Consider the following 57,671-nt stretch of genomic DNA (forward strand, 5'->3'; position numbering starts at 1 on the left):
GCGATGTCGGGTGGGGTTGACTCGGCGGTGGCGGCGGCGCGAGCGGTGGCTGCCGGGTACGACGTGACAGGCGTGCACCTGGCGCTGGCCCGCAACCCACAGACCTATCGGACCGGCGCGCGCGGTTGCTGCACCCTGGAGGATTCCCGGGACGCCCGGCGGGCGGCCGACGTGATCGGCATCCCGTTCTACGTGTGGGACATGGCCGACCGCTTCCACGAGGACGTGGTCGACGACTTCGTCGCCGAGTACGCCGCCGGTCGTACGCCGAACCCCTGCCTGCGCTGCAACGAGAAGATCAAGTTCGCGGCGGTGCTGGACCGGGCGGTGGCCCTGGGCTTCGACGCGGTGGTGACCGGGCACCACGCCCGCCTCGGCGCGGACGGGCTGCTGCGGCGCAGTGTCGACCTGGCCAAGGACCAGTCGTACGTGCTCGCCGTGCTCACCCGTGAGCAGCTCGACCGGTCGATCTTCCCGCTCGGTGACTCGACCAAGGCGCAGGTCCGCGCCGAGGCCGCCGAGCGTGGCCTGGCCGTGGCCGACAAGCCGGACTCACACGACATCTGCTTCATCGCCGACGGCGACACCCGCGGCTTCCTGGCCGGCCGGCTCGGTGAGGCGCCCGGCGAGGTGGTGGACGCCTCCACCGGCGCGGTGGTCGGCAGTCACAGCGGCGCGTACGCGTACACGGTGGGGCAGCGCCGCGGGCTGCACCTGGACCGGCCCGCCCCGGACGGCCGGCCACGCTACGTGCTCTCCATCACGCCGAAGACCAACACGGTGACTGTAGGCCCGGCCGAGGCCCTGGACGTGTCCGACGTGCACGCCGTACGTCCGGTCTGGACCGGCGGCGCCCGTCCGGACGCCCCGGTCGAGTGCGAGGTGCAGTTGCGCGCGCACGGCGACGTGGTGCCGGCGACAGTTGCCCTCGACGGTGACCGGCTGCACGCCGAGCTGCGCCGACCGGTACGCGGCGTCGCCGCCGGTCAGGCCGTGGTGGCGTACCGACCGGACCCGGCCGGCGACGTGGTCCTCGGCTCCGCGACCATCACCGGCTGACCGCACGGCCCGGGTGTTCGCGGGATAGCCTTCGCCCGTGACAGATCAGGCGTGGCCCTGGCCGGCCGGCGCGGCAACCGGAATTGGTTCGCTGCCCGGCACCGACATCGGCGAGGCTCAGCGGGTGGTCCTCGGTGAGCTTCCCGAGCTGCCCCACCTGCCCGAGTTGCCGGCCCGTGGCCCCGGAGCGGACATGATCGGCCGGTCCGCCGGGCTGCTCGTCGAGGTGCCCGTCGAGGTGTACGCGGGGCGGTGGCGGGTCGCCCCACGCCCGGGCCGCGACCTGCGCCGGGCCCGTGACCTGATGGAACGCGACCTGGACCAGCTCGCCGAGCAGGCCGAGGGGTACGCCGGGCCGATCAAGGTGCAGGCCGCCGGCCCGCTCACGCTGGCTGCCTCCCTGGAGTTGCCGATCGGTGGCCGAATGCTGCGCGATCCCGGCGCGGTCCGCGACCTGACCGGCTCCCTGGCCGAAGGGCTGCGCGCGCACGTCGCGGCGGTCGCCCGCCGACTGCCCCAGGCATCGGTGCTGCTGCAACTGGACGAGCCGTCACTGCCGACAGTGCTGGCCGGGCGGGTGCCGACCGAGAGCGGTCTGGGCGCGTACCGGGCGGTCGACTCGGTGGACGCCGCCGCGCTGCTGCGCACTGTCGTCGAGGCGGTCGGCGTGCCGACCCTGGTGCACTGCTGCGCCCCGGAGGTGCCGCTGGAGCTGATCCGCTCCACCGGCGCTGTCGCTGTCGCCCTCGACCTGGACCTGGTCACCAAGCTCGACCCGCTGGGCGAGGCGATCGACGCCGGCCTCGGGTTGCTGGCCGGGGTCGCGCCGACCCGGCCGCCGTCGGCCGGTGGCGCGCCGACCTCCGCGCAGATCGCCGATCGGGTACGCCAGGTCTGGGACCGCCTCGGCTTCCCTCGTCGCCAACTCGCCGAGCAGGTGGTGGTCACCCCGGCCTGCGGCCTCGCCGGCGCCACCCCGGAGTACGCGCGGGCGGTGCTCGCCGCGTGCCGGGACGCCGGCCGGCGCCTCGCCGAGGACTGAGGTTTCCTGTCGTACCCGGTGGGCAGGATGACGGTCATGATTGGACAGCTGCGTTCAGTGGTGATCGACTGCCCGGATCCGCGGGCGTTGGCGGCGTTCTACGCCGAGCTGCTCGGCGTGCCGCTCGCCGAGGGCGACTCCGATGACGACTGGGTGGTGCTGGGCGGCCCGCCCGGTCACCAGCCACGCCTCGCCTTTCAACAGGCGCTCAACCTGCGCCCACCGGCCTGGCCGGATCCTGAGCGCCCACAGCAGTTCCACCTCGACGTGACGGTGGACGACATCGAGGCCGCCGAGAAGGCGGCGCTCGCGCTGGGTGCACGGCGGCTGCCAGGTGAGGGTGAGGGCTTCCGGGTCTACGCCGATCCGGCCGGCCACCCGTTCTGCCTCTGCTGGGACTGACCCGGCCGTGGGTTGCGGCGGCCAGGCATCATGGCCGCCGTGATCCACACCTCTGCGCTTCGCGCCTCCGGTTCGCTCTTCGGCCTCGCCTACGGTGACGCGTTGGGCAAGCCGACCGAGTTCCTGACCGTCGCCGAGATCGAGCGCCGGTACGGCCCGACCGGTCCACGGGAGCTGTCCGGCGAGCCGGCACTGGTCACCGACGACACCCAGATGGCACTGGCGGTGGGTTGGGCGCTGCACGAGGCGCCGTCGTTCACGCCGGAGGCGGTGGAGCCACTGCTGCGGCGACGCCTCCTGGCCTGGGCGGTCAGCCCGGACAACAACCGCGCCCCGGGCATGACCTGCCTGCGCGCCTGCGCCGAGCTGAGCCGTGGGGTGCGCTGGCAGGAGGCGACGGTGGTCGGCTCGAAGGGCTGTGGGGCGAACATGCGGGTCACCCCGGTCGGGTTGCTCGACGTGGACCTCGACACGCTCGCCGGGTTGGCCCAGTTGCAGGCCGGGCTGACCCACGGCCACCCGACCGGGCTGGCCGCCAGCGAACTCACCGCGTACGCGGTCTTCGTGCTGCGTGCGGGCGTTCCGCTGCCCGACCTTCCCGCGGTGCTCACCGAGCGGGCCCTGTCCCAGCGCCGGGTCTACTCCGAGCGGTGGCTGGGTGACCTCTGGCAGCGCGCCGGTTCCGGTTCTCCGCAGGAGTTCATCGTCCAGGGCTGGGACGAGTGCCTGGCGGTGCTGGGCCGACTGACCAGAACCCTGGCGCAACCCGACGACGGTGGTGACCCGTGTCGGGCCACCGGGGAGGGCTGGGTGGCCGAGGAGGCGCTGGCCACCGCGCTGCTCTGCGCCGTACGGCACGCCGACGACCCGGTCGCGGCGCTGGCCCGGGGCGCGACCACCGCCGGCGACTCCGACTCGATCGCCGCCCTGGCCGGCGCGTTCGTGGGCGCGGCCGTCGGCATGACCGCCTGGCCGCGCGAATGGGCCAACCGCATCGAGTACGCGGACCAGTTGGCCACGCTCGGCGCGATCTGGGACTGATCCGGCCCGGCTCGGCTCGGGTTTCTGTAGACCGGGGCATCCGGGAGCTCAGGACACCGCGACTTTCAGGAACCCGAGTGGATCATGACCGATGAGCGGCCACGAGGGGTGGTCAGGAGGTGGGGAGGTGGCGCAGGCTGCGGACCTTCCGCCACAGGTCGGCGTCGCAGCGGCCGGCGTGGTCGGCGAAGGCGCCCGAGCTGAGTCGGATCGGCTCGGTGAGGCTGAGGTAACTGTCGTGCTCCGCGCCCGGGTCCCAGTCCCGGGTGGGAATCCGCACGTGGTCGTCCCGGTCGCTCTTGTCCTGGCTGGTGATCTTCAGGACGTCGGCGCCCCGGGAGTCGGCGCGCAGCACCAGACACGGACGCACCTTCGACCCGCTGCCGTCGGCGTACGGCACGTCGGCCCACCAGATCTCGCCGGGCGCCGGGGCGTCGCCGTGCCGGTCGGTGTCGCGCGAGCGGGGTTTGGTGGACGGCCGTTCGGCGCCACGGGGACGCGGCGGGGTGGAACGACGGCCACCGGTGCCGCCCCGACCCGGCCTGGTGCCCGGACGCCGGTTGGCCACCCGGTGCCGCCAACTGTTCCACGCCCAGCCGGCGGCCACGGCCAGCAGGATCGCCACCGCCCAGAGCAGTGCCTCGGGCATCAGTACCTCCGCGTCCCGGCGACCCGCCGGTCGCGCCGTCCGGCGATCCTTGCACGCCGCCGCCGGTGCCGCTCGCCAACCACACCGCAGCCGCCTCGCCGCCCCGAGCCACCCCACCGTCACCCTCGATCACTTGATGCTGAGTAGCACCGTTGGGTCGGCGGCCCGGTTGGTGGCCGAAGGACCCGCCGCGCCGATCTTGCACTTTCGGTCGCCGTTATGCGCGTAATTCCACCTAATGTCGCGACAGGAAACGCAAGATCGCGGAGGAGGGCGGTCCGGCTTCGTCGATCATGGACTTGTGGTGCCTGTTTTGGCGCGATCGAGGCGCTTTGTCGCCCAGCACTACTCCATGATCGGCGGGGCAGGGCGGGGTTGACGAAGAGTCACTCTGTCTGACGCGCCGGTGTCGAGCTACCCAGCATCAAGTGATCAAGGCAGGCGGGTGAGGGCGGGGTCGCTTCGGGCGCGGGCGGGCGGCGGATTGTCCCACCGGCCCGATACGGTGCCGGAGTAGCGTGATCAGGGAGGTCGCAGGCGTGTCCGAAGGTGGCGGTGTGTCCGAGGAACAGATCGGTCAGCAGGTCAGCCCGGCGCAGGAGGCGGCGGCCGGGGCTGAGCCGACGCCGCAGGCCCGGGAACGGCATGCCGTGCTCAGTCAGGAGTTGACCGAACACCAGTACCGCTACTACGTGCTGGACGCGCCGACCATCCCCGACGCCGATTTCGACAGGCAGTTGCGCGAGCTGGAGGCACTGGAGGAGGAGTTTCCGGCGCTGCGCACGCCCGACTCGCCGACCCAGCGGGTGGGTGGCACGTTCTCCACCGACTTCACAGCGGTCACCCACGCCGAACGGATGTTCTCGCTCGACAACGCCTTCGCCGACGAGGAATTGGCGGCCTGGGCCGAGCGGGTCGAACGGGACGCGGGCGGCCCGGTGCCCTACCTGTGCGAGCTGAAGGTCGACGGGCTGGCGATCAACCTGACCTACGAGAACGGCCGGCTGGTCCGGGCCGCCACCCGAGGCGACGGGCGTACCGGTGAGGACGTCACGGCGAACGTGCGCAGCATCCGGGACGTGCCCAGCCAGCTCGTCCCGTCCGCCGAATTCCCGGACGTTCCCGAGTTGGTGGAGGTCCGAGGCGAGATCTACTTCCCGATCGCCGCGTTCGCCGATCTCAACGCGGGTCTGGTCGAGCAGGGCAAGGCTCCCTTCGCCAACCCCCGCAACGCAGCCGCCGGCAGCCTGCGACAGAAGGATCCACGGGTCACCGCCACCCGGCCGCTGCGCCTGGTGGTGCACGGCATCGGCGCCCGCCGTGGGTTCCAGCCCACGGCGCAGTCCGAGTCGTACGCCGCACTGAAGTCGTGGGGGTTGCCGACCAGCGACCGGTGGCGGGTCGTCCCGGACCTGGCCGGCGTGGCGGAGTTCATCGCCTACTACGCCGAGCACCGGCACGACGTCGAGCATGAGATCGACGGCGTGGTGGTCAAGGTCGATCCGGTCTCCATCCAGGGCCGGCTCGGGTCGACCAGTCGTGCCCCGCGCTGGGCGATCGCCTTCAAGTACCCGCCGGAGGAGGTCACCACGAAGCTGCTCGACATCGAGGTCGGTGTCGGACGCACCGGGAGGGTCACCCCGTTCGCGGTGCTGGAGCCGGTGCACGTGGCGGGCTCGACGGTCGCCCAGGCCACTCTGCACAACGCCCGCGAGGTGAAACGCAAGGGCGTGTTGATCGGCGACACGGTGGTGTTGCGCAAAGCGGGCGATGTGATCCCCGAGGTGCTCGGCCCGGTGGTCGACCTGCGTCCCGCTGACGCGCGCCCGTTCGTGATGCCCACCACCTGTCCGTCCTGCGGCACGCCACTCGCCCCTGCCAAGGAGAGCGATGTCGACATCCGCTGCCCCAACGCGCGGACCTGCCCGGGGCAGATCCGCGAGCGGGTCTTCTACCTGGCGAGCCGCAAGGTGCTCGACATTGAGGCGCTCGGTATGAAGAGTGCCGCCGCGCTGCTGGACGGGCAGATCATCACCAACGAGGGCGACCTCTTCCAACTCGACGCCGAGCAGTTGTCCCGGTCGCCCTTCTTCGTCAACAAGGACGGCAGCCTGGGCAGCAACGCCACCAAGTTGCTGGACAATCTCGCGGTCGCCCGGGAACGGGACCTGTGGCGGGTGCTGGTGGCGCTCTCCATCCGGCACGTCGGCCCGACCGCGGCCCAGGCGCTCGCCCGGCACTTCCGCTCGATGGACGCCATCGACGCGGCCACCGAGGAGGAGCTGTCCTCCGTCGACGGGGTCGGGCCGACCATCGCTGCCAGCATCCGGGAGTGGTTCGCTGTGGACTGGCACCGCGAGGTGGTCCGCAAGTGGGCCGAGGCCGGCGTACGGATGGCCGAGGAGGCGGTCGACGAGGGGCCTCGCCCGTTGGAGGGGTTGACGGTGGTGGTGACCGGCACCCTTGCCGGCTATTCGCGTGACCAGGCCGCCGAGGCCGTGCAGAGCCGGGGCGGCAAGGTCAGCGGGTCGGTCTCCAAGAAGACGAGCTTCGTGGTGGTGGGGGACAACCCCGGGTCGAAGGCCGACAAGGCCGCCAGTCTCAAGGTGCCGGTGCTCGACGAGGACGGGTTCCGGCTCCTGCTGGACGCGGGCCCGGACGCCGCCCGGGAGGTCGCTCAGCTCGGCGGTTGACCCCGCCGACAGCTTCCGCGGCGACTGGCCGCGTATACCAACTTAATTACGACTACGACCGATTCGTGACTGTCATACCGGGAAACTGGGGGCCGAGGGCGTTTCATTGGGTCACGGCGCGCGCACCGGCACGCCGATGGTCGGTCGGGAGGTGTGGTGGAGGTCGCCGACCCACGCAACTCGCTGCCTGCGGGACGGGTCGCACCGTTCGCCGCCTTCGTCGCCGGCATCCTGGCGGTCGCCGCGCTGACCGCCGCCGTTCCACTCGCGACGCTCCCCGGCGAGTTGTCCGAGTTGCCGGTGGCGTTCTGGACGATGGCCGCGCTCGCCGTGGTCTGCGACGCGCGCCCGTTCGTGCCACCGGGGCGCCGGCAGACGTCGGCGGTCTTCCCGTCCACCTGCTTCACCTTCGCGATCCTGCTCGGCTGGGGTCTCGGCCCGGCTGTGGTGGTGCAGGCGGTGGGTGTCGTCGTCTCGGGTTGGCGGATGCGGCACGCCGCGTGGCGCACGGCGTTCAACGTCGGCCAGTACGCGTGCGCCCTCGCCGCCGCGTACGGGGTGATCCAGCTCGGGTCGGGCACCATCTTCTCCGGTGGGCGGTTGCACTGGACCGACGTGGCCGCCGTCGGCGGTGCCGCGCTGGCCTGGTTCGTCGTCAACTACGGGCTGGTCAGCTGGGCGGTGCGGCTGCGGTTCGGGGACCGTTGGTGGCCCACCGTCCGCCAGGGCCTCGGCTTCGAGTTGCTCTCCACCGGCTCACTGCTGCTGCTCGCCCCGGTGCTGGTCGCGGCGGCGCGGGTCAGCGCCGCACTGATCCCGCTGGTGCTGGTGCCGCTCTTCGCCGTCTACCGGATGGCACGGTTGACAAACGAACAGCAGCACCTTGCCGCCGCCGACCCGCTGACCGGGCTGCCCAACCGCAAGGCCCTGCTGGCCGAGGTGGCCGAACAGGTGCACCTGCATGCCGAGCGGACCGCCCGTGGTGAACCCGACGGGCAGCTCGCGCTCCTGCTGATCGACCTGGACCGTTTCAAGAACGTCAACGACGCCCTCGGGCACGCCGTGGGCGACCGGCTGCTGGTCGAGGTCAGCGCCCGGCTCACCGACATGCAGCCCCGGCCACAGATGATCGCCCGGCTGGGCGGTGACGAGTTCGCCATCGTCATGACCGGGCTGACCGACGTCGGTCAGGCGCGGGAGTTGGCCGACCGGGTGGTCCAGGCGCTGGCCGAGCCGGTGCCGCTCGACGGGCTGCCGTTGGACGTGGGCGGGTCGATCGGGATCGCCCTCTTCCCGGAGCACGGCGAGGACTTCGCCACTCTGATGCGCCACGCCGACGTCGCGATGTACGACGCCAAACACCGCAACGACACGGTGGCCGTGTACGCCCCGGAGTCCGACCACAACTCCGCCGAGCGACTCGGTCTCCTCGCCGACCTGCGCCGCGTACTGGAGGCCAGCCCCTCGACCGAGGGGCCGTTCGAGGCCGACGCCGACGCCGAGTCGGCAGTGCAGGGCCAGGGCGAGGGTGCGGCGCCGGACGGGAACGGCCGGCACGGCGTGCCGAGCGACGCCGAGCGGACGGCCGACGTACCCCTTGTCGCGTCGGGGGAGGTGCGCGGCGGTGACGGGGCGGCGCTGCCCACCGGCGCCCCGGCTGAGAGCGCGCTGCCCACCGCGGCGTCGGACCGGTCCGCAGCAGCGGCGGGCCCGGCGTCGGCGGTCGCCACACGGCCGGGAGCTGCCCGGTGGTGGGCACGCCGTCGGCGCGCCGACGCCGAGCTGGTGCACTCCGATGAGCTGATCAACCGGATCGCCACCGGAGCCGACCCGATCCGGGGCCGCAACACCCGTGCCACTGTCGCCGGCACCCGTTCCGGCCCGGTCCGGGAGCGGCGCGCCGGCGGCGGGATCGGTCGGCGGACCCCGAACGGGAGCGCGGTGGGCAAGGGGCGCAGCGGGGCTCGGCGGGACGTCGGGCCGGGTACGCCTGGGCAGCCACTCGAACCGACCGGGTGGGCCCATGCGGACGACGAGCCGGCCGACGACGCCGGGGAAATCACCATGTACTACCAGCCGCAGATCGCCATCGCGACCGGCGAGGTGGTCGGCGTGGAGGCACTGCTGCGGTGGCGGCACCCCCGGCGGGGCATGGTCGACCCGGAGGAACTCATCCGGGTCGCCGAGCAGAGCGCCGTGATGCGACTGCTCACCCGTCGTGTCGTCGACGACGTGGTGGAGCAGCTCGCCAGGTGGTCGGCGGCCGGCATCGGCCTGCGTGCCGCGCTGAACGTGAGCGTGCGTGACCTGCACACCGGCGAGATCGCCGACCAGATCGCCGACCGGCTGGCCCGCCACGGGGTACCGGCCGAGCGGCTTCAGGTCGAGATCACCGAGGGCGCGTTGATGGCCGATCCGCGTCGGGTGCTGGCCACCATCTCCCGGCTGCACCGGATCGGGGTGGCCATCGCGTTGGACGACTTCGGCACCGGCTACTCCTCGCTCCAGCACCTACGCCGACTGCCGCTGGCGGAGGTGAAGGTGGACCGGTCGTTCGTCCTCGGCATGGCCGACGACGCCGACGACGCGGCGATCGTCCGGTCGATGATCGAGCTGGCCGGCGCGCTGGGGCTGCGGGTGGTGGCCGAGGGTGTCGAGGACGAGCGGACCTGGCGGATGCTGCACGCCGCCGGCTGCGACGCCGCTCAGGGCTGGTTCTACGCCCGGCCGATGCCGGCCGAGGAGTTGGTCACCTGGCTGGCCCGGTACCGGCCGGTCCGCCCGACCGGCGGGCACCCGCAGCCGGATGTCGCTCGCCGTCCCACCCGCTGACCCGGCACGAGGGTCGCTGGAGGGGGAGTCGGGGACGCGGCACCGGAGCGGAACAATAGACTCGCTCCGGTCACCGCGTGTCACGCTCCACCTGTCGCGCGGCCGGCACACCGCCCGACCAGCAGGAATTCAGAAGGGGGCACGGATGGCCGCCATCTCCCGCGAGGAGGTCGCGCACCTGGCGCGCCTGTCGCGGCTCGCCGTCACCGAGGAGGAGCTGGACACGTTCGCCGGCCAGCTCGACGTGATCCTCCAGGCGGTCGCCCAGGTCGGCGAGGTCGCCGCCGCGGACATCCCGCCGACCTCGCACTCGGTGCCGCTGACCAACATCTTCCGCGAGGACGTCGTCACGCCGTGCCTGACCCCGGAGGAAGCGCTGTCGGGCGCGCCCGACGCCGAGGACCAGCGGTTCCGCGTACCGCGGATCCTGACCGAGGATGTGGCCTCATGAGCGAGCTGACCGGCAAGAGCGATCTGACCAGAATGACCGCGACGGAGATCGCGAGCCTGGTCGCCGGAGGCGAGACCTCCGCCGTCGAGGTGACCCAGGCGCACCTGGATCGGATCGCCGCGGTCGACGACCGGGTGCACGCCTTCCTGCACGTCGACACCGAGGGCGCGCTCGCCGCGGCCCGCGCGGTGGACGAGCGCCGGGCCGCCGGCGAGGAGCTGGGCCCGCTCGCGGGTGTGCCGGTCGCGGTCAAGGACGTGCTCGCCACCCGGGGTGTACCGACCACCGTGGGGTCGAAGATCCTGGAGGGCTGGCGCCCGCCGTACGACGCGACGATCGTGCAGCGGCTGCGGGAGGCCGGCACCGTGATGCTCGGCAAGACCAACATGGACGAGTTCGCGATGGGCTCCTCCACCGAATACTCGGCGTACGGCCCGACGCACAACCCGTGGGACCTGAGCCGGATCCCGGGTGGTTCGGGTGGTGGCAGCGCCGCCGCGCTGGCCGCGTACGAGGCGCCGCTGGCGATCGGCTCGGACACCGGCGGCTCGATCCGCCAGCCCGGCGCGGTCACCGGCACCGTGGGCGCCAAGCCCACCTACGGCGGCACCTCCCGTTACGGGCTGGTGGCCTTCTCCTCGTCGCTCGACACCCCCGGCCCGTGTGCCCGTACGGTGCTCGACGCGGCCCTGCTGCACCAGGTGATCGGCGGGCACGACCCGCGCGACTCCACCTCGATCCCGCAGCCGGTGCCGGACGTGGTGGCGGCGGCGAAGCTCGGCGCTACCGGTGACCTGACCGGTGTGCGGCTCGGCATCGTGAGCGAGTTCGTGGGCGAGGGCGCCGAGCCGGGTGTGATGGCCGCGTTCCGTGAGTCGGTGGACGCGCTGACCAAGATGGGTGCCGAGGTCGTCGAGGTGTCCTGCCCGACGTTCGCGTACGCCCTGCCGGCGTACTACCTGATCGCCCCGAGCGAGTGCTCCTCCAACCTGGCCCGGTTCGACGGTGTCCGGTTCGGCCTGCGGGTCGGCGACGACGGCAACCGGTCGTTGGAGGAGGTCATGTCGCTGACCCGGGAGGCCGGCTTCGGCCCTGAGGTCAAGCGCCGCATCATGATCGGCACGTACGCGCTGTCGTCGGGTTACTACGACGCGTACTACGGGCAGGCGCAGAAGGTGCGGACGCTCATCACCCGGGACTTCACCGCCGCGTTCGAGCGGGTCGACGCGCTGATCTCGCCGACCACCCCGTCGGTGGCGTTCCCGATGGGCGCGCGGACCGCCGACCCGTACCAGATGTACCTGGCCGACCTGTACACGATTCCGACAAACCTGTACGGCGGGCCGGGCATCTCGGTGCCCTGTGGGCTCTCCGAAGGGCTGCCGGTCGGTCTGCAGGTGATGGCCCCGACGATGGCCGACGACCGGATGTACCGGGTCGCCGCCGCGTTGGAGTCCGCAGTCGGCACGTTCACCCCGCCGGCGCTCTGAGGGCGGGCGGGATGCTGACGCGGATCGAGATTGACGGGTTCAAGTCTTTCCGTGATTTCTCGTTGGACATCCCGCCCTTCCTTGTGATCATCGGCCGGAATGCGGCAGGCAAGTCGAACTTGTTCGACGCCATTCAGTTCCTCGGTCGGCTGGCCGGCGACCCGGTTCTTGAGGCCGCCCAACACATGCGTGGCGACATCGTGGATCTGTTTCACAAGCACACCGACGGATCCTCGGTCGAGGTGATGTCGTTTGCCGTGGAAGTGCTGCTCGACAGATCGGTTACCGATGCGTTTGGTGACACGGCCGAGGTCAACCACTCGCGGCTTCGCTATGAGCTGACGCTTGAACTCAGGTCGACCGGCCACAGCGGGACGCAGCGGCCGTATGTCGTCCGTGAGGCGGTTCGGAGAATCCGCCGGGCGGACGACACCTGGGTCGCCCGGTTCGACGCCGAGCAGCGTAAGCGGTTGGCGGCCTACCGCACCGGTGCCGATCCGTTGGAGACGGAGCAGGACGAGCAGAACAGGCCGGTCTTCAGCATCAGGCAGCAGGGCAATCAGGGGCGCAAGCGTCGGCTTCCTGCGACGGCTGCCACCGCCACAGTCTTGTCCAGCCTGACCACGGCCACCGACTTCCCCCTGCTGTACGCGCTCAAGCGGGAGATGCAGTCGTGGCGTCTGCTGCACCTGGATCCCAGCGCGCTCCGTGCCCCTGATTCCTACGACGACCCCGATGGCCTCGCGGCTAACGGAGGTCACCTGGCCAACACGCTGCGGCGGTTGGCGGATGAGACCGGCAGTGACGACAGGCCGGAAGGGGCGCTGAACGACCTGTCCGCTGACTTGGCCGCCGTCATCCCGGGTGTCATCCGGGTTCGCCTTGCTGAGGACGAGGCCCGCCGACAGCGGCAGGTGGAAGTGCTGACTCGGGAGGAAGCGCCGTTCTCCGCCAGGGTGGCCTCGGACGGAACCCTCCGGGCGATCGCCCTGCTGGCGGCACTTTACGATCCCAGGGGTGCCGGTCTTATCTGCTTCGAAGAGCCTGAGAACGGCATCTTCCCGCAACGGCTCGCGCAGTTCGTCAGGTACCTCCGGAACCTCGTCGATAGGGCCATCGACGCTAGAGCCGAGGGCACCGCTCTCACTCAGCTCATACTGAGCAGTCACTCGCCGGCGATCCTGCGGGCGTTGGAACCCGCCCACGCCCGGCTGCGGACCGACGCGGTCTTCATGGACGTCGTCAGTCGCGTGCAACGCGGCCAGGCCCGCAGCCGGGTCAGTCGGTGGAGGGCGATTGCGGGGGCACGGCAGCTCACGATCGAGGACGCGTTGGATGTCGGGAGTGTGGTGAGCCCGAGAGAAATCGCTGAGTTCGAGGTCATGGCGGAGTTGGACAACTGATGCGTTACCTGACCTCCGCGTTGGTCTCCGAGGGCGTCACCGATGACCAGTTTCTTCCCAGGCTGCTTGCCAGGGCGTTGACCGAGATCTGCTTGACGGAATTCGAGGACGCGGTCGAGGTCGCTGACGTTCAGCCGTTACGCGATCGAAGAGGGCCGTGCTCGATTGCTAATGTCATCGGACTCGTCGAGCAGAATCCGGCAAGCTTCTCCCTCGTACCCCACCGTCGGTGACGCCACGCACGCCGGAAGAAACCCGGCCGAGGATTGATCGGGCAACCCCATTAGGCTGGACAGGTTCTGTCCCGGATCGCGCCTGGAGCGTCTCATGACCACGACACTGCCCGCGTACGACGAGGTCGTTGCGCGCTTCGAACCGGTGATCGGCCTGGAGACCCACGTCGAGCTGGGCACGAACACCAAGATGTTCTGCGGTTGCCCGACCGACTTCGGCGGCGAGCCGAACACCCGGGTCTGCCCGGTGTGCCTGGGTCTGCCCGGTTCGCTGCCGGTGGCCAACAAGGCGGCCATCGAGGCGATCATCCGGATCGGCCTGGCGTTGAACTGCTCGATCGCCGAGTGGTGCCGGTTCGCCCGGAAGAACTACTTCTACCCGGACATGCCGAAGAACTTCCAGATCAGCCAGTACGACGAGCCGATCTGCGTCGACGGTTACCTGGACGTCGAGGTCAACGGCGAGACGGTACGGATCGAGATCGAGCGGGTGCACCTCGAGGAGGACACCGGCAAGACGCTGCACGTCGGCGGTGCCACCGGCCGCATCCACGGCGCGACGGAGTCGCTCGTCGACTACAACCGGGCCGGCATCCCGCTGGTCGAGATCGTCACCAAGCCGATCACGGGCACCGGTGCGCTCGCCCCCGACGTGGCCAAGGCGTACGTCGCCGAGCTGCGCGACGTGATCCGCACCCTCGGCGTCTCCGACGTGCGGATGGAGGAGGGTTCGCTGCGCTGCGACGTGAACACCTCGCTCAACCTGCCGGGCGCGGAGTGGGGCACCCGTACCGAGACGAAGAACGTCAACTCGCTGCGGTCGGTGGAGCGGGCGGTCCGCTCGGAGATGCTGCGGCAGGCGTCGGTGCTCGACGCGGGCGGCCGGATCACCCAGGAGACGCGGCACTTCCACGAGGACACCGGTGACACCACCCCGGGTCGCTCGAAGGAGACGGCCACCGACTACCGGTACTTCCCCGAGCCGGATCTGGTGCCGATCGCCCCGGACCCGGCCTGGGTCGCCGAGCTGAAGGCCGCACTGCCGGAGCTGCCCCGGGTGCACCGGCGTCGACTCCAGGAGCAGTGGGGCCTCTCCGACCTGGACATGCAGTCGGTGCTGAACGCCGGCGCGGTCGAGCTGATCGAGGCCACCGTGGCCGCCGGCACCACCCCGGCGGCGGCCCGCAAGTGGTGGCTGGGTGAGCTGTCCCGCCGGGCCAACGAGAGCGGCGTGGAGCTGGCCGAGATCGGTGCCACCCCCGCGCAGGTCGCCGAGCTTCAGGGGCTGGTCGACGCCGGCAAGCTCAACGACAAGATGGCCCGCACGGTGTTGGAGGGCGTGGTCGACGGTGAGGGATCGCCCACCGAGATCATGACCAACCGGGGCCTGGAGGTCGTGTCGGACACCGGCGCGCTCACCGCCGCCGTGGACGAGGCGATCGCCGCGAACCCCGGCATCGCCGACAAGATCCGCAGCGGCAAGGTCGCGGCGGTCGGCGCGCTGGTCGGCGCGGTCATGAAGACCACCCGTGGTCAGGCCGACGCGAAGACCCTGCGTGAGCTGATCCTGGAGCGACTCGGCGTCCAGGGCTGAGAGACCCACCCGCAGCAGGCCGCCGCCGCGACCCGGCGGCGGCCTTCCGCAACCCCCCTGTCGACTACGCGGCCACCCCGCACCCCTCGCGAGGGCGTCAACGGCGACGCCTGGATGGAGCCACCGTGACCGAGCACGACCTCGATGTCCTCGACGAGATCCAGCGGCGGGTGCTCTGGCTCGCCACCCGGATCGTGGACGCCGCCAACCATGACCGGGCCACCGGCGACGGTGTGAAGGTCGGCGGCCACCAGGCGTCCAGCGCCTCCCTGGTCACGGCGATGACAGCGCTCTGGTTCGCGCACCTGGACGCCGAGGACCGGGTCGCCGTGAAGCCGCACGCGTCGCCGGTGTTCCACGCCATCCAGTACCTGCTCGGCAACCTGGACCGCTCCTACCTGCCCCGGCTGCGGGCCCGTGGCGGCCTCCAGTCGTACCCGTCGCGCACGAAGGACCCGGACGAGGTGGACTTCTCCACCGGTTCGGTCGGCCTGGGCGCGGCGGCGCCGCTCTTCGCCGCCGCCACCCGGCGGTACGTCGACGCGCACTTCGGGGCCCGCCCGCACTCCCGGTTCGTGGCGTTGATCGGCGACGCCGAGCTGGACGAGGGCAACATCTGGGAGGCGGTGGCCGACCCGGCGACCACCGGGCTGGGCAACGTCATGTGGCTCGTCGACTTCAACCGCCAGTCGCTGGACCGGGTGGTCCCCGGCATCCGGATCAACCAGTGGCGGGGCCAGTTCGAGGCGGCCGGCTGGCACGTCGTGGAGGTCAAGTACGGCCGCCGGCTCGCCGAGGCGTACGCCCGGCCGGGCGGCGAGGCGCTGCGCGACTGGATCGACGCGATGCCCAACGAGCAGTACCAGTCGCTGTTCGGGTTGGCCGGGCCGGCGCTGCGCAAGCAGTTCCTGGACGGCGCCCCGGCCGGCATCGCCGAGCTGATCGCCGACGTCTCCGACGAGGAGCTCGGCCCGCTCGTCACCGACCTGGGCGGGCACGACCTTCAGGCGATGCTGGACGCGTACGCCCAGTGCGACGCGGTCACCGACCGGCCCAGCGTCGTCTTCGCGTACACCGTGAAGGGTTGGGGGTTGCCCATCGCCGGCAATCCGCGCAACCATTCCGCGCTGCTCAGCTCGGAGCAGGTCGACACGCTACGCGCCGCGCAGGGGTTGACCGCCGAGACCGAGTGGGACCGCCTCGACCCGGCGTCACCCGCCGGGATCCGGGCCGGCGCCCGCCGGGAGGCGCTGTCCCGCGCGCCGCGCGAGCGTGCGCTGGGGGTCACCGTCCCGGAAAGCACTGGAGTACGCGCCAACAAGCCGATCTCCACGCAGGAGGTCTTCGGTCGGGTGCTGGTGGACCTGGCGCGGGACCGGGAGGTGGGCCGCTACCTGGTCACCACCGCCCCGGACGTGGCCACCTCCACCAACCTCGCCGGGTTCATCAACAAGACCGGGGTGTTCGCCCCCACCGAGCAGCGTTCCTGGACCGAGGACCGCATGCTGCGCTGGACGGAGAGCCCCGCTGGACAGCACATCGAGCTGGGCATCTCGGAGATGAACCTGTTCCTGCTGCTCGGCCAGCTCGGGCTGTCCTGGGACCTGTCCGGGCAGCCGCTGCTGCCGGTGGGCACTGTCTACGACCCGTTCGTGCTGCGCGGCCTCGACGCGTTCCTGTACGGCACCTACTCCGGCTCCCGGTTCGTGGTGGCCGGCACCCCGTCCGGCATCACCCTCGCCCCCGAGGGCGGCGCCCACCAGTCCACTATCACCGCGTCGGTCGGCCTGGAGCTGCCCGGGGTGACCTTCATCGAGCCGGCGTACGCGGCCACCCTCGACTGGCTGCTCTGCGACGCGCTCGGTCAGATCGCCGGTGGGTCGGTCCCGGCCGCGACCGCCGCACCCGCCGAGGACGGCGCGTACTACTTCCGGTTGAGCACCCGACCGCTGGACCAGGCGCCGTTCGAGGCGGCCCGGGCCCGGCTCGGCGACGCGGTGCTGCGCCGGCAGGTCGTCGCCGGGGCGTACCGGCTGGTCGACGCGCACCAGGCGTACCCGCACCTGGTCGACGCCCCGGTGGTGCAGTTGGCCGCCTCCGGTGCGGTGCTGCCCGAGGTGCTGGCCGCCGCGGCGGAGCTGGCCGACGAGGGCATCGCCGCGCACGTGGTGGACGTGACCTCGCTGGACCGGCTCTACCGGGCCTGGCAGCGCACCCTGCGCCAGGGCGTACGGACGGCCACCGTGCCCAGCGTGCCGGGCGCGCTGCGGTCCGCGTTCGCCGATCGGGTGCCGGTGGTGAGCGTGCACGACGCGGCGTCGCACGCGATGGCCTGGCTCGGTTCGGCGGTCGGCGCGCCGGCGGTGCCGCTCGGCGTGGACGAGTTCGGCCAGTCCGGCAGCGTCGCCGAGCTGTACGAACTGCACGACCTGCTGCCGGGCAGCATCGTCAACGCCGCACTGGCCGCCATCGCCCTGCGCTGACCCGTCGACCGTCGACCGCCCGCCGGTCCGCCGGCGGGCGTCGACGTCGGCTCAGCCGGTCGGCGTGGGCGTGGGCGTGCCGGGGACACCGCCGCTCGGCGTGGGTGTGGGTGTGGGTGGGGCGGCCGGGTTCTCCACCAGACGTCGTTCCAGGTTGACCTGGGCCTGCCCGGTGCCGCCGACGGTGATGGTGTCGTACGCCTGGAGCATCTTCTGCTGGTCGAAGTAGAGCACGCTCATCGACAGCGGGGTGGGCTTCTCGCCCTCCAGGCCGCGCAGCCCGGCGCCGCCGGTGGAGCCCTCCACCATCAGCGTGGTGGGCTGCTGCCCGGGTGGCTGTGGCAGCTTGGAGACCTGCCGGGCGTGCGTGTGCCCGGCCAGCACCAGCGGGCAGGTGCCGGCGAGCGGCCCGGCCGACGCCGGGTCGTGCACGAGCGCGATGTTGACAGGTCGCGGTGAGCTGCGGACCGTCGCGGCAAGCTGGTTGCCGACCCCGATCACCTGGTCGGCCACCTGCTGGGTCAACCCGCTGCCGGCCGGGGAGGTGTTCTTGTCCGGGGTGAAGCGCGGGTCGCCGATGCCGGCGATGGTCAGCCCGGCGACCGTCGTGGTGGTGTTGTTCAGCACGATCGCGTTCGGCTGACGGGCCACCGCGGCGGCGGTCTTGCCGGAGTCGTGGTTGCCCCGGATGAAGACGTACGGCTTCTTCAGCAGGCCGATCGAGGCGACGAAGGAGGCTTCCGGTTCGCTGCCCCAGTCGGTGATGTCCCCGGTGTCGATCACCACGTCGATGCCGAACTGCTCCACGACCGTCCGGATCAGCTGCCACCCGGTGGGGTTGAGGTGCATGTCGGAGACGTGCAGCACCCGGGTGGTGCCCGGGGTCGGCTCCAACAGCGGAAGCGCCGAGACGGTGGTATAGAGCTGGCTGACGTTGCCGACCAGGCGCTGCAACTGCTCCGCGTACTTGGTGTAGTCGTTGGCGATCCGGCGGGCGTCACCGACGATGGCCGGCGCGTTGACCAGCAGCCCCTCGTAGCGTGGTTCCTCGATGGCCTGCGGACGAAGGGTCGCCGCCGCCGTGCCGAGGCTGCTGGCGGTGACCAGCAGCGCCAACCCTCCCGCCCAGGCGGTGCGCCGGACGTCCCGGAAGATCAGCCCGGCCAGGATCAACGTGACCAGCACCGACGCGCCGAGGGTACGCAGGCCGAGGCGCATCACCCCGGAGCGGACGTCCTCCACGGCGCTCTGACTGGCCCGGCTGATGCTGGCCGGGTCGTCGATCAGTGCCTCGGTGCGCCCCTGGTCGAGGGCGCCCAGCCGAACGGTGAGATGGGTCGGCCCGTCGTGGCTGTCGAGCAGCAGCGCGCCGAGCGGCGGGATGTCGACTGTGGTGCCGCCGTCCCGAGCGGGGGAGATGCTGAGACTGGCCCGGAACGGGCCGATGTCGGTGCTCACCTGGCCGCCGGCCAGCACCCCGAGCACCGCCCCGGCCAGGGCCACGGCGAGGACGGCGACGATCAGCCCGAGGCGGCGCAGCGGGCCGGCCGCGCCGACCCACCAACCCGCCGGGCGTGGTCGATCGTCACCGGTCACCGGGTCGTCCCGGTCATCGGCGTCGTCGTGCCGCTCGTCGCGTTGCCCGTCCATGCTGAAAGTCTGACCTGCCCGTCGGAAGATCTTGGCAAACCTGAACGGATGGTGACGCAATCAGCTGCGTCCGCCGTCACCACCCGCGAAGACCACCCGCAGGAGCCGGTCGTCGTCGCCCGCCGGGTCACCCCGGCCGTCGTGGTTGGAGGTGCTCACCCAGAGCGACCCGTCCGGTGCCGCGGCCACCGCACGCAGCCGACCGTACCGGTTGGTGAGCAGCTCACTGGGCTGACCGAGCAGGGTGCCGGTGTCGGTCAACTCCATCACCCAGAGGCGTTTGCCGCGCAGACAGCCGGTGACCAGCAGCCGGTCCGTGGCGGCCAGACCGGAGCAGGACGCGTCCGACGTCGCCCACTGCGCGATCGGGTCGGTGAACCGCCTGTCGCCGGCCCGACCCTCGACCTCCGGCCACCCGTAGTTGCCGCCCTTGGTGATCTGGTTGATCTCGTCCCAGGTGTTCTGGCCGAACTCGACGGCGTACATCCGCTTCGCGGCGTCCCAGGCGAGACCCTGGACGTTGCGGTGCCCCATCGACCAGACCGGGGAGTTGGGGTACGGGTTGCCGGCGGCGGGCCTGCCGTCCGGGGTGATCCGGAGGATCTTGCCGCCGAGGCTCTTCACGTCCTGGGAGAGGGGGCGCTGACCAGCGTCACCCGTGCTGACGTAGAGCTGCTTGTCGGGGCCGAAGCCCAGCCCACCGCCGTTGTGCACATTGGCTTTGGGGATGCCGGTGAGGATCGGGGTGGGCTGCCCGCCGAGTTGCAGCCGGGCGACCCGGTTGTCCCGCTCGGCGGTGTAGTAGACGAACACCGTCCGGTCCCGGGCGTAGTCGGGGGACACGGCGATGCCGAGCAGGCCACCCTCACCCGCCGCCGCCACGTCGGTGATCGTCTGCACCGGGCGGACCCGCAGCCCGTCCGGCCCGGACTCGGGCCCGACCTGGAGGATCCGGCCGTTGTCCCGCTCGGTGACCAGCGCGCCGCCGTCCGGCAGGAAGGCGATCGCCCACGGCACCCGCAGGCCCTTGGCGAGTACTGTCGCCACCGCCTGCTGGCCGGCGCCGCCGGGGCTCGCCGACGTGGACGGGGTCGGCAGGTTGGGCGGTTCGCCGGCCGGGTCGGGCTCCGGCTCACCGAAGCTGCAACCGGCGGTGAACAGCAGCGCCGCGCAGGACGCCGCGAGGGCCACCCGGAGGCGGCGGATGCGAGGGTACGGGGGACGGGCGTTCACCCGGCCCAGGGTAGCCCGCCGCGCGACCCGGCCGGGCCCGTCGAGGTGCAACGGGTGCCGATGGACCCGCCCGATGATCCCCGGTGGACCACTCACCGAGCCCGTACGGCCAGCAACGCGGTGTCGTCCTCACGGTGCCGGATCGAGGCGAGCAGCAGGTCGCACAGGCCGTCGAGGGGCAGCGTGTCGGTGCCGGTCAGCAGGCCCACCAGCTCGGCCAACCCCTCATCGATGGAGCGGTCCCGCCGTTCGATCAGCCCATCGGTGTAGAGCAGCAGGGTGTCGCCGGTGGCCAGGACGGTCGACTGGCTGCTCCGGGGCGACGGGCGGGCCAGGCCGAGCAGCGGCTCCGGCGTCGCCTCCAGGGCCTCCACCGCCCCGCCGACCCGGACCACCAGGGCCGGTGGGTGCCCGGCGTTGGACCAGGTCACCTCGTGCACACCGGCGCGTTGCGGACAGATCCGCACCAGCGTCGCGGTGGCGGCGATCGGCAGCCGCAGGCCACGGATGGCGCCATCCAGGTTGCTCATCAGTGACCCGACCGCGTCCGGCCGGCCGAAGGCATTGCCCCGCACCAGGTTGCGTAGCTGGCCCATGGTCGCCGCCGCCTCGATGTCGTGCCCGGCCACGTCCCCGATCGCCACGATCACGTCGCCGTCGGGCTGCACGAAGGCGTCGTACCAGTCACCGCCCACCTCCACCCGGTCGGCCGCCGGCTGGTAGCGGGCTGCCAACTCCAGCTCCGCCACCACCGGCAGTCGGGGCAGCATGCTGTGTTGCAGAACCTCGGCGACGTGCCGTTGCTCGCCGTACATCGAGCTGTTGCCGACGGCCTGGCCGGCCCGGCGGCCGATGTCGACAGCGGTGAGCAGGTCCCGGTCGTCGAACTGCTGACGTTGGCCACCGTTGACGAGCGTGATCGCCCCCAGCACCGTGCCGCCGACACCCCGCACCGGCACGCTCAGGTAGGAGGCGATGCCCAGCCGACTGGCGATGGAGGCCATCTCCGGGTGGGTGGTGCCCCTCGTGATGTCGGCCAGGGACGCCGCGCTGCCCAGCCGGGGCTGGCCGGTCCGGAGCACCGCCCGGATGACCGACTCGGGGCTCAGCCCGGTGCGCAGCAGATCGCCGAAGCGGTCGACGTCCGCGGCGCGGGCCGGATCCCGGTGCACCGAGACCACCTCGCGGGGCAGGCCGGTCGGCCCGATCAGGGTGAGCAGGCACCAGTCGGCGAGCAGCGGCACCATGGTGGCGGCGAGCCGGCGCAACGCGGTGCCCACGTCCAGGGTGCCCGCGAGGGTCTCGCTCACCCCGGCGACAAGCTCCAGCCGATCGTGCGCCTGCACGACCCGCCGCCGGGCCTCCTGGGCGCCGTCGAGCGCGATCCGCAGCCGCAGCTCGGACGAGCAGGCGGCGGCCAGGTCGGCCAGGGTCCGCAGCTGCGCCGCCGTCCAGGCGCGAGGTTTGCTGTCGATGGCGCACAGCGAGCCGAGCACCCGGCCGGAGAGGTCGGTCAGCGGCATCCCGGCGTACGCGACCACGCCGAGGTCGTCGATGGCCAGGTTGTCCCGGACGCGGGGGTAGAGCCGGGCGTCCGGCAGCACCATCGGCACCTCGATGTCCACCACGTGCTGACAGAACGAGTGGCTCAGCGGGGTCTGCCGCCGCCGCGACCAGGGCTCCGGCAACCCGACCGCGCCGGGGAAGAACTGCCGGTCGGCGGAGACCAGGGAGACCAGCGCGACCGGCACGTCCAGCAGGTCACTGACCAGCCGGGCGAAGCGGTCGAACGCCTCGTCCGGGGCGGCGTCCAGCCCGGTGTCGGCGAGCGCGCGCAGCCGCTCCGGGTCGCCGAGCAGCGAAGGAGGCGCGATCGAACGCCGGGCGGGGCCGGGGGAGCCGTCGGTCATCGAGCACCTGTCTGCCGGGGCGGAGGCCGACCGGCCCTCCGACCCTTCGTTATACCTCGTCGGGGTCGGAGTCGAACATCGGTGTGCTGAGTCTCGCCCGCCGTGACCCCGCGCGCCATCCCCCGGGACGCCGGTTCGCCGCCGTGCCTCCACCGGCTGCGGCGTCGGGGACTATCGTCGGCGGACGTGAAGGTATGGATTCCGCACCAGGCCGGCCTGAACCTCCTGGGCGAGCTGCCCGCGGACGTGACGGTGGAGGTCTTCGAGCACACCGATCGGATGCCGTCGGAGGCGGCCGACGTCCGCTTCTGGGTGCCGCCGTTCCCGGGTGGCTCGGACGCGACGGCGGTGTTGCGGGAGCTGCCCGACCTGGCGGTGGTGCAGTTGCTCTCCGCCGGGGCGGACGCCTGGGCGGGCCGGACACCGCCGGCTGTCACGCTCTGCGATGCCCGGGGCGTGCACGACCCTTCCACCGCCGAGTGGGTCGTCACCGCGATCCTCACCCAGCTGCGGGCGTTCCCGGCGTTCGTCCGCGCGCAGGCCGAGCGGCGCTGGACGTACGCGGAGAACACCCCGACCGACGAGCTGACCGGTAAGCGGGTGCTCATCATCGGCGCCGGCTCGATCGGGGCCGCGGTGCGTGACCGGCTCGCCCCGTTCGACGTGAGTTTCACCCTGGTCGCCAGGACGGCCCGCCCGGAGCAGGGGGTGCACGCCGTCGAGGAGCTGCCCCGGCTGCTGCCCGACGCGGACGTGGTGGTGGTGCTGGTGCCGCTCACCGACCAGACCCGTGGCCTGATCGACAAGGCGTTCCTGGCCGCGATGCCGGACGGGTCGCTGCTGGTCAACGCCGCCCGGGGCCCGGTGGCGCACACCGAGGCGCTCGTCGCCGAGCTGGGCACCGGTCGGATCTCGGCGGCGTTGGACGTCACCGACCCGGAGCCGCTGCCCGCCGACTCCCCGCTGTGGGTCATGCCGAACGTGCTGCTCACCCCGCACGTCGGCGGGTCGGTGCGCGGGCTGTTGCCGCGGGCCTACCGACTGGTGGGCGATCAGGTCCGCCGGTTCGCCGCCGGGCAACCGCTGATCAACACGGTGGTCGACGGCTACTGACCGGGGGTCTCCGCCGGAGCGTCCGGCAGCGGCTGGCCGGTCACCGCGACCAGTCGGGGCAGATCCGCCCCACGGACGGCCGGCAGAGTGACCTGGTGGCCGTCGTCGAGCCGGGCCACAGCGCGCCCGCGCTGGTCGGTGGTCAGCTCGAGGACCTGGTCCCAGTCGATCCGACGCTGCCCGACCAGCGCCCGGATGCGCAGCTCCCGCGCGTCGGCGTCGGTGCCGGCCCGCCAGGCCCACACCGCGACGGCGAGCGGGACGAGCAGCACCGGCAGCAGGTAGTCCCGGGCGTTGGCCAGCGGCAGGGCGCCGACGAAGGCGATGATCGCGGCCACCAGGATGGCTTGGTTGTACCGGAAGCGGACAGTGTCGGGCTTACTCACCCTCCGATGATCCCACTTCGGGTTGTTTCGGCTCGCGGCGGGCGGTGCCGGCAGCGTGCGGTACGCCGTACAGTGACACAGGTCGTTGTCTCCCCTGAGTGACCGGCAAGTAACCAATTCGGCCGTCCGTCGTTGCCAATCGTGGGTAGCGGACTCGCAACGTCCGATGTCCCGCACCGCCGCACCGCCCCCGTGCCCCCTCACGAAGGCGACCGCCGTGCTCCTCGCGTACCCGTTCCGCGTTCTCGTTCCCCGCCGTGCGGCACCGGAGGCCGCCACGTCCGTGGCGGTGGCGCTGCTCCTCCTCGCCGGTTCCGTCGACCTGGTTCCGCCCTCGGTGGTGATCGCGTTGGCCGCCGGTGCCGGCGCCACGCTCGCCGGGCTGCGACTGTCCCGGCTGGCCTCCCGACGCGGCACCGATCCGACACCGCGTGCGGCGGGGGTGCTCCTCGACGCGGCGGTGGTGGCGGCGGGTCTCACCGCCGTCGTGTTGCCCCTGGCCGGCATCGGGCACACCCTCGCCGTGCTGATCGGGTCGGTGGTCGTGGCGGCCCTCTCGGCGGCCGGTCTGTACCGGCTCCCCGGCCGGTCCCGGGCGGCGGCCTCGGCCCGGTTGCGGTGGCTGGTCGAGTCGACCGGCCCGGCCGTCGGTCTGGCCCTCGCCGGCTGGTTGCTGCTGCCCCCCGACGGCCTGCCGGTCCCGGTTCGGCTGGTCGCCGCGTTGACACTCGGCGGGTTGGGCATGGCCGCGTTGAACGCGTTCGCGGGGCCACGGCGGCGCTCGGGTGCGGCGCTCTGCCGGGGCGGCGTCCTGCTCACAGTGGGCGGGCTGGTGCTGCTGGCCACGTTGCCGTCCGCGCCGGCCGGCCGGGCCGCCCTGCTGGCCGTACCCCCGTTGGTGTTCGGGATGTTGCTCGTCGCGGTCGGCGCCGCGGATGCGGCGGACGACTCCGAGTCGGTGGAGCCGGTCGCCGCGGCCTGGCCCCGGTCGGTGCTTCCCGCGGCGGTGCTGCTGCTGGCGGCGGGTCTGCACCTGGGCGCCGGCCGCGCACCGGACCGGACGAGCGTGCTGTTGGCCCTCGCGGCGGTGCCGCCCCTGGTGCTGCGCGAGCTGCTGCGCGCCGGTGACGCGTCCGCCTCCGTTCGGCGGGCCGCTCATCGGCGGCCGGCCGGCCGTTCGCTGCGGCACCGCCGTGCGGCCCCGGCCCGCTGGCCGGGCACACCGGAGCCGCCGCCCGAGCGAGCCCTCGACGTCGCGGAGGGCGCGGCGACCGCGACGGGTGCCGGCTCGACCTGGTCGCCTGACCACAGTTCCGCGTGGTCGGGGCTCGACCGGCGACCCGCGGCGGCGAGCGGCACCCCCGGCGACCGGGCTGCCCTGCTGGACGCCCTGGCCGCGATCGGCGACGTTCCGGCGCCGGCCGGCGCGCTGCTGCTGGTGGACCTGCACGGCACCGAGGGTTTCGGCCCGACGGCCCGGGAGGACGTGCTGGCCGAGGCGGTGCACCGGGCCCGCGCGGTCATCGCCCCCGACGATCTGGTCACCGGGTGCACGGGTACCGGCTTCGCGGTGGTCACCGCCGCCGGGCCGGTGCTGGCGTACGCGCTGGGCACCCGACTGTTGAGCGCGCTCGGCCCGCCCTACCGGCTGGCCGGCGCGATGCTGCGCGTGCAGACGAGCATCGGGTTGGCCGAGGTGAGCGGTGCCGGGCCGGCGGACGTGCTCCGGCAGGCCGAGCTGGCCCGACGACGGGCCGTGCAGCTGGGCCGGGACCGGGTGGAGTGGTACGACGCGTTCCTGGAGGAGCAGCTGGTGCGCCGGCTCGACCTGGAGCGCGAGCTGCCCGGTGCGGTGGCGCGCGGCGAGCTGGACCTCGTCTACCAGCCGGTGGTCGACCTGGCCGACGGGCAGCCGGTCGGCGCGGAGGCGCTGTTGCGGTGGCGCAGCCCGGTGCTCGGCACTGTGCTTCCGGCCGAGTTGCTGCCGGTCGCCGAGGACCTGGACCTGGTCGGCGAGTTGGAGTGGTGGGTGCTGGACCGGGCCTGCCGGCAGTTGTCCAACTGGTCGGTGGGCGTCCGGGAGCTGTGGATGGCGGTCAACGTCACGACCCGGGAGCTGACCACCCCCGACTTCGTCCAGCGGCTCGCGGCAGTGCTGGCCGCGTACGGGGTGCCGCCGGAGCGGCTGGTGGTGGAGGTGAGCGAGCCGAGAGTCGCCGGTGATCTGCCGACTGTGGTGGCTCGGCTGGCCGGGCTGCGGTCGATTGGCGTCCGCACCGCGTTGGACGACTTCCGGGCCGAGCACGCCTCGCTGGCCCAGCTTCGCCGCCTGCCGATCGACCTGCTCAAGGTGGGCCCGGAGTTGGTGGGGGCACGGCCGGACGGGCAACCGCCGCTGATCGACGTGGTGGTCAACGTGGGCGAGCGGTTGGGCGTCGAGATCGTCGCCGAGGAGTTGGAGTCGTCGACCCAGGTCGAGGGGGCGCGCCGGGGTGGTTGCCGGTACGGGCAGGGGTTCGCGCTGGCCCGTCCGGCGACGGCCGAGCGGGTCGAGGCGTACTTCGAGGAGTTTCCCTCAGCGTCTCGCTGAACCGGTTCATCTCCTCCGGGGTGGTGCGGTGCTGCCGCGCGGCGTGAGGTGGGGTGTCTCGTCCTGCACCCGCCCGGCCGGTTGCCCGGCGACGACGGCGAGCAGTTGCCGGGCGGCGTGCGCGCCGTACGCCGGGATGTCCCGGCCGAGCGCGGTCAGCGGCGGGTGCACCAGCCGGCACAGCGGCGAGTCGTCCCAGGCCACGATGGACAGATCGCCGGGCACTGTCAGGCCCATCTCCTGGGCGACGGAGAGCCCGGCGATGGCCATCACGTCGTTGTCGTAGATGACCGCTGTGGGCCGGTCGGCCGAGCTGAGCAACCGGCGGGTGGCCCGACCGCCCTCCTCGCCGGTGTAGTCGGACCAGACGGTGACCGCGTCGACCAGGCCGAGCCGCCGGCAGATCGCCGCGAAGGCGTCGGTGCGGATCTCGGTGTGCCGCAGGTCGGGCAGGCCGGCGACCCGGGCGATGCGCCGGTGCCCGAGCGCGACCAGGTACTCCACCGTCTCGGTCAGCGCTGCGGCGTCGTCGGACCAGAGACTCGCCAGCTCACCGGTGCCGCCGGGGCCGCCGATCACCACCGCCGGCAGTTGCAGCCGTTCGAGTGCGGGGATGCGACGATCGTCGGTGCGCAGGTCGCAGACGAGCACCCCGTCCACCCGTCGTTCGCCCCACCAGCGCCGGTAGACGGCGATCTCGGCGTCCGGGTCGGCCACCACCTGGAGGGTCAGCGCGTACGAGCGGGCGGAGAGTTCGGCCTCGACGCCACTGATCAGCGCCATGAAGAACGGCTCGACGCCGAGGGTCCGCGCCGGTCGGCACAGGGCCAGGCCGATCGCGCCGGCGGTGGCGGCCGAGAGGGCGCGGGCGGCGCTGCTGCGGCTGAAACCGATCTCCGTGGCGATGGCGAGGATTCGCTGCCGGGTGGCCTCGGAGACGCCGGGTTGCCCGTTCAGCGCGTACGACACGGCGCCCTTGGACACCCCGGCGCGTTGGGCGACGTCGGCGATGGTCGGCCGCTTCACCGGCGTGCTCCTTCGCTCTCTGGCCGTTGACAGCCCGGATTCCGGACCGTACGGTTTCTCAGCTTATCCGGTTCAGTTGGCATCTTTCGATGCGGGAAGGTGCGGTGAAATCGTGAGCCGACAGGCACTCTACGACGGTTGGACAGTGCGGGCGGCCCCCGGAGCACAGGTGCCCGAGGAGGTCGCCGGCCGGTCCGTGCCGGCGACAGTGCCGGGCTGTGTGCACACCGACCTGCTCGGCGCCGGGCTGATCCCCGACCCGTACCTCGACGACAACGAACGGGCGGTGGCCTGGATCGGGCGCACCGACTGGGTCTACCAGACCACATTCGTCCACCGGGCGGGCGACGACGAGCGCGTCGACCTGGTCTGCGCCGGCCTGGACACCGTCGCCACGCTCACCCTCAACGGTGTGGAGGTCGGCCGCACCGCGAACATGCACCGCGGCTACCGGTTCGACGTCCGACCGCTGTTGCGCGACGGGAACAACGACCTGGTGGTCAGGTTCGACTCCGCGTACCGCTACGCCGAGGCGCAGCAGGAGCGACTCGGCGACCGGCCGAACGCCTACCCGGAGCCGTTCCACTTCATCCGCAAGATGGCCTGCAACTTCGGCTGGGACTGGGGGCCGACACTGGTCACCGCCGGCATCTGGCAGGAGATCAGCCTGCACGCCTGGTCGACCGCGCGACTGGCCACCGTCCGTCCACTGGTCACCATGGACGGTCGCGACGGCCGGGTCGAGGTGCACGTCGAGGTCGAGCGGGTCGCTGACGTCCCGCTGACCGTCCGCGCCGCAGTGGCCGGCGTCCGCGCCGAGGTGGTCGTCCCGGCCGGGCAGCGCACTGCCGTGCTGACCCTCACCGTCCGCGAGCCCGCGCTGTGGTGGCCCCGGGGGTACGGCGAGCAGGCCCGCCACCCGATCGAGGTGACACTGCACGGACCGGACGGCGACACCCTGGACAACTGGTCGCACCGCATCGGCTTCCGCTCGGTACGGCTGGACACCACACCCGACGAGCACGGCACCCCGTTCGCGCTGTCGGTGAACGACGTCCCGGTCTTCGTCCGCGGGGTCAACTGGATCCCGGACGACACGTTCCCCACCCGGATCACCCGGGCCCGGCTGGCCGAGCGCTTCGACCAGGCCCTCGCGGCCAACGTCAACCTGCTCCGGGTCTGGGGCGGCGGCCGGTACGAGTCGGCGGACTTCTACGACCTCGCCGACGAGCGCGGCCTCCTCGTCCAGCAGGACTTCCTCTTCGCCTGCGCCGCGTACCCGGAGGAGGAGCCGTTCGGCACCGAGGTGGCCGCCGAGGCCGCCGAGCAGGTGACGCGGCTCGCGCCGTACCCGTCCCTGGTGCTGTGGACCGGCAACAACGAGAACATCTGGGGCTGGCACGACTGGGACTGGCAGCAGGCCCTCGCCGGGCGCACCTGGGGGCGCGGCTACTACCTCGACGTGCTGCCCCGGATCGTCGGCGAGCTGGACCCGACCCGCCCGTACTGGCCGGGCAGCCCCTGGTCGGGCACCGAGGCGATCCACCCCAACGACCCGGCACACGGCACCACCCACATCTGGGACGTGTGGAACACCGACGACTACACCAAGTACCGGGAGTACGTCCCGCGCTTCGTTGCCGAGTTCGGCTACCAGGCCCCACCGGCGTACGCCACCCTGCGCCGGACGATCAGCGACGAACCGCTGGCGCACGACTCACCGGGCATGGCGCACCACCAGAAGGCGGCCGGCGGTGACGCCAAGCTCCAGCGGGGCCTCGACGCGCACCTGCCCGCCCCGGCGGACTTCGACGACTGGCACTACCTGACGCAGCTCAACCAGGCCCGGGCGATCCAGCTCGGGGTGGAGCACTTCCGCTCCCACCGGGACGTCTGCGCGGGCACCATCGTCTGGCAGCTCAACGACTGCTGGCCGGTGACCTCCTGGTCGGCCGTCGACGGCGACGGCCGACGCAAACCCCTGTGGTACGCGCTGCGCCGCGCCTACGCCGACCGGCTGCTCACCGTGCAACCGCGCGACGGCGGCCTGGCCCTGGTGGCTGTCAACGAGACCGCCGAGGCATGGACCGCGACGGCCGCTGTCACCCGGTTCACGCTCACCGGGGAGCCGAGGGCGAAGACCTCGGTCGACCTCGACGTCCCGGCGTACTCCTCGGTGGTGCTGGTGCTGCCGGCGGACCTGGCGCGGTCGGAGGACGCCCGGCGCGAGTTGCTGGTCGCGGAGGCCGGTGGCACCGCGCAGCGCGCCCTGTGGTTCTTCGCCGAGGACCGGGAGGTGGACTGGCCGACGGCGGCCTGGGACGCGACGGTCGAGCCTGTCGACGGCGGGCGGCGGGTCCGGGTCACGGCCCGCACGGTGCTGCGCGACCTGACGCTCTTCCCGGACCGCCTGGACCCGACGGCATCCGTGGACAAGGCCCTGATCACCCTGCTTCCGGGCGAGTCGGCCACGTTCACCGTGCGCGCGGCCGGGGCGCTGGACCCTGCCGCCCTCACGGCCCGCCCGGTGCTGCGCTGCGTCAACGACCTCGCCTGACGTCCAAGATCGTGCTCGATCCATGGAGTAGTGGCCTTTCACGGCTGCGGAGGCCACTACTTCCTGATGTCCGTTGCGTGACCGCTGGGTGTCTCTGTTGGCGTGTGCCTGAGGTGGCCGGGGGGTGAGGGGCGGTCGGTTGTCCTTTGCTCTGCACCCGCGGGCGCGACGGCTACGGTCTGCGACTGGTGCTTATTGGGGTGCAGAGCAAAGGGGGTGGGGGTGGCCTGTGCCCCCTCACCACGACGAGGGCAGCTGCTGATCAAGGTCTTGCCTAACCGGCCGCCGCGCTAACGCACTGGCGTTGCCTGGGACCCGCGTCGTGGCCTCGAGTTGAAGACTTGTTCAAGTGCTAAAGTCTTCGTATCGATCGGGAGGGTGCTCATGTCGGTGCCGCTGTACCAGGCCAAGGCGGAACTGTTCCGCACCCTCGGGCACCCGGTGCGCATCCGGGTCCTCGAACTGCTCCAGGACGGTCCGAAGCCGGTCCGCGACCTGCTCGCCGCCATCGAGGTCGAAGCCTCCAACCTCTCCCAGCAACTCGCCGTGCTGCGCCGCGCCGGAATGGTCACCTCACACCGCGACGGCCCCCTCGTCATGTACGCCCTCAGCACCCCGGACGTGGCCGACCTGCTGGCCGCCGGGCGGCGGATCCTGGGCGCGGTCCTCACCGACCGGGACGGCCTGCTCGGGGAGTTGCGCGCCACCGGCGCGGACAGGTGAGCGGCGCCATCCAGGTGGCCCGAGAGCGGCTCCTCGGGCTGCTGCCCGGCCGGGCCGACTGGGCCGCGGTCCACCGCTCACCGCGCCGGGACCTGCTGGCCGGGCTCACCGTGGCGGTGGTGGCGCTGCCGTTGGCCCTGGCGTTCGGTGTCACCTCCGGGCTGGGCGCCCAGGCCGGGTTGATCACCGCCGTGATCGCCGGTGCGGTGGCCGCTGTCTTCGGGGGCTCCAACCTCCAGGTCTCCGGGCCGACCGGGGCGATGACAGTGGTGCTGGTGCCGGTGGTGCAGCAGTTCGGAGCCACCGGCGTGCTGATGGTCGGGGCGATGGCTGGCCTGGTGCTGATCGCGCTCGCCGTGGCACGCCTTGGCCGCTACGTCCGCTACCTGCCCACCCCGGTGCTGGAGGGCTTCACCGCCGGCATCGCCGTGGTCATCGCGCTGCAACAGGTGCCCGCCGCACTCGGCGTCAGCGACGCGCACGGGGAAAAGGTCTGGGCCGTCGCCTTCGACGCGGTCGCCCGTTTCGTCGTACACCCGCGGCCGGCCGCGCTCGCGGTGGCCCTCGCCGTCGCGGCGCTGATGCTGCTGGGTGCCCGGTGGCGACCCGGCCTGCCGTTCTCGCTGCTCGGTGTGGGGGCCGCCACCGTCCTCGCCGAGGTCATCCCGATCGATCTGATCCGGATCGGCGCGTTGCCGCAGGGCCTGCCCGCGCCCTCGCTCAGCTTCCTCGACCTCGGCGCACTGGGCGTGCTGCTTCCCAGCGCTCTCGCCGTCGCCGCGCTCGCCGCCCTGGAGAGTCTGCTCTCCGCCACCGTTGCCGATGGCATGACCGTCGGCGAGCGGCACGACCCGGACCGGGAACTCTTCGGTCAGGGGATGGCCAACCTCGCCGCCCCCCTCTTCGGCGGTATCCCGGCGACCGCCGCCATCGCCCGGACGGCTGTCAACGTCCGCGCCGGGGCGGCCTCGAAGCTGGCGGCCCTCACCCACGCCGTCGCCCTCGCCGCCATCGTGCTGGCCGCCGCGCCGTTGGTCGGCCGGATCCCGCTCGCCGCCCTGGCCGGGGTGCTGCTGGCCACCACCGTCCGGATGGTGGAGGCTGGGTCGCTGTGGGCGCTGGCCCGGGCCACCCGGGGTGACGCGGTGGTGCTGGTGCTCACCTTCGCCGTCACGGTGATCTGGGACCTCGTCACCGCCGTCGCGGTCGGCGTCGGCGTCGCCGTGGTGCTCGCCCTGCGCGCGGTGGCCCGCAGCGCCCGGCTGGAACAGGTGCCCCTCGACCCAGGGGAACACAGCGCCGAGGAGTACGCGCTGCTCACCGAACACATCGTCGCGTACCGGCTGGACGGGCCGCTCTTCTTCGCTGCGGCCCACACCTTCCTCCTCGAACTCTCCGAGGTCACCGACGTCCGTGTCGTCATCCTGCGAATGTCCCGGGTGACCACAATGGACGGCACCGGCGCGCACGTCCTCGGCGATGCGATCCGGCGGCTACGCGGACGCGGGATCATCGTCCTGCTCTCCGGTATCAACCCCGCACACGACGAGGTGCTGGCCACCCTGGGGGTGGCTGACGACCTGCGCCGCGAGGAGTTGCTCTTCCCGGACACGCCCGCCGCCATCCGGTACGCCCGCACCGTCGCGCTCCCCGCAGCGGGCCACCCGATCGTGCTCGATCCATGAAGTAGTGGCCTCCTCAGGTGGGGAGGCCACTACTTCCATGTTCGCGCACGATCACGCCCGGGGGCGCGATCCGACGGTCAGGCGCGGGCGGCGGCGAGCACCTGGCCGACCAGGGCGCCGGAGGTGCCGGAGCGCTCGTACTCGGGCCGGTTCAGGCTGCCACCCATCAGCGGCGCCGGGTTGCGGTGCACGGCCGGGCTGTCCGAGCTGACCAGGGCCGCGAAGTGGTACTCGTCGGCGCCGGTCGCCTCGACGATCCGGGCGATGTTGCGTGGCGTGATGCCACCGCCCGGCATGATGACGATCCGGCCGGCGGCCCGGCGCACCAGGTCGGCGATGAGCGGAGCACCCTCCAGCACGCTGACCTCCTGACCCGAGGTGAGCACCCGGTGCACGCCCAGCTCGATCAGCTGCTCCAGCGCCGCGTGCGGGTCGCGGGTCATGTCGAACGCCCGGTGGAAGGTGATGCTGGCGTCGCCCGCGGCGGCGATCAGCCGGCGGGTGGTCGGCACGTCGACGTCACCCTCGGCGGTCAACGCGCCGATCACGATGCCGTGCGCACCGGCCGCCACCGCGGCCCGGACGTCCCGCTCCATGGCCTCGATCTCGAACGGCGAGTAGATGAAGTCGCCGGCCCGAGGACGGACGATCACGTGTACCCGGATCCGGCTGACCGCGCGCACTGTCGTCTCGATGCTGCCCAGGCTGGGGGTCAGCCCGCCGTCGAAGAGCGCGGAGCACAACTCCACCCGGTCGGCGCCGGCCTCCTCGGCGGCGACCGCTCCCTCGACGCTGTCGATGCAGATCTCGAATGTGTTCATGATTCTTCCTCTTCCGTGCGAGACGTACGAGACGATGCCGTGGTCCAGTCGATGACGGCCGTGACGGCACCAACGGGTACGCCGCCGCCGAGCACCGGCACCTGGCGCAGCGCGTCGGCCCCACCCACCGGTACGCCCACGGCGTCGAGGGCGGCGAGGGCGATGGCGGTGGTGGCTCGGGGCGAACCGTCGATCGCCTTCACCGCCACCGCGTGACCGTCCGGTGCGGCCACCGCGAGAACGCCTTCGGCCCCGCCCTTGGCGAGGACGCCGGGCAGCGCCCGCATCAGGTCGGTGTTCGGGTGCCCGTTCCAGCCGCCGACGTACTCCGGGTGTTGGCGCATGGCCTGCGCGACCAGCGCCTCGTCGCTGCCGGCCGGCGCGGTGACCAACGCCTGGAAGGTGCGGGCCAGGCCGGTCAGCGACAGGCCGAACAGCGGTGCCCCGCAGCCGTCGACAGCGTGGTGCGCGATCGGCGTGCCGGCCAGCCTGGCGACGGCGGCGGCGGTTTCCCGCTGGAGCGGGTGGTCGGGGTCGAGGTAGTCGTGGGTGCTCCAGGACCGGGCGACGCAGGCGACGAGCATCGCGGCGTGCTTGCCGGAGCAGTTCATCCGGACCCGGTCGCGCTGCCCGTCGGCGCGGATCAGCCGGTCCCGGGTCGGTTCGTCCTCCGGCCAGTCCTCCGGGCAGCCGAGCGCGTTCTCGGTCAGGCCGGCCCCGGCCAGCATCGCCCGCACCACCTCGACGTGCCTGTCGTCGCCGGTGTGGCTGCCGGCGGCGAGGGCCAGCGCCGGGCCGGTCAGCTCGTCGCCCGCCGCGATCCGGCAGGCCAGTGCCTGCACCGGCTTGAGGGTGGAGCGGGGCAGCACCGGCTCGTCGGGTACGCCGGCGGCGAGGGCGACCTTTCCGTCCGGGGCGAGCACCACGACGCTGCCGTAGTGCCGGCTCTCCACGAAGCCGTTGCGCACGACCCGGGCCAGTTCGGCGTAGCGGAAGATGGTCACCGGGGAGTGTTCCCTTCGAGGAGTGGTGGGGGCAGCTCGGCGCTCCGCCGTCCGCGCCGTCCACCGAAGCGGCCGTTGCGGGCCTGGAGGACGCGGGCGAACTTCGACAGCGAGGCGTTGACGACCAGGTAGATCAGCGCCACCACCAGGAACGTCTGGATCAACAGATGGGTGTACGAGGAGAGCACCTGCCCGCTGTAGAGCAGCTCGGTGTAGCTGACCACGAAGCCGAGCGAGGTGTCCTTGAGCAGCCCGACGAGCTGGCTGACCAGTGACGGGGCGAGTTGGAGCAGGGCCTGCGGCAGGACCACCAGCGCCATCACCTGCCCGCGGCGCAGCCCGACCGCGAGCCCGGCCTCGGTCTGCCCACGGTCCAGCGCCAGGATGCCGGACCGGAAGATCTCCGCGAACGCCGCCGAGTTGGAGACCACCAGCGGCACCACGAGCTTCCAGAACAGCGGGAAGTTCAGCCCGTACTGCGGCAGGGCGAACAGCGTCACGTAGATCAGCAGCAGGGTGGGGACGGTCCGGAAGATCTCCACGTACGCGCCGGCCAGCCAGCGCAGCGGTCGGTGCGTCGACAGCCGGCCGAGCGCCAGGAGCAGTCCGAGCGCGGCGCTGAGCACTGCGGTCGCGGCGGCGGCGCGCAGCGTGGCCCACAGACCGTTGAGCAGGTACCGCCAGATGGGCCAGGTGGTGAACGGTTCCCATCGGGCGGCGGCCAACTCACCGTGGCTGGCGAACTGGTAGACGGCCGCGACCAGGGCACCGGCCAGGAGAACGGCGCCCAGCACTGTGGCGATCCGGATCCGCCGTTGGGCGCGCGGACCGGGTTCGTCGAAGAGGATCTGTTGCGTCTTGTTCATCGGACGATCGCCAGCCTTCGTTCGAGCAGGCCGGTGACCTGACCGATGATCAGCGCCAGCAGCATGTAGGCGAGGCCCGCGCCGGTGAAGACAGCGATCGGTTGAGCCTCGACCAGGTTGACGGTGTTGGCCGCCTGGGTCAGCTCGACCACGCCGACGGCGGCGGCCAGCGAGGTGTTCATCAGCAGCGCGATGCAGATGTTGCCGATCGGCTGGATCACCGCCCGGAGTCCCTGCGGCAGGATCACGTGCCGCAGGGACTGGCCGAAGGTGAGCCCGATGGCTCGGGCTGCCTCAGCCTGGCCCACACCGACGGTGTTGATCCCGGCGCGGATCGCCTCGGCCAGGTACGCCCCCTCGTACACCGCGATGACGATCGCGGCTGAGGTGAACAGCGGGAACGTGATGCCGATGGTCGGCAGCGCGAACACGAAGAGCACCAGTAGCGCCAGCAGCGGCAGGTTCTGGAACACCTCCACGTACGCGGTGCCGATGGCGCGCAGCAGCGGGACGGGGGCGATGCGCAGGGTGGCCACGACGATGCCCAGCAGCATCGCCCCGACGGTGGTCACGACGGTCAGTTCGACCGTCGTGACCAGGCCGTGGCCAAGCTCGCTCAGGTGGGAGGTGAGGGCTTCCATCGGTACGAGAGGCTGCTCAGGAGCCGTCGGCGGAACCGAGGGCGGGCGGGGTGGGCGCCCCACCCTCCACCACCGAGCCGAGGGTGCCTTCCCAGACCTTCGCCCAGGTGCCGTCAGCCTGGATCTTCTTCAGCCAGTTGTTGACGAACTCCTTGAACTGCACGTCCTCCTTGTTGAGGCCGATGCCGTACGCCTCGGTGGTGAACGGCTCGCCCACCACCTTCATCCCCGGGTTCGCCTTGGCGCCCGAGGCGAGCAGCGTGAAGTCCTGCACGTACGCGTCGCCGCGCTTCTGCAGCAGCGCCTGCAACGCCTGCGGGTCGGTGCCGAAGGCGATCTGCTTCGAGCCGGGCGCGGCGGAGGGCAGCGCGGTGACGGCGGGGGTGTTCGCCCCGACGATCACGGTCTTGCCGGCGAGGTCCTTCACGCTCTTGATCGAGGTGTCGTCCTTGCGGACCCCGACGGCGAGGCCGGAGGTGAGGTACGGCCCGGCGAAGGCGACCTGGGTGGCCCGCTGCGGGGTGATCGTGTACGTCTGGAAGACCGCGTCCACCGACTTGGCCTGGAGCATGGCCTCCCGGGTCTGGGTGCCGATGGTCGTCGTCTTCACCTCGGGCTTGCCGATGATGTACTTCGCCAGCAACTTCGCCATGTCGGCGTCGAAGCCCTCGATGGTGCCGCTGACCGGGTTCTGCTGGGCGAGCAGTGGCGCGTCCAGAGATCCGCCGATGTTCAGGTAGCCGCGCTTGCGGATCGCCTCCATCGTCGAACCGGCCGGGATGTCCGCGTCGGTGGCCACCGGGGCGGCGTCGTACACCGATTGGGCGACCACGCCGTCGCCGCCCAGGCCGGGGTTGCCGGGCAACGTCGGAGCGCTGCCGCCGCTGTCGCCGCCGCAGCCGGCGGCGGCGAGGGCCACCGCCACAGCGGTGGCGGTGAGGGCGAGCGACCGCCGCCCGGTGAAGCTCATCTTGAGGATTGACATGACACCCTCCCGTTGGGGGCTAGTGCTGGAGGATCTTGGATAGGAAGTCGCGGGCCCGCTCGGTGCGCGGGGCTGCGAAGAAGTCGTCGGGTGCGCCGGATTCGACGATCCGGCCGTCGTCCATGAAGACCACCCGGTCGGCGGCGCGACGGGCGAAGCCCATCTCGTGGGTCACCACGATCATGGTCATCCCCTCGGCGGCGAGGGAGACCATCACGTCGAGCACCTCGTTGACCATTTCCGGGTCGAGGGCCGAGGTCGGCTCGTCGAAGAGCAGCACCTTCGGTTGCATCGCCAGGGCTCTGGCGATCGCGGCCCGCTGCTGCTGCCCGCCGGAGAGTTGGGCCGGGTGGTGGTCTGCCTTGTCGGCGATACCGACGCGCTCCAACAGGGCCATCGCCTGCTGCCGCGCCTCGGGTCGGGGGATCCGGCGGACCCGGGTGGGGCCGAGGGTGATGTTGTCCAGCACCGTCTTGTGGCCGAAGAGGTTGAAGGACTGGAAGACCATGCCGACATCGGCGCGCAGCCGGGCCAGCGCGCGGCCCTCGGCGGGCAGCGGCTCACCGTCGATCTCGACGCTGCCCTGCCCGGCGGTCTCCAGGCGGTTGAGGCAGCGGCACAGTGTCGACTTGCCGGAGCCGGAGGGCCCCACCACGACGACCACCTCGCCGGCGGCCACCGTGAGGTCGATGTCCTTGAGCACGTGCAGCGGACCGAACCACTTGTTCAGGCCGCGTACCGACACCATCGGTCGGTCCGCATCCGTCGTCTTCGGTGCCACCAGACGGGCCTCACTTCCTTCGACTACAAAACTAAGTCAGCTTCATATCGAACCAACAGCGCCATCTAAAGGTAGCCAGGAAACTAAGTCAACCGGTTGCTTGAACAAACTCCGGGTGCTAAGAAGCTGACGTGACGATTGACGACGCGCCACGCGATGCCCTCCGGGGCGGCCCCCGGGAGCTACTGCGCTGGGTGGCCACCGGTGCGGCCGTCAGTCGGGCCGACCTGTCCCGCCTCTCCGGGCTCTCCCCGTCGACGGTCTCCCAGCGGGTCGAGGCGTTGATCAGCCAGGGGCTGCTGGAGGAGGCCGGCGCCGGGCGGTCCCGGGGTGGCCGGCGACCCCGCCAACTCGCGGTGCCCACCGGCGGCGCCGTGGTCGGCGCCATCGACCTCGGCGCGCATCACGCCCGCGTCGGTGCGCTGGACCTCTCCGGGCGGGTGGTCCAGGCCCGCACCCTGCCGGTCCGCATCGAGGACGGCCCGGAGGCGGTGCTCGGCGCGCTACTCGCCGAGGTCGCCACGCTGGTGGGCAGCGCCCCGGCGACCGGCGGCTCGGCGTCAGGTGCGCTCCGTGGCATCGGCATCGGGATTCCCGGTCCGGTGCAGCACTCCACCGGGCGGATAGTCAGCCCGTCGCGGATGCCCGGCTGGAACGGCTTCGACGTCGCCGCGTTCTGCGCCGACCGGGTCGACGTGCCGGTCATCGTGGACAACGACGCCAACCTGATGGCGCTCGGCGCGCACCGCACCGCGCATTCCGAGTTGGACCACGCTGTCTACATCAAGGCTGGCACCGGAATCGGCTCCGGGGTGATCTCCAGTGGACGGTTGCACCGGGGCGCGCAGGGCTCGGCCGGGGACATCAGCCACTGCCGGGTGGTGGCCGATCCCGCGCCACCGTGCACCTGTGGCAACGCCGGTTGCCTGGAGGCGGTGGCCAGCGGCGCCGCACTGGTCACCGCGCTGCGGGAGCAGGGTGTGCCGGTCTCCGACCTGACCGGTGTGATCCGCCTGATCGACGACGGTGACCGGCAGGCCACCGCCCTCGCCCGGCAGGCCGGTCGCGCAGTCGGCGAGATCCTGGCCGTGGTGGTCAACTTCTTCAACCCGCAGGTGGTGGCCATCGGTGGTCGGCTCGCCGACTGCGAGCCGCTGCTGGCCAGCATGCGGGCCACCCTCTACGAACGGTGCCTCCCGCTGGCCACCCAGACCCTGCTCATCGAACGGGTCGCCGCCGGCCAGGACGTCGGCATCACCGGTGCCGCCCACCTGGTGATCGACCACGTCGTAGCGTCCGCCTGATCTCGCTCAAAGCAACCGCAGTGGTCACCTAGGGTTATCTTCTTCTGTGTAGCATGCCGGATCTATCCGATTTTACGCGTGCGTCGACACCAATCATCCTGACAGTTTCCTTACAGGCAGTCACGTAGCCTTCCGATGTTCCTCACTCACCCGTGACTGCCCCAGGAGGTTTCGACGTGCGGATCAACGGACGGCTGCTCGTGCCGATCTCGTTGGCAGTGGTGCTGGCAACCGCCGCCTGTGGCCTGTCGGCACCGGCGTCCGGGCAGGCCGAAGTCCCACGCTCCGGCCCGAGTACGCACAGCTCAGCTCCGAGCCCCAAGGACACACCGACCTCCAGCCCGACTCCGGAGATCCCGACCGACGCGCAGATCCCCACCAGGGCCGCCGGCACCTTCACCACCGCCACCGGCAACGGTCGCGTGATCGGCAAGGGCAAGAAGCGGGTGCGCTACAGCGTCTCGGTGGAGAAGGGCATCGCCTGGGGTGACATCCCCGCCTGGAAGCCGGACCGGTTCGCCGCGAGCATCGACCAGGTGCTGGCCGCACCGAACGGGTGGGCCACGTCCGCACAGCACCCGGTCACCAACGCCGCGGTGAACCTGACCCGGGCGTCGTGGTCCTTCCAGCGGGTCGGCACCTCTAAGGTCGACGTCGACGTGCGGCTCGCGACACCGAGGACAGTGGACAGACTCTGCGGCGCTAGTGGCGTCGACACCGAGGGCGTCTACTCCTGCAAGTACGGCAAGACCATCATGATCAACCTGCGGCGTTGGCTCCAGGGCTCACCGGGATACCCGGTCAGCATCGACGAGTACCACGCCGGCGTGATCAATCACGAGTTCGGCCACTTCCTCGGCTTCGCCCACATGAAGTGCGGCGGTCGCGGCAAGCCGGCCCCGGTCATGATGACCCAGACGATGGGCCTGGGCGGGTGCGTGCCCAACGTCAGCCCGTTCGTCGGCAACGGGCAGTTCGTCAGCGGACCGTGGGCGCCGTCCTGACCTGGTGATCCGGACTTGATGGCCTGCGGTCCACCGAATTGGACGGTTTCCGTGGGGTCGCACGGTCGAGAATGGGTACCGTGGTCGATGTCCTTCCGGCCGTGCTGGGTCTGCGGCGAAGGCGCTCTTTCCTCCCGGCCCCTGACCGGGGAATCACAGGCCAGCCGTCAGACAAAGAGGCCTTTTGTAGGATATCTGACAGAGCTGAGAGTGGAGGTATTTGGATATTCGCTGGACCGAGTTCAAGAATTGCCTGAACGGCTGACATTGGTCTGGTCAGACCGGGTGCTTTATAAGCTGCCTCGTCGTGTGGTTCCAGCCCGGCCGGAGGACTAATCTCCAAGGGTGCCTATGGCACTGTGCAAAGCGCTTTGCTTCTTTGCGCAGCAGCGCCAGTCAAGACCCGGGAGACACCACTCGATGACGGCACCCAACGAGCCTCACCAGAATCAGCTCCCCGCCGGCCAGCCGCCGATGCCACCGACGGCTCAGTTCTCGCAGGTGCCCGCCGGGCAGTTCCCGCCGCCCCCATTAGGTCAGTCTCCGCCGCCGCCCGGCCAGTTCCCGCCGCCGCCCGCCCCAAAGAAGCGTGCATCCTGGCTACTTCCCACTCTCATCGGGGTCGGCGCGTTCGTGGTGCTGTGCTGTGGTGGCGCCATGGTGGTCAGTCTTACCGCTGATGACAAGAAGGTTGACGCCGCCGCCGTTAGCAGTGGCGCACCCGCCGCCACGAACAGCGTTGCCGCGAGCGCAGCGCCACCGGCAGACGAGGCGGTCGCACCCACGCCGGCCAAGACTTCGGCGGCTCCCGCAGAGACGAAGCCCAAGGTAGCCGGCATCGGCGACAAGGTGCGCGGCGGTGATTTCGAATTCACCGTCAAGAGCGTGAAGTGTGGGATCGCGAAGGTAGGCAGCGAGTTCCTCAACACCAAGGCGCAGGGCACGTTCTGCAGAGTCAGCGTGACGGTCAAAAACGTTACTAAGAAGGCGCACAGCTTCCACGCCGACGGCAGTATTTCCGCGCAGGACGGGAGTGGCCGGAAATACGAGGTCGACGGCGAGGCCGGGATCTACGGCAATGATGACGGGCAGGGATTCCTCGATGAGATCAATCCGGGCAACTCGGTGACCGCGAACGTGTTCTTCGACGTTCCGAAGGGCACCAAGCTCAAAACGATCACCCTGGACGCCGGGCTGTTCACCCTCGCCGAGGACGCCGTCGTCGCACTCTGACCGCCGCCAAGCCTCCCGGCGATGATGCCCAGACCAGTGTCACGATGCGCTCTCAACGCCCGACACGTCCACCGAAGTTCTCGACCGGCCGTCGCACCTGGTCCGCCTGAGTGAAGAGCGAGGCCCCCGGCAAGCGCTGGGGGCCTCGTCGTTAGGGCAGGTGTTGGGTAGTGATAACCGCAAGTCAGCGTGCGCCGGGTTACGTCTGAGGAGTCACCTGACGAAGGCTCAACGTGAGCGCGCTCGCTGCTCACAGGTTAGTGGCGGTGGGTTCCCCGAACGAAGCTTGCCCAGGCGGTGGGGGAGAAGGTGAGGGCCGGTCCGTGCGGGTCTTTGCTGTCGCGTACGGCGACGATGCCGAGCAGGTTGTCGGCAACCTCGACGCACTCACCGCCATTGCCCGCGCTGCGGGTGCTCTTGCGCCAGGAAGCGCCCGTCAGGTCAACCATGGTGAACCTCCCCGATGATCTTGTTGATCAGTTGGAACGATTGTCCCTCATCGAGGGCGAGTGACAGCAGGCTCGACCAGACCTTCTCATAGGTCGCGAACTCATTGGGACGGTCGAGGTAGAGAGCGCCCGTGATCGCCTCGCTGTAGACCAACGGCGGCTCAGGCATGCTTCGGTTGCCGATCGGAAAATCAAGAAGCACGAACTCGCCAGCAACGGTCCCGTGGTGGGGCCCCGCGATCAGGGGTAACACGCGAATCGAGATGTTCGGCAGGCGGGTCAACCGAAGTAGGTTGTGGAGTTGATCCACCACGGTCTCGGGGCCGCCTACCGGCCGAAGGAGCACCGACTCGCAGAGCACCACCTGCACCTGCGGAGCCCGTGGCAGGCGGCGGGTCAGCAGGGACTGTCGTTGTAGCCGAAGCTCGACCGCTCGCTCCCGGTCATCGTCGCTCATGTCCGGCTGGTCGATGCGGTAGATGCCCCGGGCATAGTCGCGGCTTTGAAGGATGCCAGGCACAAGACTGTTCTTGTAGAAGCGGAGCTTCGACGCGGCGGATTCGAGGCCGACGTACAGCTCGAACCATTCCGGGACGGCATCGCCGTACGCGTGCCACCAGCCCTTCGCCTTCGTCTCGCCGGCCAGGGAGATGAGCGCCCGGGTCAGCTCGCCCGTCGCCCCGTACAGCTCGCACATCGCTCGGACGTCGACGCCGCGCACCGAGCCGAGCCCGCTCTCGATCCGCCACACCTTCTGCCGGCTGCACTCCAGCGCTTCGGCGACCGCGTCGAGGGTCGCTCCCGCCTCGGTGCGCAGGTCACGCAGTGCCCTGCCGAGCTGGCGTCGGGGCACCGTCGAGCCCATGTCATCGGCCACCCGGCTCTCCTTCCTGTTGAGTTTTGCAACATCCCGACAGCCGTTCTGCAACACCGGAATGTTGCCCATAAATAGCGGAACAGTGTGAGTCGACATTCATTGCGATGGTGCCTCCGACCTTACAAGATTGGTCCGACATCAGCGATGGACGCGCAATTGCCGCGCCGGTGATCGTCGATCAAATATGAGGAAGGGTGGTGCTGCTTCGTGCGCGCATTTCTCCGTCATCTCCGGGCCGAGCCACCCCGGCCGGCGCCCTATCGGGCGGCCAACTACGTACCCCTGAAGCCCTGGCAGGTCCGCGGGCGCCGGTTCACCCGCCGTGGCCGGCGTGGCGTGGACGCCGTGGAGGTCGCCGAGTTCCTCGACCGCGTCGCCCACGATCTGGCCGAGGTGTACGCGGCGCTGGGCAGCAGCCGGCGGGAGACCGAGCGGATCAAGGATGCGCTGAGGTGCTGGCAGTCACGGCGGGCCCGCGAGGACCTGGCGGCCCGCCGATGAGCGCCCGCTGGGTGGCGCACCTGCCGTTCACCGCCGCCGGCCTGCCGGCCGCCCAACACTTTGCCGGCACCCTGGCCCGCTCCCTGACCTTCCTCACCGAAGTGGACGCCGGTGAGACCACCGTGTCGGCCGAGGACGCGCAGGGCGTACGCCATCGGGTCTTCTGCGACCTGCCGCTCGACGGCGGTCGGCGGTGCGTGCGGCGGGTGGAACACGACGGTGACTGCGCGGCCCGGCGGTGTCGGTGACCGCCGCGCCCGTCGTCGTCTGCCCGGACTGCGACGGGATGACCTTCACGCTGGAGCCTTGCCGGTGCACCACCTACGGTGACCGGTTCCTCGCCGACGCCGACGCGCTCGGGCCGCGCCGGGAGGCGTACCGGAGCTGCGAGCAGTGTCGCGGCGCGGGCAGCGTCGCGTACCCCTGTTATCGCTGCGGCCGGCGCGGCCGGCGGCGGGCGCAGCTCGTGGTCACCGTCGCCAACCTGGACACCGGCGCTGTCGCGTCCCACCAGGTCGTGCCCGGCGGCCTCGACCCCCACCGCGACCCGGCGGGCCACTGGGTGGTCGACCTTCCTTCCCGGGTACGCGAACTCGCCGCCACCGTCGGCGCGGTCCTGGATGAGGCCGACGCGCCTTCGCTGTGGCTGGACCGGCAGTGGCGGCCCGACCTGCCCGCAGCGCTGCGGCACGAGTTGGAGGCCCACGCCATCCTGCGGGCCGATCACGCCCCCTGGCGGCTGGTGCTGGGCCGATCCACCGCCCCGGCGACCGTCGACCCGGCCGCACGGCTGGCCCGGCTGTGCGCGCTGGCCGACCTGCTGCTGCTCGACCTGGTCGTCGAGGCCCGCCGGCAGGGCGCGGGGTTCTGCTGGGCCATCCGGCACGAGGTGCCCGGCTCCCCGGTGCCGCTCGGGTCGCCCGGCTGGTGCCGGGACCTGCCGGAGGTGTTGGCCTGCACCGACGTGGCCAGGGCGCTCAGCGGGCTTGCCGAGCGCGGCCTGGCCGCTCCCGCCCGGCTGCTTCGCCCCGACTCGCCGCGCCCACCCGCCGCCCCGGCCGTGGACGTCGACCAACTCGAACGCCGGGTCCTCGCTGACTGCGTCGGCCTGGACGGGGGCGAGTTGCCTGGCGCACAGGCCCTGTGGCGCAACGGCCGCTGGTGGCACACGACTCTGCGCGCCGGCGAGCCAGTGGAGACCCTCGCGGAGCAGCCCACCGGCCAGGTCGTCCGCCGCGTGCTGGTGCCGGTCAGCCGCGGCTACGAACCGCCCGACCCGCCCTGGCTGGGTGAACCCGTCGACTGGCGGCAGTGCCCGGACTGCCGACCACACAGCCGGCTACGCGCCTGCGACTGCCGGCTCGGCGGTCGCGCCGCCGACCCCGACTGCCCGCACTGCTGCGGCGCCGGCCTGCGCCCATCCGCGCTGCACTGCTTCACCTGCGGCGACACCCAGCGCCTGCATCAGACCGTGCTGGTCACCGTCACCGACCTGCGGCACCGGGTGGTGCACCTGGCCTGGCAGGCCGGTACGCCCGAGGTTGCCCCGCTGGTCGCCACCCAACCGGGCGGCAGGCCCGTCGTCCAGCTTCCGGACCGTTACCGGCTGGGCTCCTGGGCGGCCGTGCTCGGCGCGCGGCCCGACGACCTGGCCGACGCCGACGGCGGGCAGCAGATCGGCAAGGACCTCCGCGACGGCTACGTCACACTGCCCTGGGCCGGGGCCGACCCGGTCGGGGAGCACGTCCGCAGCGCAGGGCGGGGTACTCCGGCCGGCCGTCTGATCGTGGTGGCGACGCCTCCCGACGCGCCGCCGCTGGCCGAGCTGCTGCGGCTCGCCCTCGGCCTCGACCTGGCCCTCGTGGTGGCCGTTTGCGACCTGCGGCACAACGCCGCAGACCCACTGCTGGCCGACGGACTGCGCTGGTCGGTCGAGGTGAAGCCGCTTGACGCACCTGTCCGCCCCGACGACTTCCCCTACCGGCCGAGCCTGGCCGCCGCGCTCTCCTGGTGCGTCGAGTGCCTGACCGACGCCGTAGCCGGGGCCGCCCCAACCGACCCGACGGTGTCCATCCCGGTGCCCGGCTCGGGGCCGTGGGACGTCGCCGATCCCGAGCCGGAACTGCTACGCCTGGCGGCCCAGCACGCCGGGAGGGTGGTCACCGTTCGCTTCACCCGCGCCGGCTGCACCGCGCACCGACACGACGGCGACGGCGTACGCCTCCTCGCCGAAGCCCCCGACCTGCGCGATCTTCGGTTGACCTGAGGGTCGAGGGAACATATGTTCGATCACGTGGGGCGATCTGAGGTGCGCCGGGCTTCTCTGCCGGCTCCGCGTGGCCGGCGGGCCGGGCGACCGGGAGTTGCCTCTACGATCAGGGGCATGGACCGGGTGACGGTGGAGCGGGCTGCGCTGATCGCGCTGCTGCGGCAGCCAGACCTCGGCTGGTCTGATGCCGTGCACGACATTCAAGAGGTCGGCACCGCCCTGGCAGTCCTGCGCCGGGTCGTCGGGCAGACCGACACGCTCTTTCCCGACACCCGCTCCGTCGACTCGCTGATCGAGGCCGCGGCCGGCGACCTCGCGGGCTGGCGGGCCGAGGGCATCACTGTGCGGGCCTTCTTCGACGACGACTACCCCGCCCAGTTGCGTGACATCCGCGAGATGCCGCCAGTGCTCTTCGCCCGAGGTGAGTCGCGTCCCGACGCTCGGGCCATCGCGGTGGTCGGCAGCCGCGAAGCGAGCGATCGAGGCGTCGAGATCGCCAGCTCGGTCTCAGAATCACTTGCCCGCCGTGGTGTGACGGTAGTCAGCGGTCTGGCGAAGGGGATCGACACCGCGGCCCACCAGGCGGCACTCGCGGCGGGGGGCCGCACCGTCGCGGTCATCGGCACCGGAATCCGTCACCACTACCCGACGGTCAACCGCGCGCTCCAGGAGCACATCGCAGAGGTCGGATTGGTGCTCAGCCAGTTCTGGCCCGATGCCGCCCCGACAAAGCAGAGCTTCCCAATGCGAAACGCGGTGATGAGCGGCTACGCCGCTGCCACCGTGGTCATCGAAGCCGGCGAACGCAGTGGAGCCCGGATCCAGGCACGGCTCGCTCTTCAGCACGGTCGGCCCGTGGTGCTCACCAGTCAGGTGATGCGGCACGACTGGGCACGCGCCTTCGCCGCCCGGCCCGGCGTCCACGTCGCGCACGGGACCATGGACCTGGTGGAGGCGGTCGACGCCATTCTCGACCGTTCACCGGCCGCGGCCGAGTTGGAGGGCTTTCCTGATTTCGCCAGCCTCTGACCCGTGGGCAAGGGTCCGGGAGTACGTGGAAACCCAGCGGAACTTCCTTCGAAATCCCCTGCCCACTCTTCCCTGGATCTGCCCGACGTGTCGCGGTGTCCGCACTCCCGGGTTCGACTACTGCTACCCCTGTCAGGAACACCAGACGACGTCTGGTGGCCTGCTCGCCGACGTGGTCGCTCCAATCGCTTACTCGCCGCGTACCGGTCAGCATCACCACCATCTGCGCTTGTACAAGTCCACACCGGGGTCGGCCCAGGCTAGGTGGAATCTGCTCGCACTGCTGTTGCTGTTCCTGCAGCGGCACCTCGACTGCGTCGCTGATCGGATGCGCGGTGCGCCGACCCACGTGGTGGTCGTGCCGAGCACCCGGGGCCAGGCTCATCCGCACCCCCTGCAGGATCTGATCGGCGACCGTCTTGGACTGCCGTGGCTCACGGCGCTGTCCAATCCCCGCCACGGATCTGAGACGCGGACGTTCCAGCGCGACTGGTTCACGGTCCAGCTTCCGGTCGAGAGCGTCAACGTTCGGCCGCTGGTCCTGGACGACACCTGGACGACCGGTTCCCGGGCGCAGTCGCTGGCGTACGCGTTGAAGAGCGCTGGCGCGTCGTCGGTGGCGGTCGTGGTGCTCGGGCGGCACATCAGGCCGGAGCATGCGGCATCCCGACCGCTGCTGAAGGCGATCGAGGATCCGATGTTCGACCCGGCTAAGTGCGCTGTAGAACGATGAGCGTGGGTCCGTTCGGAATCAGATTTTTTGTGCGGGCTGCCCCTGCCCCTAGACGGCACTGCCCGGCGGGCGCCTCTCCGCGCCGGCCGGGCAGCAATCCAGTTCTGGTCAGCTGTCGGCGGTCAGGCCCTTGAGCATCTCGGCGAAGTCGGCGGTCTCCGCTGGCGGCGGGGTCTCGACGGTCACGGCCTTGCCGTAGTCGGTGTAGTCGATCACCATGTCGCCCATCTTGCCCATGACCATGCCCGCCCGACGCGGCCGATACTGCTCGTCGACCCACAGGTCGATCTTCAGCTCCTTGACGCCCTGCGTGGCCAGCGTCTCCTCCGTGGCGTCGCGGCGCATGGCGTCGATCTGCTTGAGGTAGGTCGCCACGGGAGTGGTGACGGTGTAGTGCACCGTTGGCACCCCATCCACCGTCTCCTGGCCGACCACCGTCGTGCCCTCGATGGCGAGCAGCGTCTTGACCTGCTTGACCGGGTCCATGTCCTCGAGCTGCTTGCTGAAGCCTGTGCCTGCCATCTCGCTCAGACCGGTCAGGTCCATCTTCATCCAACGCTTTCCGCCCGTAGCCGTGCGGCCCTCCGCTGGAATCTCGGTGAAGATCACGGCACCGATCATCCGGACGGTCGTGGCACCCTTGCTGTTGGTCATCTTCATCTCGGCCTTGAGCGGGTCACCCAGGTCCAGGAAACCCTGCATCGAGATCTTCTCGCCGCCCATCGTGCCCGTCATCGTCACTGTCACCGACTCGGTCTTGTCGGTCGCCTCGGCCGCCTTCAGCAGCGACCCCTTGAGATCACTGGCCAGCAACTCCAGGACGCTGGGCTGCTTCGGCGCCTCGGAGGCTCCGGACGTCACACCGCAGGCGGAGACGGCGAGCGCGGTGAGCGTCGAGACCGCCACCAGAGCCGGCTTCTTCCAAAATGACACGTACACGCCTTCCCCCGTAGGAATCTGGGACGATCCCCAGTAGACCGACGACACGCTAGCCCACCTGATCGATTCGGGGGCACCGCGTTTTGCCGATTCGCCCAGTGGGTCCTCGTCGTGCGCTGATCGCCACGCGATCGTTGCTGTCGGGGTATCCGGGTCGATGGGATACCCCGACAGCGGAGCGTCGAGTGCGTCGGTCCGGTCAGCTACCGGTGGTCAGACCTTTGATGCCCTTGGGCAGTTCGGCGAGGTCGGCGATCTCCGCCAGCGGCGGCGTCTCGACGGGCACTGCGTCGCCGTAGTCGGTGTAGTCGGTCACCAGGTGGCCGTACGCGCCCATGTCTAGGCCCGCCCGACGGGGTCGGTACTGCTCGTCGACCCACAGGTCGACGGTGACTTCCCGGACGCCCCACGTGGTCATCTGCTTCTTGACGCCTGCCCGCAGCTTGGCATCGAGTTGGCCCAGGTAGGTCGCCACGGGGGTGGTGACGGTGTAGTGGACAGCGACCACCCCGTTCGCCGTCTCCTGCCCGACCACCCTCGTGCCCTCGGTGGCGAGCAGCCTCTTGACCTGCCTGGTCGGATCGACGTCGTCGAACTGCCTGGTCAGATCCAGCCCAGCCTGGTCGCCGTCGGTGGTCGGGTCAAGCCTCAACCAGCGCTTGCCGCCCATGCTCGCGCGGCTCTCCGCCGGCATCTCGACGTAGAAGACCGCGCCGATCATCCGGACGGTGTTCATGGTGCCCCTGGAGTTCGCCATCGTCATCTCGGCCTTGACCGGGTCGCCAGGGTCCAGGACGCCCTGCATCGAGATCTTCTCGTCGCCCGCGGTGCCCAGCATCATCAGCGTCACCGAATCGGCCCTGTCGGTGACCTCGGCCGTCTTCTGCAGCGCCCCCTTGGGATCGCTGGTGAGCAACTCCAGGGCGCTGGGCTGTTTCGGCGTCTCGGACGACCCGGATGCCACGTCGCAGGCCGAGACAGCGAACACGGTGAGCGCCGACACCGCTGTCACCGCGGTCCTTTTCCAGAGCGACACGCGCGTGCCTCTTCCCCGTAGGACCCTGGGGCGATTCCCAGTGGACCGACGACACGCTAGCCCACATGGTCGATTCGGGGGCACCGCGTTCTCGCCGATCCACCCCTGATCGAGACGCGATCGTTGCTGTCGGGGTATCCGGGTCGACGGGATACCCCGACAGCAACGGATGTCGGCCGTACGGGTGGGAACGGCTGGTTACTCCGGGACGCGGCGGTATGCGCCGTCGCTGGCCGAGGTGGCCATCGAGGCGTACGCGCGCAGCGCCGCCGACACCGGCCGCTGCCGATCGGTCGGGGTGTACGGCTTGTCGCGCTTCTCTTCGGCCACCCGTCGTGCCTCCAGATCCTCGGCGGGCACGTTCAGCTCGATCGACCGGCCCGGGATGTCGATGACGACCTCGTCGCCGTCGCGGACCAGGGCGATCAGCCCGCCGGAGGCCGCCTCGGGGGAGACGTGCCCGATGGAGAGCCCGGAGGTGCCGCCGGAGAAACGGCCGTCGGTGAGCAGCGCACAGGAGCGGCCCAGCCCGCGCCCCTTGAGGAACGAGGTGGGGTAGAGCATCTCCTGCATGCCGGGGCCGCCCTTGGGCCCCTCGTAGCGGATCACCACGACGTCCCCGGCGACCACCTGCTTGGCGAGGATCGCGGTCACCGCGTCGTCCTGCGACTCGTAGACCTTCGCCGGGCCACGGAAGGTCAGGCAGTCGTCGGGCACGCCGGCGGTCTTCACCACGCTGCCCTCGGGTGCCAGGTTGCCGTGCAGGATGGCCAGCCCGCCGTCGGCGGAGTAGGCGTGCTCGCGGTCCCGGATGCAGCCGCCGGCCGCGTCGGTGTCCAGCGACGACCACCGGTTGGTGGTGGAGAACGGCTCGACGGTACGCACCCCACCGGGAGCCGCGTGGAACAGCTCGACCGCCGTCGGCGTCGGCGAGCCACCGCGCACGTCCCAGTCGGTCAGCCACTGTGCCAGCGAGGGGGAGTGCACGGCCCACACGTCCCGGTTGAGCTGCCCGGCCCGGTCCAGTTCGCCGAGGATCGCCGGGATGCCGCCGGCCCGGTGCACGTCCTCCATGTGGTAGTTCGGCGAGTTCGGCGCGACCTTGGCCAGGCACGGCACCCGCCGGGAGATCGCGTCGATGTCGGTGACGCCGAAGTCCATCTCCGCCTCGCGGGCGGCGGCGAGCAGGTGCAGCACCGTGTTGGTGGAGCCGCCCATCGCCACGTCCAGGGCGACAGCGTTCTCGAAGGCGGCCTTGGAGGCGACCGTACGCGGCAGCACCGAGTCGTCGTCGCCGTCGTACCACCGCTTGGAGATCTCCACGATGGTCCGGCCGGCCTCGACGAAGAGCGACCGGCGGGCGGCGTGGGTGGCCAGCGTGGAACCGTTGCCGGGCAGCGCGAGCCCGATCGCCTCGGTGAGGCAGTTCATCGAGTTGGCGGTGAACATGCCGGAGCAGGAGCCGCAGGTCGGGCAGGCGGAGCGTTCGATCTCACCGAGCTGCTCGTCGGTGACCGCCTCGTTCGAGGAGGCGATCATCGCGTCGATCAGGTCGATCTTGCTGTGCACGACGCCCTCGATCGCCATCGTCTTGCCGGCCTCCATCGGGCCGCCGGAGACGAAGACGGTCGGGATGTTGAGCCGCAACGCGGCCAGCAGCATCCCGGGGGTGATCTTGTCGCAGTTGGAGATGCAGACCAGGGCGTCCGCGCAGTGCGCGTTGACCATGTATTCGACCGCGTCGGCGATCAGCTCACGGCTGGGCAGCGAGTAGAGCATGCCGCCGTGGCCCATCGCGATGCCGTCGTCGACAGCGATGGTGTTGAACTCCCGGCCCACCCCACCGGCCTCGGCGACCGCGTCGGCGACCAGGCCACCCATGTCCTTGAGGTGTACGTGACCAGGCACGAACTGGGTGAAACTGTTGGCGATGGCGACGATCGGCTTGCCGAAATCGTCGTCGGTCATCCCGGTGGCCCGCCAGAGGGCCCGGGCGCCGGCCATCGTCCGACCGTGTGTGGAAGTCCTCGACCGCAGCTCAGGCATGCATACCAGCATGACACCGTCGGCGCGTCGGCCCACCCCGGTATCTGCCGTGTCCCAACAGATGCACACCCAGCCCCCCATGACGTGCGCCCATCCGGCACTCTTGGAGGCGTGCATTTTCCACCGGGCATGGTCGCTGTCGCGGCGCTCAGCGGGCTCGTCGCCGCGGTGGCCACCGTGCTGCTGACCGTCGTCGCCCGGCGGCGGACGGTGCCGCGTCGACCGGCACACGTGCTGCTCGCGGCGGCCGCCGGTGTTGCAGTGCTCAGCCTCCTGGCCGGGGTGGTCGCCGCGCTCAGCGCGAACGACCACTGGGCCCACGAGCAGGGGCAGCGCACCGGTTGGGCGACAGCGGTGGCGATCGGCACTGCGGTGAGCGGGCTGGCCTTCGCCGCTGGTCTGCTCCGGCTGCCCGGGGTGGCCGCCACGGCTGCCGGAACGACCCGGCTCGCCCTGGACGGGTTGGTCATGGCGGCGGCGCTGTGGTTCGTCGGTTGGGTGCTCTTCTCCGAGCCCACCCGGTTGCTCGGTGCCGCCACCCCGATGGCCTGCCCGGCGATTCTGGTGGCCACTGTGAGTGCCGCGCTCGGTGCCGGGCTCGTCGTGATCGTCGTCTTCCGGGCCGCCGCGCCACGTCGACGGCTCGCCGCGCTGGGCGCCGGCATCAGCGCGGTGACCTGCGGTGGGCTGGGTCTCAGCGCCGGGCTCTGCCAGGCCGGGCCGACAATGGCGCTGACCGGAGCGGCGGTGCTCGCCGCTGGTCTGCTGATCGTCGCGCTCGCCGTGTACCGGGCCGACCGGCCGGGGCAGATCGATCTGGACCTGGTCGGCAGCGACGGCGAGTACGCGATCGCCCCGATGCTGGCGATGGCCGCCTCGGCGATGTACCACCTCGCCCAGGACGGCCGGTTCACCGCGGCGGGCATCGTGGCCGGCAGCGTGGAGGGCTTCGCCCTGGTGGCACGGCAGTACCTCACCCTGCGCGACGTCCGGGGGTACGCGAGCCGCCTGGCCGAGCGGGAGGCGCACTTCCGGGAGCTGGCGCACACCGACCCGCTGACGTCGCTGGCCAACCGGCGCGGGCTGCTCCGGGCGCTGCACCGCAACGCCGCCGACCACAACCCGTGTGTGCTGCTCGGCCTGGACCTGGACGGCTTCAAGAACGTCAACGACATGCGGGGCCACGACGTGGGCGACGCCGTGCTGGCCGAGGTGGGCCGGCGGCTGCGCGGCAACCTGCGCCCCGGCGACGTGGCCGCCCGGCTGGGTGGCGACGAGTTCGCCGTCCTCATGCAGGGCCGGCCGGTCGAGGCGGACCGGGTCGCCGAACGGCTCCTCGGGGTGCTCAACCGCCCCTACGACCAGCCGGAGGGGCCGGTCTTCCTATCGGTGAGCATCGGGGTGGCCGACTGGGCCGACGAGCCGGACGTGGAGCTGCTGCTGCGCCACGCCGACCTGGCACTGCGCTACGCCAAGCAGCGTGGCAAGAACCGGATCGAGCGGTACGACGCCGCGTACGACAAACTGCTGCGCCGGCGTACGACGGTGGAGCACGAGCTGCGCGGGGCCATCGACCGCGACGAGCTGCGGTTGGCGTTCCAGCCGGTGGCGTCGCTGCCGTCGGTGCGGCCGGTCGGCGCCGAGGCGCTGCTCCGCTGGCACCATCCTGAGCTGGGCAACGTGCGTCCGGACGAGTTCATCCCGCTCGCCGAGGAGTGCGGCATGATCGCCCCGCTCGGTGCCTGGGTGCTGCATCAGGCCTGCTACCAGCTCTCCCGGTGGCTGGCGGACGGGCACGACGTGTGGGTGTCGGTAAACGTCTCCCCGCGCGAGCTGCACGCCCCGGCGTACGTGGTCCAGGTCGCCGAGGCGCTGCGCGCCCACCACGTGCCGCCGCAGCGGCTGGTGCTGGAGGTCACCGAGCACGCGGTCGCCACCGACCTGGACGAGCTGATCCGACGGCTCACCGCGCTGCGGTTGACCGGTGTCCGGATCGCGCTGGACGACTTCGGGGCCGGCTACTCGTCGCTGGGGCAGCTGCGCCGGTTGCCGATCGACATCCTCAAGATCGATCACAGCCTGGTCGCCGAGCACGAGCCGGTCCATCCGGTCGGCCAGGACGGCCCGGCGTTCGCCCCGATGGTCGACATCGTCATGCGCCTGGGCCACCAGTTGGGCCTGGAGGTGATCGCCGAGGGGGTGACCACCCCGACCGAGTTGGCAGCGGTGGTGGCCGCCGGTTGCCGCTTCGGCCAGGGCGCGCTCTTCGGCTGGGGGGTGCCGGCCGAGCACCTGGAGGCGATGCTGGAGGCAGCCACGTCCCCGGGCGCGCGTCCCGCTCCGGTGCCCGCGCCACGCCGCGCTCCGGGCGGGTCCGGGCAGCTCACCCCACCTGCCGATGGCGCGTCGCCGGCCGACGCGCCGACCTCCGTTAACCAACATGTGGGATCAGTTGACTCATCGCGTGAGATGCGTCAGGCTTAGCCGCATGTCGTCGTACCGGTCGCTGCGAGTACTTACCTGAGCGCACTCTCCCTCACCGAGAGTGCGCTGGCCCCGTGCATCTGCACGAGGGCCGTTTTTATTGCCATCGGAACCTGGCGAGGCGGGCCGCGCCCGCGTCGCATCGCTTGACTAGCCACCAGCCACTCCAGCCGAAGGCCAGAACCGCCATGACGAGACCCACGCCCGAGACCCTCGCCCACACCGCCCGCCGGGCCCGCGCGGCTGCCGACCCGACCCTCGACGTCGACCAGGCCGCCACGCGCCCGGCCACTCCGGCCGCTCCGGCGGTACGGCCCGCCGCCGCGACCCAGGTCTCCGGGGCCGGCTCGCTCGTGCGGTCCCTGGAGGCGCTCGAGGTCGACGTCGTCTTCGGCATTCCGGGCGGTGCGATCCTGCCGGCGTACGACCCGCTCTACGACTCGACGGTCCGGCACATCCTGGTGCGGCACGAGCAGGGCGCGGGGCACGCGGCGACCGGCTACGCGCAGGCCACCGGCAAGGTCGGCGTCTGCATCGCCACCTCCGGCCCGGGCGCGACGAACCTGGTCACCCCGATCGCCGACGCTTACATGGACTCGGTGGCGATGGTGGCGATCACCGGGCAGGTGGCCAGCCCGTCGATCGGCACCGACGCCTTCCAGGAAGCGGACATCCAGGGCATCACCCTGCCGATCACCAAGCACAACTTCCTCGTGCAGAACGCCGAGGAGATCCCCCGGGTGCTGGCCGAGGCGTTCCACCTGGCCAGCAGCGGGCGACCCGGCCCGGTGCTCGTCGACATCCCCAAGGACGTGCTCCAGGCGTCGACCACCTTCTCCTGGCCGCCCACCCTGGACCTGCCCGGCTACCGGCCAACCCTGCACCCGCACGGCAAGCAGATCCGGGAGGCGGCGCGGCTGATGGCCGCAGCCCGACGGCCGGTGCTCTACGTGGGTGGCGGGGTGCTCAAGGCCGGTGCCACCGACGGGCTGCGCCGGCTGGCCGAGCTGACCGGCATCCCGGTCGTCACCACGCTGATGGCGCTCGGCGCGTTCCCCGACTCGCACCAGCAGCACCTGGGGATGCCCGGCATGCACGGCACGGTCGCCGCGGTCTACGGCCTGCAGAAGGCTGATCTGATCGTCGCGCTGGGCGCACGCTTCGACGACCGGGTCACCGGCAAACTGGACTCGTTCGCCCCGGACGCGGCAGTGGTCCACGCGGACATCGACCCCGCCGAGATCGGCAAGAACCGGCACGTGGACGTGCCGATCGTCGGCGACGCCAAGCACGTCATCGACGAGCTGATCACCGCGGTGACGGCCGAGCGGTCGGCGGGGCGCACCGCCGACCTCGGCGACTGGTGGACGCAGCTCAACGACCTGCGCAACCGTTACCCGCTGGGCTACGACGAGCCGGTCGACGGGACCCTGTCCCCGCAGTACGTGATCAAGCGGCTGGGCGAGATCGTCGGCCCGGACGCGATCTTCGTGGCCGGGGTCGGCCAGCACCAGATGTGGGCGTCGCAGTTCATCTCCTACGAGAAGCCGTACACGTGGTTGAATTCCGGCGGCCTCGGCACGATGGGCTACGCGGTGCCGGCGGCGATGGGCGCCAAGGTCGGCAAGCCGGACACCGTGGTCTGGGCGGTGGACGGGGACGGCTGCTTCCAGATGACCAACCAGGAGTTGGCCACCTGCGCGTTGGAGGGCATCCCAGTCAAGATCGCCGTCATCAACAACGGCAATCTCGGCATGGTCCGGCAGTGGCAGACGCTCTTCTACAACGAGCGCTACTCCAACACCGAGCTCGGCACCCACAAGCACCGCATCCCCGACTTCGTCAAGCTCGCCGAGGCCCTGGGCTGCGTCGGGCTGCGGTGCGAGAGCGCCGATGACGTCGACAAGACCATCGCCGCCGCCATGGAGATCAACGACGCGCCCGTGGTGATCGACTTCGTGGTCGGCAAGGACGCGATGGTCTGGCCGATGGTCGCCGCCGGCACCAGCAACGACGAGATCATGTTCGCCCGTGGCGTCCGCCCGGTCTTCGACGAGGATGACATTTAATGACCATGCATACGCTGTCCGTGCTGGTGGAGAACAAGCCGGGCGTGCTCGCCCGGGTCTCCGGCCTGTTCTCCCGGCGCGGGTTCAACATCGACAGCCTCGCCGTCGGCGAGACCGAGAACCCGGACGTCTCGCGGATCACCATCGTGGTCAACGCGGAGTCGTCCCCGCTGGAGCAGGTCACCAAGCAGTTGAACAAGCTGGTCAACGTGCTCAAGATCGTTGAGCTGGATCCGCAGGTCTCGGTCGCCCGAGAGCTGCTGCTGGTGAAGGTTCGCGCCGACCGGTCCGCGCGATCGCAGGTGCTGGAGACCGTCAACCTGTTCCGCGCCCGGGTGGTCGACGTCGCACCGGACACGCTGACCATCGAGGCCACCGGCACCCCGGACAAGCTCGACGCGCTGCTCCGCGACCTCGAGGCCTTCGGCATCAAGGAAATGGTCCAGTCCGGGCTGGTGGCCATCGGGCGCGGCTCGCGTTCGATCACCGCCGGTCCCGCGCTGCGGGCCGCCTGACCCGCCGGTCGGCCCTCGGCCGACCGTCCGGCGAATTCATCCGCACAGACCACGACGGGCCGCCCCGGCCGTCGTACGAAAGGGAAGTTCTCATGAGCGTTGAGGTGTACTACGACGACGATGCCGACCTCGGCCTGATCCAGGCCAAGAAGGTCGCGGTGATCGGTTACGGCAGCCAGGGCCACGCCCACGCGCTGTCGCTGCGTGACTCCGGCGTCGACGTGGTGATCGGTCTGCCGGAAGGCTCGAAGAGCCGTCCCAAGGCTGAGGAGCAGGGCCTGCGGGTGGTCACGCCCGCACAGGCCGCCGCCGAGGCCGATGTGATCATGGTGCTCGCACCGGACACCGCCCAGCGCGGGATCTACGCGGAGTCGATCGCCCCGCACCTCGCCCCCGGCAAGGCGATCTTCTTCGGCCACGGCTTCAACATCCGGTACGGCCTGATCAAGCCGCCGGCCGAGGTGGACGTGGCGATGGTCGCGCCCAAGGGCCCCGGCCACCTGGTCCGCCGCCAGTACAGCGACGGCAAGGGCGTGCCCTGTCTCGTCGCCGTCGAGCAGGACGCCAGCGGCAACGCGCTCGCGCTCGCCCTCGCGTACGCCAAGGGGATCGGTGGCACCCGGGCCGGCGCGATCAAGACCACCTTCACCGAGGAGACCGAGACCGACCTCTTCGGCGAGCAGGCGGTGCTCTGCGGCGGCGCCTCGGCGCTGGTGCAGACCGGTTTCGAGGTGCTCACCGAGGCGGGCTACGCCCCGGAGGTCGCCTACTTCGAGTGCCTGCACGAGCTGAAGCTGATCGTCGACCTCATGTACGAGGGCGGCATCGCGAAGATGCGTTACAGCATCTCCGACACCGCCGAGTACGGCGACCTCTCCCGCGGCTCGCGCATCATCGACTCCCGGGTCAAGGACGAGATGCGCAAGATCCTGGGTGAGATCCAGTCCGGCGAGTTCGCCCGCGAGTGGGTCGCCGAGGACGAGGCCGGCCGGCCCAACTTCACCAAGTGGCAGGCCGAGGGTGCGGCGCACCCGATCGAGGAGACCGGCAAGAAGCTGCGCGGCATGATGAGCTGGGTCGACCGCCCGATCACCGAGACCGCCTGACCCGTCCGAACGACGATCCACCGACAGCCCCTGGGCCGGCGCTCTCCCCAGCGCCGCCCCGGGGCTGCCCGGCATGCTGCCGCCCGTCGATACGTCGGGCGGCAGTGCTCGTGCGCCACGGCTCTCCCGAAGTGACCGGGTGACCGACGCCGCCGGTGCTCGGCCCGGCCGGAGCAACCGTGTCGGTGCGGTGAACGGCCGATGTCCGTCGCCCGACCGGGCGTGTGAGGGCACTCACCCCGAAGACCGGAACACGCCGACCAGCGAGGCCCCTACGATCGCCTGTAGGTGCAGCAGCCGGCACCTGACGGCCACGGCACGGATCAGCGCAGGGCGCAGTGCGGCGCCCCGCCGCCCGGGCCGATCGCAAACACGACCTCTACGAGGACCGATGAATCCTGTCGTACTGATCGCCGAAGAACTCGCCCCCGCCGCCATCGAGGTGCTCGCCCACGACTTCGACGTCCGTCACGTCGACGGCACCGACCGTCCGGCCCTGCTCTCGGCGCTCTCCGAGGCCGACGCCGTCATCGTGCGCAGCGCGACCCAGATCGACGCCGAGGCGGTCGCCGCAGCGCCGCGACTCAAGGTGGTCGCCCGGGCGGGCGTCGGGCTGGACAACGTCGAGGTGCCGGCCGCCACCGCGCGGGGCGTCATGGTCGTCAACGCGCCCACCTCGAACATCGTCTCCGCCGCCGAGCAGGCCGTCGCGCTGCTGCTCGCCGTCGCCCGTA

At 71.3% G+C, this 57,671-nt stretch carries 46 protein-coding genes (2 of these 46 running past the window's edge); 29 read left to right on the top strand and 17 right to left on the bottom strand.

Going from position 1 to position 57,671, the window contains the following annotated elements:
• The 4 genes in view from mnmA to ABZ794_RS19505 are tightly spaced (at most 37 nt apart) and all read left to right on the top strand, a layout consistent with a single transcriptional unit that may run on beyond the window.
• Positions 1-1,059: the 3' portion of a tRNA 2-thiouridine(34) synthase MnmA gene (gene mnmA / locus ABZ794_RS19490; RefSeq protein WP_210781070.1), read on the top strand. 15 nt of this gene lie to the left of the window's left edge; only the last 1,059 of its 1,074 coding nucleotides appear in the window; its start codon lies beyond the left edge, outside the window; its stop codon occupies positions 1,057-1,059.
• Positions 1,060-1,096: 37 nt separating this feature from the next.
• Positions 1,097-2,101, top strand: a complete 1,005-nt coding sequence (locus ABZ794_RS19495) for a methionine synthase (RefSeq protein WP_238691244.1) — start codon at positions 1,097-1,099, stop codon at positions 2,099-2,101.
• A 36-nt stretch (positions 2,102-2,137) separates the two neighbouring features.
• Positions 2,138-2,503, top strand: coding sequence for a VOC family protein (locus tag ABZ794_RS19500; RefSeq protein ID WP_181539234.1), 366 nt, complete (start codon positions 2,138-2,140; stop codon positions 2,501-2,503).
• 30 nt (positions 2,504-2,533) lie between these two features.
• On the top strand, positions 2,534-3,544 hold the full coding sequence (locus ABZ794_RS19505; RefSeq protein WP_357516768.1) for an ADP-ribosylglycohydrolase family protein: 1,011 nt from the start codon (positions 2,534-2,536) through the stop codon (positions 3,542-3,544).
• A gap of 112 nt (positions 3,545-3,656) precedes the next feature.
• Here ABZ794_RS19505 and ABZ794_RS19510 read toward each other — a convergent pair whose 3' ends face one another.
• On the bottom strand, positions 3,657-4,193 hold the full coding sequence (locus ABZ794_RS19510; RefSeq protein ID WP_238691246.1) for a type II toxin-antitoxin system PemK/MazF family toxin: 537 nt from the start codon (positions 4,191-4,193) through the stop codon (positions 3,657-3,659).
• A 557-nt stretch (positions 4,194-4,750) separates the two neighbouring features.
• Between ABZ794_RS19510 and ligA the strand changes: the two genes are divergently transcribed.
• The 7 genes from ligA to ABZ794_RS19545 all read left to right on the top strand — a co-directional run bounded on the left by ligA (position 4,751) and on the right by ABZ794_RS19545 (position 17,372).
• Complete coding sequence (gene ligA / locus ABZ794_RS19515; protein ID WP_210781075.1) at positions 4,751-6,886, top strand: NAD-dependent DNA ligase LigA; 2,136 nt, start codon at positions 4,751-4,753, stop codon at positions 6,884-6,886.
• Between the two features lie 156 nt (positions 6,887-7,042).
• Complete coding sequence (locus ABZ794_RS19520; RefSeq protein WP_357516771.1) at positions 7,043-9,718, top strand: EAL domain-containing protein; 2,676 nt, start codon at positions 7,043-7,045, stop codon at positions 9,716-9,718.
• Between the two features lie 145 nt (positions 9,719-9,863).
• Complete coding sequence (gene gatC, locus ABZ794_RS19525) at positions 9,864-10,169, top strand: Asp-tRNA(Asn)/Glu-tRNA(Gln) amidotransferase subunit GatC (RefSeq protein WP_091393256.1); 306 nt, start codon at positions 9,864-9,866, stop codon at positions 10,167-10,169.
• Positions 10,166-11,659, top strand: a complete 1,494-nt coding sequence (gene gatA / locus ABZ794_RS19530) for an Asp-tRNA(Asn)/Glu-tRNA(Gln) amidotransferase subunit GatA (RefSeq protein ID WP_210781077.1) — start codon at positions 10,166-10,168, stop codon at positions 11,657-11,659. Before gatC ends, gatA begins: the two co-directional genes overlap by 4 nt.
• An 11-nt stretch (positions 11,660-11,670) precedes the next feature.
• Positions 11,671-13,062: an AAA family ATPase gene (locus tag ABZ794_RS19535; protein WP_210781078.1), complete on the top strand. Its 1,392-nt coding sequence runs from the start codon at positions 11,671-11,673 to the stop codon at positions 13,060-13,062.
• 327 nt (positions 13,063-13,389) lie between these two features.
• Positions 13,390-14,889, top strand: a complete 1,500-nt coding sequence (gene gatB, locus ABZ794_RS19540; RefSeq protein WP_210781079.1) for an Asp-tRNA(Asn)/Glu-tRNA(Gln) amidotransferase subunit GatB — start codon at positions 13,390-13,392, stop codon at positions 14,887-14,889.
• Between the two features lie 125 nt (positions 14,890-15,014).
• A complete protein-coding gene (locus ABZ794_RS19545; protein ID WP_210781080.1) occupies positions 15,015-17,372 on the top strand; it encodes a pyruvate dehydrogenase in 2,358 nt (785 codons plus the stop codon).
• 51 nt (positions 17,373-17,423) lie between these two features.
• On the opposite strand, the gene ABZ794_RS19550 is transcribed toward ABZ794_RS19545, so the two are convergent.
• From ABZ794_RS19550 to ABZ794_RS19560, 3 genes are all read right to left on the bottom strand, one after another.
• Positions 17,424-19,022 carry a metallophosphoesterase gene (locus ABZ794_RS19550; RefSeq protein ID WP_357516774.1) on the bottom strand — a complete coding sequence of 533 codons (1,599 nt, stop codon included), beginning with the start codon at positions 19,020-19,022 and terminating at the stop codon, positions 17,424-17,426.
• A gap of 60 nt (positions 19,023-19,082) precedes the next feature.
• Complete coding sequence (locus ABZ794_RS19555) at positions 19,083-20,255, bottom strand: PQQ-dependent sugar dehydrogenase (protein ID WP_238691252.1); 1,173 nt, start codon at positions 20,253-20,255, stop codon at positions 19,083-19,085.
• 92 nt (positions 20,256-20,347) lie between these two features.
• Positions 20,348-22,165: a GAF domain-containing SpoIIE family protein phosphatase gene (locus ABZ794_RS19560; protein WP_210781083.1), complete on the bottom strand. Its 1,818-nt coding sequence runs from the start codon at positions 22,163-22,165 to the stop codon at positions 20,348-20,350.
• Between the two features lie 186 nt (positions 22,166-22,351).
• On the opposite strand from ABZ794_RS19560, the gene ABZ794_RS19565 reads away from it, so the two are divergent.
• Complete coding sequence (locus ABZ794_RS19565) at positions 22,352-23,278, top strand: 2-hydroxyacid dehydrogenase (RefSeq protein ID WP_357516777.1); 927 nt, start codon at positions 22,352-22,354, stop codon at positions 23,276-23,278.
• On the opposite strand, the gene ABZ794_RS19570 is transcribed toward ABZ794_RS19565, so the two are convergent.
• Positions 23,272-23,664: a PH domain-containing protein gene (locus tag ABZ794_RS19570; protein ID WP_210781085.1), complete on the bottom strand. Its 393-nt coding sequence runs from the start codon at positions 23,662-23,664 to the stop codon at positions 23,272-23,274. The genes ABZ794_RS19565 and ABZ794_RS19570 overlap by 7 nt on opposite strands.
• A gap of 217 nt (positions 23,665-23,881) precedes the next feature.
• Between ABZ794_RS19570 and ABZ794_RS19575 the strand changes: the two genes are divergently transcribed.
• Positions 23,882-26,254, top strand: coding sequence for a GGDEF domain-containing phosphodiesterase (locus ABZ794_RS19575; protein WP_357516779.1), 2,373 nt, complete (start codon positions 23,882-23,884; stop codon positions 26,252-26,254).
• Between the two features lie 6 nt (positions 26,255-26,260).
• Here the strand turns inward: ABZ794_RS19575 and ABZ794_RS19580 are convergent, their stop codons facing one another.
• Positions 26,261-27,280 carry a LacI family DNA-binding transcriptional regulator gene (locus tag ABZ794_RS19580; RefSeq protein ID WP_357516781.1) on the bottom strand — a complete coding sequence of 340 codons (1,020 nt, stop codon included), beginning with the start codon at positions 27,278-27,280 and terminating at the stop codon, positions 26,261-26,263.
• Positions 27,281-27,392: 112 nt separating this feature from the next.
• Here ABZ794_RS19580 and ABZ794_RS19585 point away from each other — a divergent pair, with 112 nt between their 5' ends.
• The 3 genes from ABZ794_RS19585 to ABZ794_RS19595 all read left to right on the top strand — a co-directional run bounded on the left by ABZ794_RS19585 (position 27,393) and on the right by ABZ794_RS19595 (position 32,245).
• Complete coding sequence (locus ABZ794_RS19585; RefSeq protein WP_357516783.1) at positions 27,393-29,837, top strand: glycoside hydrolase family 2 protein; 2,445 nt, start codon at positions 27,393-27,395, stop codon at positions 29,835-29,837.
• Between the two features lie 384 nt (positions 29,838-30,221).
• Positions 30,222-30,560 (top strand): metalloregulator ArsR/SmtB family transcription factor, encoded by a 339-nt coding sequence (locus tag ABZ794_RS19590; protein WP_210781089.1) that lies wholly within the window; start codon positions 30,222-30,224, stop codon positions 30,558-30,560.
• Positions 30,557-32,245 carry a SulP family inorganic anion transporter gene (locus ABZ794_RS19595; RefSeq protein WP_357516786.1) on the top strand — a complete coding sequence of 563 codons (1,689 nt, stop codon included), beginning with the start codon at positions 30,557-30,559 and terminating at the stop codon, positions 32,243-32,245. The genes ABZ794_RS19590 and ABZ794_RS19595 overlap by 4 nt, the downstream gene beginning before the upstream one ends.
• Before the next feature lie 77 nt (positions 32,246-32,322).
• Here ABZ794_RS19595 and ABZ794_RS19600 read toward each other — a convergent pair whose 3' ends face one another.
• The 6 genes from ABZ794_RS19600 to ABZ794_RS19625 are packed head-to-tail and all read right to left on the bottom strand — an operon-like array spanning position 32,323 to position 37,310.
• Positions 32,323-33,066 carry a copper homeostasis protein CutC gene (locus ABZ794_RS19600; protein ID WP_357516788.1) on the bottom strand — a complete coding sequence of 248 codons (744 nt, stop codon included), beginning with the start codon at positions 33,064-33,066 and terminating at the stop codon, positions 32,323-32,325.
• Positions 33,063-34,070, bottom strand: a complete 1,008-nt coding sequence (locus ABZ794_RS19605) for an asparaginase (RefSeq protein WP_238691258.1) — start codon at positions 34,068-34,070, stop codon at positions 33,063-33,065. Before ABZ794_RS19605 ends, ABZ794_RS19600 begins: the two co-directional genes overlap by 4 nt.
• Positions 34,067-34,936 (bottom strand): amino acid ABC transporter permease, encoded by an 870-nt coding sequence (locus ABZ794_RS19610; protein WP_210781092.1) that lies wholly within the window; start codon positions 34,934-34,936, stop codon positions 34,067-34,069. The genes ABZ794_RS19605 and ABZ794_RS19610 overlap by 4 nt, the downstream gene beginning before the upstream one ends.
• The gene (locus tag ABZ794_RS19615) at positions 34,933-35,577 is read right to left on the bottom strand and encodes an amino acid ABC transporter permease (protein WP_091393215.1); all 645 of its coding nucleotides are present in this window, start codon (positions 35,575-35,577) and stop codon (positions 34,933-34,935) included. Before ABZ794_RS19615 ends, ABZ794_RS19610 begins: the two co-directional genes overlap by 4 nt.
• A gap of 16 nt (positions 35,578-35,593) precedes the next feature.
• A complete protein-coding gene (locus ABZ794_RS19620; protein WP_210781093.1) occupies positions 35,594-36,562 on the bottom strand; it encodes a glutamate ABC transporter substrate-binding protein in 969 nt (322 codons plus the stop codon).
• Positions 36,563-36,581: 19 nt separating this feature from the next.
• Positions 36,582-37,310, bottom strand: a complete 729-nt coding sequence (locus ABZ794_RS19625) for an amino acid ABC transporter ATP-binding protein (protein ID WP_210781094.1) — start codon at positions 37,308-37,310, stop codon at positions 36,582-36,584.
• Between the two features lie 164 nt (positions 37,311-37,474).
• Here ABZ794_RS19625 and ABZ794_RS19630 point away from each other — a divergent pair, with 164 nt between their 5' ends.
• The 3 genes from ABZ794_RS19630 (at position 37,475) to ABZ794_RS19640 (ending at position 40,884) form a co-directional block, all read left to right on the top strand.
• Positions 37,475-38,647, top strand: a complete 1,173-nt coding sequence (locus tag ABZ794_RS19630; RefSeq protein WP_210781095.1) for an ROK family transcriptional regulator — start codon at positions 37,475-37,477, stop codon at positions 38,645-38,647.
• Positions 38,648-38,823: 176 nt separating this feature from the next.
• Positions 38,824-39,651 (top strand): DUF3152 domain-containing protein, encoded by an 828-nt coding sequence (locus tag ABZ794_RS19635; protein WP_210781097.1) that lies wholly within the window; start codon positions 38,824-38,826, stop codon positions 39,649-39,651.
• A gap of 420 nt (positions 39,652-40,071) precedes the next feature.
• On the top strand, positions 40,072-40,884 hold the full coding sequence (locus ABZ794_RS19640) for a DUF4352 domain-containing protein (protein ID WP_210781098.1): 813 nt from the start codon (positions 40,072-40,074) through the stop codon (positions 40,882-40,884).
• 257 nt (positions 40,885-41,141) lie between these two features.
• On the opposite strand, the gene ABZ794_RS19645 is transcribed toward ABZ794_RS19640, so the two are convergent.
• Entirely contained in the window at positions 41,142-41,333 is a 192-nt protein-coding gene (locus ABZ794_RS19645; RefSeq protein WP_210781099.1) for a DUF397 domain-containing protein, read from the bottom strand.
• Positions 41,326-42,210: a helix-turn-helix transcriptional regulator gene (locus tag ABZ794_RS19650; RefSeq protein ID WP_210781100.1), complete on the bottom strand. Its 885-nt coding sequence runs from the start codon at positions 42,208-42,210 to the stop codon at positions 41,326-41,328. Before ABZ794_RS19650 ends, ABZ794_RS19645 begins: the two co-directional genes overlap by 8 nt.
• Positions 42,211-42,417: 207 nt before the next feature.
• On the opposite strand from ABZ794_RS19650, the gene ABZ794_RS19655 reads away from it, so the two are divergent.
• The 5 genes from ABZ794_RS19655 to ABZ794_RS19675 all read left to right on the top strand — a co-directional run bounded on the left by ABZ794_RS19655 (position 42,418) and on the right by ABZ794_RS19675 (position 46,742).
• The gene (locus ABZ794_RS19655; RefSeq protein ID WP_210781101.1) at positions 42,418-42,711 is read left to right on the top strand and encodes a DivIVA domain-containing protein; all 294 of its coding nucleotides are present in this window, start codon (positions 42,418-42,420) and stop codon (positions 42,709-42,711) included.
• The gene (locus ABZ794_RS19660; RefSeq protein ID WP_210781102.1) at positions 42,708-42,959 is read left to right on the top strand and encodes a hypothetical protein; all 252 of its coding nucleotides are present in this window, start codon (positions 42,708-42,710) and stop codon (positions 42,957-42,959) included. Before ABZ794_RS19655 ends, ABZ794_RS19660 begins: the two co-directional genes overlap by 4 nt.
• On the top strand, positions 42,956-44,977 hold the full coding sequence (locus tag ABZ794_RS19665; protein ID WP_210781103.1) for a hypothetical protein: 2,022 nt from the start codon (positions 42,956-42,958) through the stop codon (positions 44,975-44,977). Before ABZ794_RS19660 ends, ABZ794_RS19665 begins: the two co-directional genes overlap by 4 nt.
• A gap of 117 nt (positions 44,978-45,094) precedes the next feature.
• Positions 45,095-46,009 (top strand): DNA-processing protein DprA, encoded by a 915-nt coding sequence (locus ABZ794_RS19670; RefSeq protein ID WP_210781104.1) that lies wholly within the window; start codon positions 45,095-45,097, stop codon positions 46,007-46,009.
• Positions 46,010-46,238: 229 nt separating this feature from the next.
• Positions 46,239-46,742, top strand: coding sequence for a phosphoribosyltransferase (locus tag ABZ794_RS19675; RefSeq protein WP_357516794.1), 504 nt, complete (start codon positions 46,239-46,241; stop codon positions 46,740-46,742).
• A 108-nt stretch (positions 46,743-46,850) separates the two neighbouring features.
• Here the strand turns inward: ABZ794_RS19675 and ABZ794_RS19680 are convergent, their stop codons facing one another.
• From ABZ794_RS19680 to ilvD, 3 genes are all read right to left on the bottom strand, one after another.
• Positions 46,851-47,675 (bottom strand): hypothetical protein, encoded by an 825-nt coding sequence (locus ABZ794_RS19680; protein WP_210781105.1) that lies wholly within the window; start codon positions 47,673-47,675, stop codon positions 46,851-46,853.
• A gap of 205 nt (positions 47,676-47,880) precedes the next feature.
• Positions 47,881-48,693 carry a hypothetical protein gene (locus tag ABZ794_RS19685; protein ID WP_210781106.1) on the bottom strand — a complete coding sequence of 271 codons (813 nt, stop codon included), beginning with the start codon at positions 48,691-48,693 and terminating at the stop codon, positions 47,881-47,883.
• Between the two features lie 222 nt (positions 48,694-48,915).
• The gene (gene ilvD / locus ABZ794_RS19690) at positions 48,916-50,763 is read right to left on the bottom strand and encodes a dihydroxy-acid dehydratase (protein WP_357516796.1); all 1,848 of its coding nucleotides are present in this window, start codon (positions 50,761-50,763) and stop codon (positions 48,916-48,918) included.
• A 111-nt stretch (positions 50,764-50,874) separates the two neighbouring features.
• On the opposite strand from ilvD, the gene ABZ794_RS19695 reads away from it, so the two are divergent.
• From ABZ794_RS19695 to serA, 5 genes are all read left to right on the top strand, one after another.
• Entirely contained in the window at positions 50,875-53,247 is a 2,373-nt protein-coding gene (locus ABZ794_RS19695) for a bifunctional diguanylate cyclase/phosphodiesterase (RefSeq protein ID WP_210781108.1), read from the top strand.
• A gap of 188 nt (positions 53,248-53,435) precedes the next feature.
• Positions 53,436-55,316: an acetolactate synthase large subunit gene (locus ABZ794_RS19700; RefSeq protein ID WP_357516799.1), complete on the top strand. Its 1,881-nt coding sequence runs from the start codon at positions 53,436-53,438 to the stop codon at positions 55,314-55,316.
• Positions 55,316-55,831 carry an acetolactate synthase small subunit gene (gene ilvN, locus ABZ794_RS19705; RefSeq protein ID WP_088946549.1) on the top strand — a complete coding sequence of 172 codons (516 nt, stop codon included), beginning with the start codon at positions 55,316-55,318 and terminating at the stop codon, positions 55,829-55,831. Before ABZ794_RS19700 ends, ilvN begins: the two co-directional genes overlap by 1 nt.
• Before the next feature lie 92 nt (positions 55,832-55,923).
• A complete protein-coding gene (gene ilvC / locus ABZ794_RS19710) occupies positions 55,924-56,937 on the top strand; it encodes a ketol-acid reductoisomerase (protein ID WP_112625850.1) in 1,014 nt (337 codons plus the stop codon).
• Positions 56,938-57,328: 391 nt separating this feature from the next.
• On the top strand, positions 57,329-57,671 hold the beginning of the coding sequence (gene serA / locus ABZ794_RS19715; RefSeq protein WP_210781110.1) for a phosphoglycerate dehydrogenase. The gene runs 1,256 nt beyond the window's last position; 343 of the gene's 1,599 nt are visible here — the first part of the coding sequence; it begins with the start codon at positions 57,329-57,331; the stop codon falls past the right edge of the window.

The organism is Micromonospora sp. NPDC047187 (assembly GCF_040643355.1).
In the GTDB taxonomy this organism is placed as follows: Bacteria; Actinomycetota; Actinomycetes; order Mycobacteriales; family Micromonosporaceae; genus Micromonospora; species Micromonospora salmantinae.

What these genes read in the sequence shown, in the direction of transcription:
- ABZ794_RS19500 (WP_181539234.1), top strand. Translation starts at nt 2,138, where the DNA reads ATGATTGGACAGCTGCGTTCAGTGGTGATCGACTGCCCGGATCCGCGG.
- gatB (WP_210781079.1), top strand. Translation starts at nt 13,390, where the DNA reads ATGACCACGACACTGCCCGCGTACGACGAGGTCGTTGCGCGCTTCGAA.
- ABZ794_RS19610 (WP_210781092.1), bottom strand. Translation starts at nt 34,936, where the DNA reads ATGAACAAGACGCAACAGATCCTCTTCGACGAACCCGGTCCGCGCGCC.
- ilvN (WP_088946549.1), top strand. Translation starts at nt 55,316, where the DNA reads ATGACCATGCATACGCTGTCCGTGCTGGTGGAGAACAAGCCGGGCGTG.
- ABZ794_RS19550 (WP_357516774.1), bottom strand. Translation starts at nt 19,022, where the DNA reads ATGGACGGGCAACGCGACGAGCGGCACGACGACGCCGATGACCGGGAC.
- ABZ794_RS19660 (WP_210781102.1), top strand. Translation starts at nt 42,708, where the DNA reads ATGAGCGCCCGCTGGGTGGCGCACCTGCCGTTCACCGCCGCCGGCCTG.
- ABZ794_RS19700 (WP_357516799.1), top strand. Translation starts at nt 53,436, where the DNA reads ATGACGAGACCCACGCCCGAGACCCTCGCCCACACCGCCCGCCGGGCC.
- ilvD (WP_357516796.1), bottom strand. Translation starts at nt 50,763, where the DNA reads ATGCCTGAGCTGCGGTCGAGGACTTCCACACACGGTCGGACGATGGCC.
- ABZ794_RS19615 (WP_091393215.1), bottom strand. Translation starts at nt 35,577, where the DNA reads ATGGAAGCCCTCACCTCCCACCTGAGCGAGCTTGGCCACGGCCTGGTC.
- ABZ794_RS19625 (WP_210781094.1), bottom strand. Translation starts at nt 37,310, where the DNA reads ATGGTGTCGGTACGCGGCCTGAACAAGTGGTTCGGTCCGCTGCACGTG.
- ABZ794_RS19620 (WP_210781093.1), bottom strand. Translation starts at nt 36,562, where the DNA reads ATGTCAATCCTCAAGATGAGCTTCACCGGGCGGCGGTCGCTCGCCCTC.
- gatA (WP_210781077.1), top strand. Translation starts at nt 10,166, where the DNA reads ATGAGCGAGCTGACCGGCAAGAGCGATCTGACCAGAATGACCGCGACG.
- ABZ794_RS19510 (WP_238691246.1), bottom strand. Translation starts at nt 4,193, where the DNA reads ATGCCCGAGGCACTGCTCTGGGCGGTGGCGATCCTGCTGGCCGTGGCC.
- ABZ794_RS19645 (WP_210781099.1), bottom strand. Translation starts at nt 41,333, where the DNA reads ATGGTTGACCTGACGGGCGCTTCCTGGCGCAAGAGCACCCGCAGCGCG.
- ilvC (WP_112625850.1), top strand. Translation starts at nt 55,924, where the DNA reads ATGAGCGTTGAGGTGTACTACGACGACGATGCCGACCTCGGCCTGATC.
- ABZ794_RS19670 (WP_210781104.1), top strand. Translation starts at nt 45,095, where the DNA reads ATGGACCGGGTGACGGTGGAGCGGGCTGCGCTGATCGCGCTGCTGCGG.
- ABZ794_RS19600 (WP_357516788.1), bottom strand. Translation starts at nt 33,066, where the DNA reads ATGAACACATTCGAGATCTGCATCGACAGCGTCGAGGGAGCGGTCGCC.
- gatC (WP_091393256.1), top strand. Translation starts at nt 9,864, where the DNA reads ATGGCCGCCATCTCCCGCGAGGAGGTCGCGCACCTGGCGCGCCTGTCG.
- ABZ794_RS19535 (WP_210781078.1), top strand. Translation starts at nt 11,671, where the DNA reads ATGCTGACGCGGATCGAGATTGACGGGTTCAAGTCTTTCCGTGATTTC.
- ABZ794_RS19505 (WP_357516768.1), top strand. Translation starts at nt 2,534, where the DNA reads ATGGCCGCCGTGATCCACACCTCTGCGCTTCGCGCCTCCGGTTCGCTC.
- ABZ794_RS19640 (WP_210781098.1), top strand. Translation starts at nt 40,072, where the DNA reads ATGACGGCACCCAACGAGCCTCACCAGAATCAGCTCCCCGCCGGCCAG.
- ABZ794_RS19590 (WP_210781089.1), top strand. Translation starts at nt 30,222, where the DNA reads ATGTCGGTGCCGCTGTACCAGGCCAAGGCGGAACTGTTCCGCACCCTC.
- ABZ794_RS19560 (WP_210781083.1), bottom strand. Translation starts at nt 22,165, where the DNA reads ATGACCGACGGCTCCCCCGGCCCCGCCCGGCGTTCGATCGCGCCTCCT.